Source organism: Sorangium sp. So ce448, assembly GCF_051520915.1.
Classification (GTDB): Bacteria; Myxococcota_A; Polyangia; order Polyangiales; family Polyangiaceae; genus Sorangium; species Sorangium cellulosum_B.
Map to the genome: position 1 here is coordinate 1 of NZ_CP150343.1, position 57,255 is coordinate 57,255.

Here is a 57,255-nt window from a genome sequence, read left to right on the forward strand (position 1 = left end):
ATGACGATTCCGAAACACGAGCCGCGCGAGGTCTTCGATCGGGCGATCGAGCATACGCGGACGCTTTCCCCGGCCACTTTCGATCAGTGGTTCGGGGGAGTTCAGTTCGATGATCTGACCGACGGCGTCCTGACGCTGCGTGTCCAGAACGAGTTCGTCCTCGAGTGGGTCAGGGACAATTTCCTGCCAGCGCTCACGGACAAGATCCGAGAGCTCACCGGCTGGTCGGTCCAGGTCGCGTGGACGGTGGATCAGAACCTCGACGCGCCCATTGCGCAGCGCGTGGAGCTCACCCCGGTGCGTCCGCGGGCGCTCGTCGTGCGTCCGTCGAGCGCGGCGCCGGCGCCGGCGCCCCGCCCCGAGCCGGCGCTCCGGCGCGTCCCGTCGATGCCGGACGACCTCAACCCGAAGCACACCTTCGCGAGCTTCGTCGTGGGCCCCTCGAACCAGCTGGCGCACGCGGCCGCGATCGCGGCCGCGGGCGGCGGGGGACGCCGCTACAACCCGCTCTTCATCTGCGGCGGCACGGGGCTCGGCAAGACCCACCTGATGCACGCGATCGCGCACCGCGTCTTCGAGGGCAGGCCGGACGCGCGGATCATCTACGTCTCGGCCGAGAAGTTCACGAACGACTTCATCACGGCCATCCAGCACCACCGGATGGACGAATTCCGTACGCGGTACAGGTCGAGCTGCGACGTGCTGCTCGTCGACGACATCCAGTTCCTGGCCGGGCGTGAGCAGACGCAGGAGGAGTTCTTCCACACCTTCAACGCGCTCCACACGCTCGACCGGCAGATCGTGGTGACGAGCGACAAGTACCCCCAGAACCTCGAGCGCATGGAAGAGCGGCTCGTCTCGCGGTTCTCCTGGGGGCTGGTCGCCGACATCCAGGTGCCGGAGCTCGAGACGCGCGTCGCGATCGTGCGGAACAAGGCGGCGCTCGAGGGCATCGCGCTCACGGACGACGTGGCCCTCTACCTCGCGCAGATGGTCCGCTCCAACGTCCGCGAGCTCGAGGGGACGCTGATCCGGCTGGCGGCCAAGAGCTCGCTCACGGGCCGCCCCGTCGACCTCCCGTTCGCGCGCGCCGAGATCACGGCCACGTCGCCGCCGCGCGCGCAGATGATGAGCGTCGAGGACATCCAGCGCGCGGTGTGCCACCACTTCCACCTGCGCTCGATCGACCTCACCTCGAAGGACCGCCACAAGAGCGTGGCCTTCGCGCGCCACGTCGCGATGTACCTCTGCAAGCAGCGGCTGAAGTGCAGCTTCCCGGAGATCGGGCGGGCCTTCGGCAACCGCGATCACACGACGGTGATGAGCGCCGTCCGCAAGATCGAGGCGCAGCGCGACTCGGATCCGCAGGTCCGCGCCCACCTCGAGGCGCTCGAGAAGAAGCTCGCCGACGAGTGAATCGCGCGCGCGTGACGCGGAAGGCGCGCGCGACGCGCGCGTGACGCGGAAGGCGCGCGCGGCACGAGAGCGACCTGCCGGCTACCGGGCCCTCGGTGCGCTAGCGTCGCGCGTCGCGTGGATCGCCGCGCGACGCGCGACGAGCGCGCGAGGTCAGAGCTCGGACAGCGCGGAGCGCGCGTCGTCCGCGACGAGCTTGTTGCCGTACGCGGACGCGAGATCGAGCACCTCGGCGAGCTCGCGCCGCGCCTCCTTGACCAGGCCCCGCTGCTTCAGGAGCGCGCCGAGCAGGTACCGGCTCTCGAGGGCGTCGGTGCGGTAGGAGCGCGCGTCGGCGTAGCGCGCGAGCTCGCGCAGGAGCTCGCCGGCGCCGGCCGCGCCGCTCAGCCCGTCCAGGTAGGCGAGGTGCGCGCGGTTGATGGAGGCGAGGCGCTCGTGGCCGCTCTCCTCGGCGAGCTCCTTCGACTCGGTGAGCGACGCGTAGGCGCGCGGCAGATCGCCGAGCCGCCGGCTCGCGTCGCCGAGGTTGTGCAGCGCCGCGGCCGTCTCGAAGCGCAGGCCCGCGGACCGGGCGAGGTCGACGGCGCGGGCGGAGCTCTTCACCGCCGCGTCGAAGTCGCGCAGGAACACGTGCACGAGGACGCGCTGCTTCTCGCGCTCGCTCGCCGCCGCGAGGTCGCCCGGATCGCCGAGCGCCTCCGCCCGATCGAGGGCGCGGAGCGCCGCCGCGATGTCGCCCGTGGCCGCGCGCGTCTGGGAGATCGCGAGCAAGAGCCTCGGATCGTCGATCGCGCCCGTCGCCTCGAGCTGCTCGACGGCGCGCTCCGCGCGCGCGAAGTCGCCGGACCGGACGCCGATCTCCGTCTCGCACGCGAGCGCCTTGCGGCGGAGGTCCTCCCGATCGCCGGCGAGGGCGTAGGCCTCCTCGAGCCTCGCGTACGCGTCGGCGAAGAGATCCACCGCGCCGAGGGCGCGCGCCAGGTCGACGCGGGCCGAGAGCTTCTGCTCCGGCGCGCCGGCCTCGTCGATGCGCCTCAGCGTGCGGGCGGCGACGTCGGCGAGATCGGGCGCGGAGCGCACGCGCACGACGACGTCGGCGAGCGCGCCGAGCCACGCGGAGAGCTCCGCCGGCGAGCGGTGGGCGTGGTCGCCGAGGTCGAGCGCCTGGAAGATGAGCCGGAGCGCCGGATCGAGCTGGCTCGCGCGGATCTTGTGGAGCGCCGCGCGCGCGTAGAATGTGGCGGCGCGGTCGCGATCGCCGGCCTGGTAGAAGTGCTGCCCGATGCGCTCGGCGTGCTCGGCGCCGTCCTCGCCGACGACGGCGACGTACGCCGCCGCGGCCGCGGCGTGCAGCTCCCGGCGGAGCTCCGGCGGGATCGCGTCGAGGACGATCTCCCCGTGCATGGGCGACGCGAAGCTCGCCTGCGCGGGGCCCTTGAGCCGCAAGAGGTCGCGGGTCGCGAGCCCGGAGATCGCGCGGTTCACGGCCGGGAGCTTCTGCTGGAGGAGCGCCGCGAGGACCTCGGTCGGCACCGGATCGCCGAGGATGGCCGCCGCCTGGAGCACGGCGCGGTCGCTCGGGTCGAGCCGCCGCACCCGGGTCGCGATGAGCGTGCGCAGCGAGCGCGGCACCGCCGACGCGCCGTCGAGCCGCGCCTTCACGACGCCGCTGACGACGCTCAGCGCGCCGGAGTCGAGGAGCTCCTTGATGAGCTCCTCGAGGAAGAGCGGGTGGCCGCCGGCGCGCTCGCGGCAGAAGGCGACGACGTCGGGCGGCAGGAAGTTCGCGCCGATGCGCGCCGACATGAGGCGCGCGCTGTCGCTGTCCGAGAGCTCCCCGACCTTGAGCCGGTAGAAGTGGGGGTGCGCCTCGAGCAGCGGCGGCGGGTCGCTGCGCGTCGCCAGCATCAGCACGGCGCGGATCCCGCCGGCGCGGCCCGCGGTGGCGAGCAGCGTCTCGGCGGTGAGCTGGTCCATCGCCTGCGCGTCGTCCCACGCGAAGCAGTGGAGGCGATCCTCGCAGAGGCTCTGCACCATGCGCGGGAACGCCGTGCGCAGGATCGCGGTCGTCCCCTGCGGCGCCCGCGTCTCGGCGAGCGCCGCGCCGAGCTGACCGAGCACGGCAGCGGACTCGTCGTCGCGCAGGCCGAGCGCCCGCAGCCGCGGCAGCACCGCGCGGATGCGCTCCTCGTCGTCGCCCTCCTGGATGCCGCAGAGCACCTGGAGCATCGCGGTGAGGCCGCTCCACGGGACGTCCGCGCCGTTGTGCGGGCACGAGGCGACGTAGACACCGACGTTGTAGTCGCCCTTCGAGAGCCGCCGCTCCATCTCGGCGAGCAGCCGCGTCTTGCCGATGCCGCGCTCGCCCTGGATGACGGCGATCTGCGCGCGCTTCCTCGTGGCGGCGGCCAGGATGTCGCCGAGCTGCTTGAGCTCGTCGCGGCGGCCGACGAAGCGGCCGTACGCGCCGTCCGGGGGCTGCGCGGACGTGACGACGCGCCCCCCCTCGGGCGCTGTCCGGCCCGCGCCGGGCAGCTCCTCGGTCGCGAACGCGTTGCGGAGGACGCGCCCGGTGAGGTTCGACACGGCGACCTGGGACTCGGTCGCGCGGGCGAGCGCCTGGGCGGAGGCGATGAGCGAGGTGAGCCGCTCGTCGCGGATCGGGACGCCGGCGCTGTCGACGAGGATGCGGGCGAGGTGGATGCCGGCGGAGACCGCGGCGCCCCCGCCGCGCGAGCGCAGGATCACGAGGGCGGCGCGCGCCGCGGCCTCCGTGTCGCGGCCGTCGGCGTCGCCGAGCCCGAAGACGGCGACGAGCTGCGACGCCTCCTGCTCGAGCAGCAGCGCGCCGTAGCGCGCCAGCACGTCGCGGGCCCGCGCCATGCGCCTCGCCGCGTCGTCCTCGGATCCCGTGAAGATGAGCACGAGCGCCGTGACCTCGCGCCGCTCGCCGAGCCCGCGCGCGGCCGGGCCGCTGTCGGCCTTCTCGAGCAGCTGGAGGAGCCCCGACGCCGAGCGGCTGCGCGTGCTCGTCGTGTGCGGCACCTCGACCGGCGTGCGCTCGTTGGCCCCGTTCGGCTCCTCTTCGAGCACGGCGCTCGCCTGGATCTCGGCGCTCTTCTCCTCGTGGAACGGCTCCAGGAAATCCGCGAGGTCGTTCGCCCCGAACCGCTCGGCCGTCGCGTAGAAGAAGCCGAGGAGCGCCTCGTGCAGCCGCCCGGCGTCGGGGAACCGATCCTCGGGGTTCTTCGCGAGCATCGTGCTCACGACGTCGACGAGCGACCGGGGCACGTCGGGGCGCGCGAGCGCGAGCGGCGGATACTCGCTCGCCTGCAGCCGCCGCATGATCTCGAACGCCGTCGGCGCTGCGAACGGGTTCGACCCGGCGAGCATCTCGTAGAGCACCGTGCCGAGCGAGAAGAGATCGCTCCTGCCGTCGATCGCGCCGGCGCGCGACTGCTCCGGGCTCATGTAGGCGAGCTTCCCGCGGATCCTCCCTGCGCGGTTCTCGCCGACCTCCTCGTCGGTCATCGATTGCGTCGCCTTCGCGATGCCGAAGTCGGTGACCTTCACCTCGCCTTCCCAGGAGAGCAGGATGTTCTGCGGAGAGATGTCGCGGTGGACGATGCCGAGGGGGCGCGACTGCTCGTCGCGCCGCCGGTGCGCGTGATCGAGCGCCTTCGCGATCTCGGCCGTCATGAAGACGGCCATGGCGAGGGGGATCGGCTTCTTCGCCCTCCGGCAGCGGGCGAGGAGCGTCGCCAGGTCGAGCCCGGGGACGTACTCCATCGCGATGAAGTAGCTGGTCGGATCGCCGTTCGGATGGTCGACGCGGCCGAGGTCGAACACCTGCACGATGTTCGCGTGCGAGAGGCGCACGGCGAGCTTCGCCTCGTGTACGAACATGTCCACGAAGCGCCCCTGCTCGGCCAGCTTGGGGAGGATGCGCTTGATGACGAGGACCTTCTCGAACCCCTCGACGCCGAAGCTCTTCGCCTTGAAGACCTCGGCCATGCCGCCTTCGCCCAGGCGCTCGAGCAAGCGATACCGCCCGAAGGTCTCGCTCAGCATCGCCCCGCCTGCGCCCCTCGCAGCCTCGCGCCTTTGGCGCGCGCGGCGCTCCGGAGGGGACGGCCCGCGATCGGCGCGCGAGCCGGCGCCGCCGCGCCTAGCCGCGCGTCATGTCTCGACGGCCTTGTTCGCGCCGGCGTCATCGTCCCCTCCATACATCGACTCCGCGATCCGGAACGCCGCCCCCTCGAGACGCGCGTACGCGTCCCGGAGCGCGTCGAGGTCGCCGCCGGCTTCGAGCAGCTTCCGCAGCGCCGCGCACTCGGCGTGGACCTCGCCGAGGAGCTCGGCGTCGAGCAGATCGCCGTAGCCTTCGAGGGCCTGCTCGGTCGTGTAGACGAGGGTCTCGGCCTGGTTGCGGAGCTCGGCGAGATCGCGCCGGAGCGCGTCGGTCTCCTTGAACCGCTCGCCCTCCGAGACGAGCCGCTCGACCTCGTCCGGGGTGAGGCCGCTCGTGGGGGTCACCCGGATCTCCTGCACACGCCCCGTCCCGAGATCCCGCGCCTCGACGCGGACGATCCCGTTCTCGTCGATGCGGAAGGTGACCTGGATCTTGGGCAGCCCGCGCGGCGCGGGAGGGATGCCGGTGAGCTCGAAGCGGGCGAGGCTCCGGCAGTCCGCGGCCATCTCGCGCTCGCCCTGGAGCACGTGCACGGGGACGAAGCTCTGGTTGTCGACGCTCGTCGTGAAGATCTCGCTCCGCTCGGTGGGGATGGTCGTGTTCCGCGGGATGAGCTTGAAGCTCACGCCGCCGCCGGTCTCGACGCCCAGCGACAGCGGCGTCACGTCGAGGAGCAGCACCTCGTCCACCTGTCCGGAGAGCGCGGCGCCCTGCAGCGCGGCCCCGACCGCGACGACCTCGTCGGGGTTCACGCCCTTGTTCGGCTCCCGGCCGAAGAACTCGCGCACCGCCGCCTGCACGGCGGGCATCCGGGTCATGCCGCCGACGAGGACCACCGTGTTGACGGCGGAGACGGGGAGCTTGGCGTCCCCGAGCGTCGCGCGACAGACGTCGATGGTCCGCCGGATGAGGCCCTCGCAGAGCATCTCGAGCTCGTTGCGCCGCATCGTCCGCTCGAGGTGGAGCGGCCCGCCGCCCGGGCCGACGGCGATGAAGGGGATGTTGATCTCGGTCTCGAGCGACGACGAGAGCTCGTGCTTCGCCTTCTCGGCCGCCTCCTTGAGCCGCTGCAGCGCCATGCGGTCCCGGCGCAGATCGATGCGGCTCTTCCCCTCGAACTCGTCGGCGAGCAGGTCGATGATCCGCTGATCGAAGTCCTCGCCGCCGAGGTGCGTGTCGCCGCCGGTCGCCTTGACGCTGAAGACCCCGCTCGCGATCTCGAGGATCGAGATATCGAACGTGCCGCCGCCGAGATCGTAGACCGCGATCGTCTCGGCCTTCACCTTGTCGAGGCCGTAGGCGAGCGCCGCGGCGGTCGGCTCGTTGATGATCCGGCGCACGTCCAGCCCGGCGATCCGCCCTGCGTCCTTCGTCGCCTGCCGCTGCGCGTCGTCGAAGTAGGCGGGTACGGTGACCACCGCCTCCGTCACGGGCTCGCCGAGGAACCGCTCGGCGACCTGCTTCATCTGGCCCAGGATCACCGCGGAGATCTCGGGCGGTGAGTAGTTGCGCCCCTTGACCTCGACCCACGCGTCGCTGTTCGGCGCCTCGACGATCTTGTAGGGGGCGAGGCTGATCTGCTTGCTGACCTCGGGCGCGGTGAACTTCCGGCCCATCAGCCGCTTCACCGCATAGATGGTGTTCTGCGGGTTCGTGACCGCCTGGCGGCGCGCGACCTGTCCGACCAGGCGCTCACCGCTCGCGGGGAAGCCGACCACGGACGGCGTGGTGCGCGCGCCCTCGGCGTTCGGGATCACCCGAACATCGTTGGCCGAGGCGACGCCTGCCCCTTCGACGACAGCCACGCACGAGTTCGTCGTCCCGAGATCGATGCCGATCACCTTCCCCATATGCGGCGAAAGATACTACAGGCCTGGATGCTCGCCGGGTGGGGAGACGACCTGGGCGCCCGCGATATTTGGGGAGATCGTGCGGCGAGGTAGCGGGGCACGGCAGATCCCGGACAGGATCACCGCCAGGATGCGCACCGTGCCGGGGGTGTGCGCCGAGGGAGCCTGCGCGACGCCGCGCGGAGGCTCAGTTCGCCGCGGGCGCCGGCTCGACGGGCGAGCCCTTCGAGACGACGACCATGGCCGCGCGGATCAGGTAATCGCCCAGCATGTATCCCGGCTGGACCTCCGCGATCACGACGCCGGCAGGGTGCTCGGTCGAGTCGAGCTGCTGGATCGCCTCGTGCACGCTGGGATCGAAGGGCTTGCCGACCGCGGCGATGCGCTTGATGCCCATGCGCTCCAGCGTGTCGACGAACTGCTTCGTCACGATCCGGACGCCCTCGGCGACCGACTTCACGTCCGGCGCGCCCTCGGCGTGGCTGGCGGCGCGCTCGAGGTTGTCGAAGACCGGGAGCAGATCCTTCAGGATCGACTCGCGGCCGCGGCGCTGCGCCTCTTCGACCTCGCGCCGGGAGCGCTTACGGAAGTTGTCGAAGTCCGCGGCGGTGCGCAGCAGCTGCTCGCGCATCCGCGCGGCCTCGGCCTGCGCCTCGCCTAGCTTGTCTTCGGGGGTGGAGGCCCGCTGCTCCGCGGCCTCTGCGCGCTCCGCGTGCGCCTCTGCCGTCTCCCCCGTGTTCTGGTTCGACCCATTTTGTTCCGAATCGCTCATAGGACGGCGGCACTATAACCAGCCGCGATCCGCTGGCAATCGCCAGGCCCATGGTCGGTCCCGAGGCGAGCGCCGCCGGCCGAGCGCGCCGGCGCTCGCTGCCGCGCCGGCCCAGGACGCCCGCAGGGGGGCCGGCGCGCGGGCGCTCCGGCCGCGCTCCGGCCGCGCTCCGGCCGCTCAGATTGCCCGGGTCTCCACGATCCGCTGCGGGCGCTGCATCGAGCGTTTGCTCCGACCCCCCGCCCGGCGTTAGATCGCCCCCCATGAGCATCGCCACAAGCCCCGCCGCCGAACCTCCTCCGGCGAACGCCTCGACGCCGGCCAGCGCGCCGCTCCTCGCGGCGCAGAAGCACCTCCTCGGCAACTACCGCCAGCCGCCGTTCGTCCTCGACCGCGGCAGGGGTTGCGAGCTCTTCGACACGGAGGGGCGCCGGTACCTTGACATGTGCGCCGGGGTGGCCGTGGCTTCGCTCGGGCATGCTCACCCGCGGCTCGTGGCGACCATCTCCGAGCAGGCGGGCCGCCTGATGCACGTCTCCAACTATTTCTTCAACGCGGAGAACCTCCGCCTCGCCGAGGAGCTCTGCGCGAAGACCGGCTTCGACCGCGCCTTCTTCTGCAACTCGGGCGCGGAGGCGAACGAGGCGATGCTCAAGCTCGCGCGCCGCCATTTCTTCAACCGGGGCGAGGAGGGGCGCTACCGGATCATCGCGTTCGACAACGCGTTTCACGGCCGCACCCTCGGCGCGGTCGCCCTGACCGGGACGCCGAAGTACCGCGAGGGCTTCGGCCCTTCGCTCGACGGCGTCACGCACGTGCCGTACGGAGACGCGGCGGCGGTGCGCGCGGCCATGGGCCCGGACGTCGCGGGGATCCTCGTGGAGCCGGTGCAAGGGGAGGGCGGCGTGCTGCCGGCGCCGGCCGGGTTCCTCGCCGAGCTGCGGCGCATCGCCGACGAGCACGGCGCGCTGCTGCTCATCGACGAGGTGCAGACCGGCATCGCGCGCACGGGGCACTGGCTCGGCGCGATGTACGACGGCGTCCAGGGCGACGCCGCGGCGCTCGCGAAGGGGCTCGGCGGTGGGTTCCCGGTCGGCGCGCTGGTGCTGCGGGAGCGGCTCAACGGCGCGCTGCCCCCCGGCTCGCACGGCTCGACCTACGGCGGCAACGCGCTCGCCTCCGCCACGGCGCGCACGGTGCTCGCGGTCATCGAGGAAGAGAAGCTGTGCGAGGCCGCCGTGAAGCGCGGCGAGCAGCTCGGCCGCGGCCTCGCAGCCATCGCCGCGCGGCTGCCGGGCGTGTGCCTCGGCGAGCGCGGGCGCGGGTTGCTCCGCGGGCTCATCCTCGCGCCGACCGTCGACGCGCGCGCCGCCCTCGGCCGCGCGCGCGATCGGGGCGTGCTGCTCACGATCGCAGGCAACAGCGTGCTCCGGTTCACGCCGCCCCTCATCGTGAGCGAGGCGCAGATCGACGAGGCGCTGGCCGAGGTCGAGGCCGCGCTCGCCGAGACGCCGGCTGCAGGTTGAGGTGGTCGCCTCGCGCGCCGCGGGTCCCGCCGTCGCACCCGTCCCGTGCTCGGGCTGCAGCAAGCTGATCGATCCGCTGCGCGCGGGGCAGGTGGCGATCTTCGATCAGCGCTTCCATTACTTCTGCAACGCGCGGTGCCGCCACGCCTTCCTCGGTGAAGCGCCGCCTGCGCCGGGGGACGGCCGGCCTGCGGGCCTCGCGGCGTCGGGCGCGCCCTTCGCCGGCGCTCCTCCCCGGGGGCTCCCGTCGGGCGCGCCGCCCGGCGCCGGAGGACACCACGCCTCCACCCCGCGCACCCCGCGCGCGGAGCCCGCGCGGGCGAGCGCCGACGAGGGCGCGGCGCGCGTCGCAGATCTCGACGCGCCGATCGTGAACGCGTTCCCCCCCGTGTCGCTCGACGAGAAGCTCCCCGATCTGCCCGTCCTCGACGACGATCGCGCGCTGCTCGAGCCCATCGGGAACACCATCCTGAGCGAGGAGCCGCAGCGCTACGACGCGGTCGAGGCGCGGGACATCGGCGCGCTCCTGCTCGTGCTCGCGATCATCGCGGGGACGCTGGCCGTCGCGCTCACCCTCGCCGGGGACGCGAAGCTCGTCATCGGCGCGCGGATCGTGCTCGCCACGGTGAGCGCCGGGATGCTCCTTGGCCGCGCCGCCACGACCGCGCGCGACGCCACCGATCCGCACCCTGCGCCGATGCTCGCCCCCGTCCTTGGCGGGCTCGTCGCCGCCGTCTGGGCCCTCTTCGGTCAGGACCGCGCCCTCGCGGCCGAGGCAGCGTCGCTCGCCGGCGTGATCGCCACCGCCAGCGCGATCAGCGCGTGGCTCATCGAGAGCGCCCGACATCGCGTATTCGGGGAGCGGGCGTGGATCGGATCCGTGCTCTCGACCCCGGCGCGCCGGCCGCCTGGCGCGTGGGCGCAGGGCTCGGCGCCCGCCGACCGCGCCCCTCAGCGCGGCGGCGACGGCGGTCCTGTCGAGGGCGCCGGGGATGAGCTCTACGAGCTGCGACCGGGCGAGAGCGTCCAGGTCGACGCGGGGGAGATCGTCCCCGTCGACCTCGTCGTCACGGGCGGCGACGTCGAGGTGCTCCCCTGGATCGGCGCGACCACGCCGACCCGCCGCCGCGACGGCGACCCGGTCGTCGCCGGGGCCACCGTGGTCCGGGGTCGCCTCGTCGGCGCGTGCACCTTCTCCGGCGGCGATCGCGCGGTCGCGCGCGTCCTGCTCGACGCCCGCCGGCGCGCGGACGCCCTCGCGCCCATCGCGCAGGCCTCCCGCGCCCTGACCGAGCGCTGGGCGATCGGCGCCGCGGCGATCGGCGCGCTCTCCGCCTTCGTCGCCGGGCGCGCTCCGGTCGAGATCGCGATGACCGCGGCCGCCGTGCTCGCCGCGCTGTCCACGGCGATCACGGCGTCCATCGCCTCGGTGCACGTCGCGCGGGGCATCTTGCTCGGGCTCCGCCGGGGCATCGTCTACAAGAGCGCCGACGCCTGGGATCGCGCAGGGAAGACCTCGGTCGCCGTGTTCTGCGCCCGCGGCACGCTGCTGCTCGGCGAGCCCGAGCTCGCGGAGCTGGAGGCGACCGGCCAGAAGCTCAAGCCGAGCGACGTGCTCGCGCTCGCGGCCGGGGCGGAGCGCACCGAGGAGCACCCCGTCGCGACGGCGATCGTCCGCGCCGCGCGCGCCCGCGGCTTGCGGCCCGACGGCGTGCGCAACCCCAACTTCCACCCCGGCCTCGGCGTGACGGCCGTCACCTCGTCCGGCGAGGAGCTCTGCGTCGGCAACCGCGCGCTCATGCTCGAGCAGCGGATCTCGATCGCCGCGGCCGAGAGCCGCGTCGCCGAGCTCGAGGCGCTGGGGCGCACGGTGGTCCTCGTCGCGGTCGGCGCTCGCCTCGTCGGCATCATCGGCCTGCAGGACGGGCTGCGCCCCGGGGCGCGGGCCGCCATCCAGCACCTGCTCGACGCGCAGATCGAGCCCGTGCTGATGTCGGGCGACGCGCGCGAGACGTGCGAGGCGATCGGCCGCTCGCTCGACATCGATCACATCCGCCCCGAGATCCTCCCCGCGGATCGCGGCACGGAGGTGCGTCGCCTGATCGACGCGGGCACGAGCGTCGCCGTCCTCGGCCACGCGGGCGTCGACGACGCCGCGCTCGGCGCCGCGGACGTCTCCGTGGCGCTCGGCGCCGCCGGCTCGGCGCCCGCCGACTTCTCCACGGTCCTCGCGTCGGACGACGTCCGCGACGCCGCGCTCTCCCTCGCGCTCGCGCACCGCACGCGCCTCGAGGCGCGCGTCGGGCTCGCGCTCAGCGTCGCCCCGGCGCTCGTCGGCGCCGCGGTCATCGCCGCGTTCGTGCTCCCGCCGGCCTACGCGCCCATCGCCTCGCTGCTCGGCGGCGTCATGGCCGTCGTCCACGCCCGCGCGCTCGACGCGAAGAGCTGAGCGCCGGGCGCGGTCGCCGGCGCGGGGCTCCTCGCCGCGCCGGGGCGGGCTACGAGACGTCGGGCGTGGTGTCCTTGGCGTCGCGGCAGTCCGCGCAGACGCCGTACATCTCGTGCTTGTGCCAGGTCACGTCGAAGCCGTACTTCGCGGCGATCTCTTCCTGGAGCGCCTCGATCCGCGGCTCCTCGAACTCGATGATCTTCCCGCAGTTGACGCAGATCAGGTGGTCGTGGTGCGCGCTGGCGTCGTCCGCCAGCTCGTAGCGGCTAAGGCCGTCCCCGAACCGTCGCTCGGAGGCCACGCCGCACTCCGCGAGCAGCTTGAGCGTGCGGTACACCGTCGCGTACCCGATGCCTCGGTCGTGCGCGCGCACCTCCGCGAGCAGGTCCTCGATGGTCATGTGCGGGGCGCCGGAGAAGAACGTGTCGACGATCAGCCGGCGCTGCGCCGTCGATCTCAGCCCCTTCTTCGCCATGTACGCCTGGAGGCGAGCGCGGAGCCGGTCGAGGGCAATTTCGTCCACGTGGCTGGCGCTGCTCCCCTCTCTCTCCATGACGGCCATGGCAAGTTTATCCCGTTCGCGGCGAACCGCGTCAAGGCCGGTGACCGAGCCTACGTGGCGCGGCCTCGCCGATGCTGCCTGTGCCCCGCTCGTCGGCGCTACTCGCCGACCTGCGCCATGTAGCTGATCTGAGCCGCCGAACCCCCGAGGGGGCTGAGCAGCGTGATGGGAGGCGCGACCAGGCCGGCCGCCGCCGTGTTGTCGATGACGACGTAGTAGAGGCCCGGGCGCAGCGCGTAGCGGCGGGTCTCGATGATCCCGGGCTGGAGAGGGCCGCCTGCCTGCACCGGGCCTGGCGGGGGGCCGAGCGGCTTGCCGGTCTGGTAGGCCTCGCGCCACGCGTCGCCGGTGGGCTTGTCGACGATCATGAGGTCCACGGGCGCGCCCTGCGCGCTGACCTTGAGGTAGAGCGCCTGGTCCGAGTCGGCGACCTCGAACGGCCCCAGGTAGTCGCGCTGGTTCGCGTACACCTCGACGGTCTCGTTCGCGAACGTGTACCGCTCCTCGTCCTCCGCCTCGAACGGGTGGTGCGGTCGCTGGGGCGGCATGAGGATCCCCAGCGTGAAGTCCTTCCCGGTCTCCTCGTTGTAGAGGACGGTGAACCCGCGTGTCAGCTCGCCAGCGACGATCTGGTTGCCGAGCAGGTTGGCGAGCCCGCCGAACGGCGGGACGTTGGCCATCACGTCGATGACCGGGTTCTCGACGTAGCCGAGCTGGAAGCTCGGGCCTTGCACGATCCGGTTCAGCCGTCCCCACACGTAGACGTTATCGTCCGCGAGCTGGAAGTCGGGTCGGTACTCGACGGACGTCGTGAGCGAGAAGCCCACCCGCTTGGCCGGCTGCATGTAGCCGTAGCCGGTGCCGGCGATGTGGACGGTGATCGTCTGGGCCGCGTCGTTGACGTCGTACGAGCACTGCATCGGGAAGAACCGCCCCATGGACGCCGATCTGTCCTGCAGGCGCAGCGAGACCCCGCTCTTCAGCATCTCGGGGCAGATCTTGCTGGCGCCGAAGTTCGAGAACAGGAACCAGCGGAGGGCGGGGCTCGCGTTCACGGGACCGCTGACGCAGGGGCAGCCGACGAACGTGAACGACAGCGCGACGGCGGCGAGCGCCAGCGCGGCGGACGCGCGGGAGAGCGGGGGTCTTCGTGCGGGCACGCGGGCTAACATAGCGGGTCGACCTCGGAGGGAGAGCGGGTTTGCGCGCCGGGGGACGGAGGACGGCCCCTCCCGGATCAGCGCACGAGATGCCATTGGACGCCGGGGGTCACCTCGAGATGCAGGTGATTTTTGTGCGCCCGGTCGTAGTTGGGCGTGAGGATCGACGTGAAGATGTGCTGGTCGACGGCCTCGCACACGATGGAGCGCAGCTCGCGTGCTGCCGCGTCCGCTGGAGGGCCGGTGCCCGCCCCCTTGCCGGCCCCGCGGGGCCGCCCGGTCGGGACGGCGCTCTCGCCGCAGACCGGCGCGCCGCGCCTGCCGACGAAGTCGCGCTCCACCTCGATCCAGTCCTCCGCGAACCCGCCGCCGACGCGCTTCTTGATGAACCTGTAGGGGTCGATCGCGAGCCCGCCGGGGTGCCTCGTGGCGAGCCTGCCCTCGGGCCACATCCTGGCCGGAGGTCGCCAGGCCGAGAACATCAGCACCTCGTCGATGTCGTGCGCGCGGAGGATCCGGCTGAAGTCCGAGAGCGCCAGCGCGAGGCGGCAGTCGAAGACGTCGTGCGGGTTTCCCGCGCGTTGGTGGGCCGGCAGCGCCGTCCGGTAGAGGACCCCGCCGACCCCCTGCATCAGCCGCACCGGAGCGAGCACGCCCGGCGCGCGCTGCACCGGCTGGAACGCGATCTTCCGCTGCGTGAGCGCCGCACGGCATTGATCCGCGCTCATCGCCGCGTAGCGCGCCGACGGGTGCTTCGCCCAGTCCTGGTGGTACCTGACCTTCGGCTTGCCCTGCGCGCTCGGCGCGGCGGCGAGGGGGCCGAGCGCGAGGGCGAGCGCGCAGGCAGCGGCGGCATGGCGTGCGGGCGGCATCGTTGCGGTACATCCCTCGTGCGAAGCAAGGCAGGCCGACCCTCTCGGGGGGGGCAAGTGACCACGACCACGGCCACCTGGCCGAGTGGCCGGCCGCGCCGCCCTCCGGTGGAGCGGCGCCCCCGTGCGCGGGGTGGCTGGCCAGTGGCTGCTGCCCGATCCTACCGCGACATTTGACCGGGCCGCGCGATCCCCTCAAAATGGGTCGCATGCGTGTCCGTGGGTCAAGCGCCCGCACGCGCAGCTTGACGTACGGGAGCGAAGGTCCGGCCCGCGTGGCTTCCCGGTCCGGGCTGTCCCTGGTCCAGGTAGCCACCGCGGCGCGCTTGTGCGCTGCATGCAACTGACATGGGTGATCTTTCCAACCGAGCTCGAAAGATCCTTTTCGCCGCGGTCACCGAGTTCATTGCAACGGGCGACCCAGTTGGCAGCAGGACGCTCGCCCGGAAGTACGGGCTGGATCTGTCGGCTGCCTCGATCCGCAACGTGCTCGCCGACCTCGAGGAGGCCGGGTACCTCCACCAGCCGCACACCTCTGCCGGGCGGATCCCGACCGATCGCGCGCTCCGGCTGTTCATCGACGCGCTCGTCGAGCTCCGGTCGCTGTCCCCCGAGCAGCAGGCCGAGCTGAGCGCGAGGTTTACCGAGATCTACGCGGGGGCGAACGATCCGCTCCGCGAGACCGGGCGCTACCTCTCGGAGCTGTCCGGCGCCGCGGCGGTCGTCGCGGCGCCGCGGGCGGAGCTCCGCGCCCTCGCCCAGCTGCGCTTCATCCCGACCAAGCCCGGGCAGCTGCTCGCGGTGCTCGTCTTCGCCGACGGCTCGGTCGCGAACCGCTTCATCTCGGCCGACGAGGCGATCAACGAGGGCGAGCTCACCCGGATCCACAACCTGCTCACCGACGTCATCGAGGGGCGCACCCTGGGCGAGATCCGGGACCTGTTCGCCCGCCGCCTCGCGGACGAGCGCCTCCAGATCGACGCGCTGAGGCGCCGCGCCTTCGAGCTCGGCAGCAAGGCGACGGCCGACGTGACCCGGCGGAGCGAGGTCGTCATCGAGGGGCAGAACCGCCTCATCGATCTGCCTGAGTACGCCGACGTCGACCGGCTCAAGAAGCTGATGAAGGCGCTCGAGGAGCGCGAGGAGCTCGTCGATCTGCTCGACCGGACGCTCGCCGCCGGCGCGGGTGAGGTCACCGTGTTCGTCGGCAGCGAGGCGGGCGACCTTGGCGGAGGCCAGCTCAGCCTCGTCGCCGCGCCGTACATGGAGAACGGCCGCGTCGCCGGGACCGTGGGCGTGCTCGGCCCGACGCGGATGGACTACGCGAAGGTCATGCCGCTGGTCGACGCCACGGCCGCGGCGATGACCGAGGTCCGCGGCAAGGTCAAGTAGCGCCCTTCCGCTGCGGCGCGCGGAGCCGATCGAGCACGTCGTCGAAGTCCGGGGGCGGCGGCGCCTGGAAGCGCATCGGCCGGTCGTCGGCCGGGTGGTTGAAGCCGAGCTCGGCCGCGTGGAGCATCAGCCGCGCGGCCGGGATCCTCGTCCCGCGGTAGTCCCGCACGTAGACGGTCTCGCCGACGAGCGGGTGCCCGGCCTCCGCGAGGTGGATGCGGATCTGGTGCGTGCGTCCCGTCTCGAGCCGGCACGCGACGAGCGTCACGCCCCCGGCGCCGGCCCCCTCCTGCGGCCCTCGGAGCACCTCGATCGGCTCCACGTGCGTCACCGCGAGCTGCCCCTCGCGCCGCCTGTCTCGCGCCGAGCCGCGCAGCCCGTCGCCCCGATCCTCGACGAGGTAGCTGCGGTAGGTGCCGCGCGGGACGGCGCCGTGCGCGAGCGCCAGGTACTGCCGGTGCATCGCGCGGACGCGGAGCTGCTGCGCGAGGTGCTTCTTCGCGGCGAGCGTCCGCGCGAAGACCAGCAACCCGCTCGTCCCCTTGTCGAGGCGCTGCACCACGCCGAGCGGCGCGCGCCCGCGCAGGCGGTCGCGCCTGGCCAGCACCTCGCGCACCAGCGCGTCGAGGGTCGCGGCCTGCTCCGCGGGATCCTCGTCGCCGAACGGGATGGTGCTCACCCCGGCGGGCTTGTTCACCACGACGACGCTCGCGTCCGCGTAGACCACGAGCTCGCCCTCGAGCTTGCGCCGCCGCACCGTCTCGGGCCTCGGCGCGTGCAGGCGGATCTCGAGCAGCTCCCCGCCGAGCACCCGCCGACGGGCGCTCGTCGCCACCGCGCTCCCGACCAGCACCTTGCCGGTCTCGATCAACCGGCGCGCGTCGGACCACGAGACCTCGGCCAGCGCACGGACGGCCCCGTCCAGCGGGCGCCGATCCAGCTCGGCGGGCACCGTCCAGCGGCCATCCTGCGGAGGTCGTACCGGCGCGGCCGGGTGGACGCCGGTCGTTTCGGCGGTTTTGTCTTCGTGGCTCGGCGGAGTGGCGGGTCGGAGCGGACGCATGTAGAGGTCACCGGGGCGCCTCGGCTCCGCCCATCAGCGTGGGACCGGGCTCTACCGGCGCGAAAAAACGCACATCCGCGGGGCCCGCGGGGGCGAAATACACCGCGAATGTTGACACATCGCGCGACGGGAGCCGAAGATATCCAGAGCCGTCGCCGCTTTCTCGCCATCTGAGAGGAGACCCGTTCGTGGCCAGCACCCTTCTCGCCGTAGACGACAGCGTGACCATGCGCAAAGTGCTCGAAATCACCTTTGCGGGTCAGGATTTCCGCGTCGTGACGGCGAGCAGCGCCGACGCTGCGCTGCAGAAGCTCAAGAGCGATAAACCCGACCTGGTGATCGCCGACGTCACGCTCGAGCCGAAGAACGGCTACGAGCTGTGCAAGGCGATCAAGCAGGCCTCACCGGCGACGCCCGTCCTGATCCTGTCGTCCAAGCAGAACCCGTTCGACCCCGCGAAGGGATCGGGCGCGCAAGCGGACGATCACATGGACAAGCCGTTCGACACCCAGCAGATGATCGACAAGGTCAAGAAGCTGCTGGCGTCGCGCGGCGAAGCGAAGCCCGCCGCCGCAGCGGCCCCTGCTGCCGCAGCGACTGCGCCCGCGCGCTCTCCTGCGGCGCAGCCCGCCGCGCAGCCCGCAGCCGCCGCGCAGCCCGCGGCCGCCGCGCAGCAGGCAGCAGCGAGCCCGCTCCAGCGCGCGAAGACCCTCATCTACACGCCCAACGCGCCGGCCACGAGCGCTGCGCCGGCCCAGGCCTCGGTCAAGACGGCGCCGGGCGGCTCGGCAAACGTGCCGGTCACGACGACGATGGCCTTCTCGCCGACGCCGGTGTCCGGCGTGCCGAAGACCGCGACGGGGCCTGCCGCCGTCGCCGCGACCGCCTCCGCGCAGGTCAACGGCCAGATGGCGAGCAAGCTCGAGGGCCTCGGGCTCAGCTCCGAGCAGGTGGAGGCCGTGATGGCGCTGTCCCGCGACGTCGTGGAGCGCGTCGTGTGGGAGGTCGTGCCGGTGCTCGCCGAGACGATCATCAAGGAAGAGATCGCGCGCCTGACGAAGTAGCCGCCCACCGCGGCCGCTGCCTGGCCGTGGGTGTCGACCCGCCCCTGCTCCTGTCGTGCCGGCCAGGCACGCGAACGGGGCGGGGGGCCTTCCTGGGCGCGTGAGGCCCACCGACCCATCCACACGGTACAGCGCGCGTGGCTCGCGGGGTGCGCGCGGTCGGGATCGCAGCGCGGGTGCATGCGACCGCTGCTTTGCCCGGCGACCTGGAGTTGCTACGCCAGGGCCGCGCCTCGTTCCGCGGTTGGCGCAGCCATGAACGACACACACGACAAACGCAGCGGTGCGCCCGCGGACGCCCGCGACGGGACGGTCGCGGGCGATCTGGAGAGCCCGAGCGCTCCTGAGCCACGCGCGCCTTCCCCTGGCGACGGATCGGCAGAGAGCGACGGCATGGTCGGGATGGTCGGGGCCGCGGCCGACGCCGAGGAGGCTCGGCTCGTGCCGCAGGGCAACCCGCTCCGGTGGCGTGGCGCTGCCGTGTCCGCCGCGGGCGCCCTCCTCACGTTCGTCGTGATGGCGCTCGCGCCTCAGCTGCGCTGGGGTGTCCCGATCGGCGCGCTCGGCGTCGCCATCGCGGCGATCGGCCTGCTCGATCTGCTCGGCACGTTCGACGATCCCCCCGAGCGCGTCGCCACGCGCGTCGGGATCCGCGACCTCCTCGGCCCGCTCGCGCTGCTCGGGGGGGGGCTCGTCGCGCTCTTCGTCCTGATCACGCTGAGCGTCGCGGGCTTCTTCTCGCCGAGCCCCCTCTCGTCGGACGGCGCGCCGACGCTGCTCTCGCTGGCGGTGCCCGCCATCGCCGTCCCTGCCGCGTTTCTCACGGCGGTCATCGGCGCGTTCCGGTTCGGCGAGCGCCTCGGCCCCTGCCGCGTCGACGAGGCGGGAGCTCCGCGCCCCCTCGGCCGGCGGCACGGCTTCTGGCTCGTCGCCGTCGTCACGCTGCTCTACCTCCCCATGCTCGGGAGCCACTCGCTCACCGATCCCTGGGAGACGCACTACGGCGAGGTCGCGCGCGAGATCCTGGCCAGGAACGACTGGATCTCGCTCTGGTGGGCGCAGGACGGCTGGTTCTGGTCGAAGCCGGTGCTCGACTTCTGGATGCAGGCGCTCGCGATGGCCGCGTTCGGCGTCCGCTACCGCGCGGGCGAGATGCTCTCGGCGGCCGCCGAGGGGCGCACCCCGTGGCCCGAGTGGGCCGTCAGGCTCCCCGTCTTCGCGCTGACGCTCATCGCCGTCTATCTCCTCTACAAGGCCGTCTCGCGGATCTTCAGCCGCCGCGCGGGGCTGCTCGCGGGGCTCGTCCTCGCCACGATGCCGCAGTGGTTCCTGGTCTCCCACCAGACCATGACCGACATGCCGTTCGTCGCGACGATGGCCGCGGCGATGGCGCTCCTCCTGCTCGGCATCCACACCGACGACGCGGAGGAGGCGCGCGTCTACGAGGTGGATCTCGGCCCGTTCAAGGTGGGCCTCTCGGCCTATCACCTCGTGCTGGGGGCGATCCTCGCCTGCGCGCTGCCGCAGATCCTCTACCTGCTCTCGCGTCACGTCGAGATCGGCCTTTCGCCCTTCGGCCTCCACTTCCGCGGCGACGTCTTCAGCTCGGGCTCACCGGGCAACTGCGGTCTCCCTGGCAACGAGGCCTGCCGGGCGGTGCTGCCCGTGCTCCCCGGCCTTCAGCCTGCGCTCCAGGCGCTCGTCTGGGTGCAGACGCTCGCGATCATCCTGTACGCCAGCTGGGGCGAGCGGCGCGTCCAGCGGCTCCTCTTCCTCGCGGCGTGGTTCTTCGCTGCCCTGTCCACGATGGCCAAGGGGCCGGCCGGCTTCGGGCTCCCGGTGCTCTGCGCGCTCGGCTACGTCGTCGTCTCTCGCCGGTACCGCGACGTGCTCAAGATGGAGATCCCCGTCGGGCTGCTCGTGCTCGCGTGCGTCGCGTTGCCCTGGTTCGTCGCGATGTACGCGCGGCACGGCCAGCCGTTCACCGACAGGCTCCTGTTCCACGACATGTTCAAGCGCGCCTTCACCCATGTCCACGACACGAACGAGGGCGACGACGTGAGCTTCCGCTATTACGTGTGGCAGCTCGGCTACGCGATGTTCCCGTGGACCGGGCTCGTGCCCGCGTCGCTCGTGTGGTGGCTCAGGCGGCGCGAGGGGGCGGCGCCGGGGGAGCGTGGCTCGGCCGACGTCCGCCAGGGCGACGCCTCGGTGTTCCTGGCGATGTGGTTCCTCTTCGGCTTCGCGCTGTTCTCGTTGATGCTGACGAAGTTCCATCACTACATCCTGCCGGCCGTCCCGCCGGCGGCGATGCTCACGGGGATCCTGCTCGACGACATGCTGCGCCTCGATGGCCGCGCCGGAGGGCTCGCGCTCCGCTCGAACGGCGCCTCCTCACCGGTGCAGTCGGCGCGCTCCGCCGCGGTGGTCAGCTACGAGCGCGCGATGCTCGGCGCCGTCGCGCTCGGCGCTGCGCTCCTCGTGTTCCTCGTCGGGCGCGATCTCGCGATGGTGCGCGAGGGACAGCCGAGCCAGGCCAGGCTGCTGCACCTGTTCACGTACAATTACAAGCGCCCCTGGCCGCAGTCGCTCGACTTCTCCGCGACCCTGTGGGCCTTCACCGCCGCCGCGGCTGCCCTGTGCTTGCTGCTGATGGTCGCGCGCTGGCGCCGCCAGGTCGTCTACGCCCTCCTCTCGCTCGCCGTCGTGTTCACGGCGTGGGGCATCGACGTGTACTTCGTGCGGACGTCGCCTCACTGGGGGCAACGCGAGACGTTGCTCGCCTACGTGCGCGCGAATCAGCAGATCCCGGGGCCGCTCGTCGCTTACCAGCTGAACTGGAAGGGCGAGAACTTCTATGCCGGCAACCGGATGGCGGCCTTCGTATCGAGCGGAAAGAAGTTCCAGGATTACATCAATGAGCAGAAGAAGAAGGGCGTGAAGACCTTCTACTTCGTCACCGAGCACGGACGCACGGGTTCCTTGTCGAACGAGCTCGGCAGCCCTCGCATCTTCGAGAAGCTCACTTCCATCGAGCTCAACAACAAGTTCCTCGTGGTGCGAGCGACGTTCGAGTGAGTCGAACGGCGCCTGAGGGCGCTCATCTTACCACCAGCGCTGTCCGGCTGTGACGCTGTACGCCTGCTCCGGCCCGGGGAATGCCGCTGTCGATGGTCGACGGTCATGCTGAATCAGGAGTGTCCTTGCATCTCTGTCGCCGTGGCGGCGCAGCAGCGCAAGGAGACTCCTGCCAGGACGTCCTAAGTACCTGAATCGACTTGAAGAAGCCGCAGGCACGCGCCCTGCTCTCCCCTGGGATCGAGCGTCGCGGCGGAGACCTTTCCCCCCCAGGTCCGCTGCGACGCTCTCTTTATTTCCGGAGCTGCGCCGGCCGCACATCGTGCGACCAGCTCATTCGCTCTTGGCGTCCCCAGGGGCCGCTTGCAATGCAGTGAAATGTCGATCCAGCGCGTCCAGGAGACCTGCTGTGGTGCTCACCTCGGCGGTCACGCCGATCCGGAGCCCCCGCTTCTCGGCCGTCGCGGTCGTGATCGGCCCGATGCTCGCGAGGAGCACGCGCTCGAGGCGCGCCGCGGCGCCCTCGCCGAGGAGATCGCAGAGGCTGTCGACGGTGCTGCTCGAGGTGAGCAGCACGACGTCGATCGCGCCCGCCGAGAGCGCCCCGAGCAGCTCTTCGCGGCGGCCGGCCGACGCAGGGCGGGTCTCGTAGACAGGCACGACATCGACCTCGCAACCGGCGGCGCGGAGGCGCTCGGGGAGCACCTCGCGGGCGACCAGCGCGCGCGCGAGGAGCACGCGGATTCGAGGGGACGCCGCCCGGCGTCCGGCCAGCGCTGGGTCGGCCAGGATGGCCTCCGCGAGCTCCTCGCCGCGGAATTCCCGCGGGACGATGTCGGCGCGGACGCCGCGCGCGGCGAGCGCGGCGGCGGTCCCGACGCCGATCGCGGCGAGGCGCGCGGGGCCGAAGGCGCGCGCGTCCAGGCCGAGCCGCTCCATCTCCTTGAAGAAGCAGGCCACCCCGTTCTCGCTCGTGAAGACGACGGCGTGGTAACCGGAGAGGCCGCGGACAGCCTCGGTGACGCGCGCGGGGTCGGGGGGCGGGTGGATCTCGATGGTCGGCAGCTCCACCGCCTCGCCGCCGCGGAGGCGCACCAGCCTCGACGTCGAGCGCGCCTGGTGGCGCGGCCGGGTCACGAGCACACGCTTGCCGAAGAGCGGCTTCCGATCGAACCAGCGGAGCGTGTCGCGTAGGCCGGTGACGGCGCCGACGACGATGACCGCTGGGCTCTCGATCCCTGCCTCGTTCACGCGGCGAGGCAGGTCGTCGAGGCGGCTGGAGACGACGCGCTGATCGGCCCGCGTCCCCCACTGGATCGCCGCCGCCGGCGTCGCGGGATCGCGCCGCCCCGGCCCCATCAGCCCCGCGACCACCGCGTCGAGGGCCTGCATGCCCATCAGGACGCAGATGGTCCCGCGGACGGAGGCGAGCTCGCTCCAGTCGAAGGATCTGCCAGCCCGGGTGACGCCGCTGACGATCATCACGCTGGAGGCGATGTGCCGGTGCGTCAGCGAGATGCCGGCGTAGGCCGTCGCGCCGAGTGGAGAGCAGACGCCCGGCACCACCTCGAACGGCACCCCGGCCCGCGCGAGCGCCTCCGCCTCCTCCGAGCCACGCCCGAACAGGAACGGATCGCCGCCCTTCAGGCGAACGACGCTGCGGCCCGCGAGGCCGAGCGCGACGAGCTCCGCGTCGATCTCCGCCTGCTTCGCGTCCTTCACCACCCGATCGCCGCCGCGCTTGCCGACCGAGCGCACGTCGGCGCCCTCCCGCACGCGGTCGAGCAGCGCGGGGTGGACGAGCTCGTCGTGTAGAACGACGTCTGCCGTGGTGAGGAGCTCTGCGCCTCGCAGCGTGAGGAGCCCCGGATCCCCGGGGCCGGCGCCGACCAGGTACACGACGCCTGGCCTGGCCGCGCCCGGCGCTCCGTCGTTCATTGCCCCCGCAGCCGCCGCGCCGGGGCCCTCCTCGGAAGGATCGTTACGCCTCGGAAACACAGTCAAACTCCCGTCATTCTCTCGTTCATGCATGACAGACGTTGATTGTCATAGCGATTCTGCAGTGATGTTGACCCGGTGCGTTATGCGATTAGAATCGCATCCGGTCGATTCAACGTCCGGCGGTTTCTGGAGTCCATTCGATGAGATCTGTGAAACTGGTCGAGGAGCTGCTGAGCTCGGAGCGCGGCTTTCCGGACCGATGGTACGTCACCAACGGGGAGCGCTCGGTCGGGCCGGTCAAGCTCGACCAGCTCGCGCGCGGCATCGAGAGCGGAGTGGTCCCCCTCGATAGCTTCGTCCGCAATGAGGCATGGACCGTGTGGTGCCCGCTGTCCGACATTGCAACGGTCACGGTCGCCGCCACGGCGACGCCTGCGGAGGGCTCGGCAGCGGATGACGACGACGACACGCTTCCGCTGTCGTCCCAGCAGACGCCCCAGCCGATGACGCCGCGCCCCGGCCCGGCGGCGCGCTCGGCCGCGCGCTCTGGAGCGGCCCACCGCTGAGCGATGGCTGCGCGCGCGGGCCGCGCCCGGCGCGGGCTCCGCGCGCGGCGGGGCGAGCGCGGCCGCAAAACGGGAGGTGAAGAGCCGTTCTCATGCTGGCGGTTTCGGGCGAACACTAGCCGATTCGCAGCGCCCAGGCGATCCACGGATCGCGCGCTCCTCTGGACCGGAGCGGCTCACGCGGGCGCAGGGCTGCTATGCTCCGCCGCCGTGTTCCCCACGAAGAGACCGCGCCGGCTCCGTCGCTCGCCCGCCCTCCGCGCCCTGGTGCGCGAGACGACCCTCCATCCGGGAGATTTCATCCTCCCCCTCTTCTTCAACGAGGCGCTCGACGCGCCTCGGCCGGTCGGGACGATGCCGGGGGTCTCGCAGCTGCCCGTGAGCGCCGCGGCAGCGCAGGCGCGGCTCTGCAAGGAGCTCGGCATCGGCGGGACGATCCTGTTCGGGCTCCCGCGCACCAAGGATGCGTCGGGCACGAGCGCTTACGACCCGGACGGGCCCGTGCCGCGCGCCGTGAAGGCGATGAAGGAGGCCGTGCCGGAGCTGCTCGTGATCACCGACGTGTGCGTTGACGAGTACACCGATCACGGCCACTGCGGCCTGCTCCGGCAGGACGCGTCCGGGGCGGTGGACGTCGACAACGACGCGACGCTGGAGGTGCTCGCGCGGGCGGCCGTGGTCCACGCCAAGGCGGGGGCCGACGTGGTCGCGCCGAGCGACATGATGGACGGCCGGGTCGCCGCGATCCGGCGCGCCCTCGACGCCGAGTCGCTCGCGGGGACGGCGATCCTCTCCTACGCCGTGAAGTATGCGTCCGGCTTTTACGGGCCGTTCCGCGAGGCGGCCGACTGCGCGCCCAAGTTCGGCGACCGGGCGGGTTACCAGATGGACCCCGGGAACGCCCGCGAAGGCCTGCGCGAGGCGGCGCTCGACGAGGAAGAGGGGGCCGACATGCTCATGGTCAAGCCCGCGCTCGCGTACCTCGACGTCATCGCGCGCGTGCGCGAGGTGACGACGCTCCCGCTCGGCGCGTACAACGTCAGCGGCGAGTACGCGATGATCAAGGCGGCCGCGGAGCGCGGAATGATCGACGAGAAGCGCGCCGTGATCGAGCTGCTGACGTCGATCCGGCGCGCCGGGGCGGACTTCATCCTCACCTACCACGCGCTCGACGCCGCGCGCTGGCTCGGCTGAGCGATGCGGAGCCAGGGCGCAGGCGGGAACGCCGCGCAGCGCTTGAGATGGGCCGCCGCCTGGGCGGCGGGCGCGCTGGCGGCGTTCGCGGCGGGGTGCTCGCCGAACAGGTGCGACCGGTCCGAGGAAGCGAACCCGCCGATCGAGTTCGTCGAGGCCACACCGGAGGGGGGCATCTACGAGACCTCGGCGCCGGACGGCGAGCTCCTCTACTTCCCGGGCGGCATGCGGTACGCGCTCAAGCATCACCTCGGCGCGCGCCCGCGGTGGTGGCAGGTGTACCTGTCGTTCGAGCGCGACGGCACGAAGAGCGGCGGGACGCTGGCGCAGGCGGCTGGCAACCAGGCCGAGGTGCCCTGCGTGGACGACCAGCACCTGATCGTCGTCAACGGGAGCTGCTCCGAGTACTGGCTGCGGGTGGTCGCCGGAGGCGCGATCGGCGCCGATGACGGCGCGACCGGCGCCGCAGGAGGCGCGGCCGGTGCCGACGGTGATGGGACGGGAGCCGACGGGGACACCGTCGTCGGCAGGTGCTACGGCGCCGACGCCGATCCCGGCGGGGGGAGCGCGGCGCCCTAGGGCCCGCGCTTCTAGGCGTTCGCCGCTGCCTGCCGGGCGAACTGCAGCCGGTACAGCTTGCTGTAGACGCCGCCCGCGGCGAGCAGGTCCTCGTGCGTGCCCTGCTCGACGACGCAGCCCTTGTGGAAGACGACGACGCGATCGACGGCGCGGATCGTCGAGAGGCGGTGCGCGATGATCAACGCGGTGCGCCCCTCCATGGCTCCCTCGAGGGCACGCTGGAGGCGCGCCTCGGTGTCGCTGTCGACGTTGGCCGTGGCCTCGTCCAGGATGAGGAGCGGCGGGTCGCGGTAGAGGGCCCGGGCGAAGGCGATCAGCTGGCGCTCGCCGGCGCTGAAGTTGCTGCCGCGCTCGAGCACGGGGGCGTCGAGCCCGCCTTCGCGCCGCTCGAAGAGGTCGAGGGCGTCGATGCGGTTCAGCGCGTTCACCACCTTGGTCCGATCGGGGATCGCGTCGCCTGCCGCGATGTTGGTGAGCACCGTGCCCGGGAACAGGAACACGTCTTGAGGGACGACGGCGAACTGGCGGCGCAGCTCGTCGCGAGGGTACGCGCTGACGTCGCGGCCGAAGACCCGCACGACGCCCTCATCCACGTCGTAGAGGCGGAGCAGCAGCGACGCCACGGTGCTCTTGCCGGCGCCGGTCGCGCCGACCAGCGCGACCTTCTCGCCGCGCCTCGCCGCGATCGACACGTGCCGCAGCACGGGCGCGCCCGGCTTGTAGCCGAAGCCGACGTTGTCGAGCTCGAACGCGACGCCCTCGTCCGCTGCCCTCGACGTGTCGCCGCCGCTCGTCGCCGCCGCCGTCGCGTCCTCGTCCTTGTTGTCGAGCAGCTCGAAGACGCGCTCCGCGCCGGCCATCGCGGACTGCAGCAGCGTGTACCGAGCCGAGAGATCGCGGATCGGGACGAAGAACATGTCGATGTAGGCGACGAAGGCGAACAAGGTCCCGAACGAGATCTCGTCCTTCAGGCTGTTCACGCCGGCGTACCAGAGCACCGCGGCGATGCAGACGCTCGAGACCATCTCGATGGCGGCGTCGAGCGTCGCGTCGAGCACGATCGAGCGGTTGTTCGCGTTGCGGTACGCCGCGTTGATCTCGTCGAACTCCTCGGCCGAGCGCTCCTCCCTGGCGTAGGCCTGCACGACGGCCATCCCGGACACCTGCTCGTTGAGGTACGCGTTCATCCTGGCCGTCTTCGCCCGCACCTCGCGGAACGCGTCGCGCATCCGCCGCCGCGTCCAGTTGACGCCGAGGGCGACAGGGGGGACCGCCGCGAAGGCGAGCAACGACATGCGCCAGTCGAGCGACACCATCACCGCGACGATGACGGCGAGGCGGAGGAGATCGCCGAACGCGTTGAGCGCGCCGGACGCGAACATCTCGCCGATCGCGTCCACGTCGTTCGTCACGCGCGTGACGAGCCGGCCGACGGGCGTGCGATCGAAGAACCCGAGGCGGCGGGTGTGCAAGAAGCCGAAGACGCGCACGCGCAGGTCGGCCATCGCGCGCGCGCCGGCGAGCTGCATCAGGTAGAGCTGCGGGAAGGCGAGCGACTGCTCCAGGACCATGACGCCCGTGAGCAACAAGCCGCTGCGCGTGAGGTGATCGAGCCCGCCGGGCGTGTCGAAGGCGTCGAGCGCGTCGCGCATGATGAGCGGGCGCAGCAGCGCCAGCAGCGCCGTGACGACGAGCAGCGCGAGCGACAGCGCGAGGTGCGTGCCCTGCGGGCGCACGAACGGCCACAGCCTCAGCAGCATGCGCGCGTCGTACGCCTCGCCGAGCCGTGACTCCTCGTGGAACCGGCTCAGCACGTCCTCCGTGCGGCTCGCCTTCGTCGCCCCGCGGCCCTTGGCCGCCGCCTGCGCCGGCCGCAGCGGGCCCGCGTCCGCCTCGCCCGCGGCCGAGGCGCCGCCCGATTTCGACCGCATCGTCGCGCTGTCTCCGTGAGCCGGCTGTGTCACGAGAGCCCCACCGGTTGCGAGGACGGCGACGCCTCGAAGGTCGCGAGATCCTCTTCGAGCTGCTGCTCCTCCGCGAACGACGCGTAGATCCCGCCCGCGCGGACGAGCTCGTCGTGCGTGCCGCGCTCGGCGACCCGACCCTGCTCCAGCACGACGATCGCGTCGCACCTCCGCGCGGCCGCGACCCTGTGCGTGATCAGGATGACGGTCCGTCGCGCGGCTTGCCGCTCGATCGCCGCGAGGATGGCCTGCTCGGTCTTCGCGTCGACGGCGGAGAGCGGATCGTCGAGGACGAGGACGTTCGGCTCGCGCACGAGCGCGCGCGCGAGCGCGACGCGCTGGCGCTGTCCGCCGGACAGCTGCACGCCACGCTCCCCGACCACGGTATCGAAGCCGTCAGGGAGCGAGAGCACCTCGTTCAGCACCTCGGCCTCGGCGGCGGCCGCGCGGATCGTCTCGAACGCGGCCGGCGAGTCCGGATCGTCGAGGGAGTAGCCGATGTTGCGGGCCACGGTCGTCGAGAAGAGGAACGCATCCTGCTGCGCGTAGCCGATGCTCGCGCGCACGGTGTCGAGCGGCAGGTCGCAGATGTCGACGCCGTCCAGGAGCACAGAGCCGCGGGGCGTGGGCATGAGCCTGGCGAGCAGCGTCGCGATGGTGCTCTTGCCCGAGCCGGTGCGCCCGACGATGGCGAGCGAGCTGCCCGCTTCGACCTCGAAGCTCACGCCGTCGACCACCTTCCTCGCGCCGTGGGAGAACGTCAGGTCCTTGACGGAGATGGCGCCGCGGACGACCTCGGGGGAGGGCATCGGGCCGCTCACGACCTCGGGGATGGCCTCGAAGATCGCCTTGAGCCGGTCGTAGCCGGCGCGACCGCGCTGGACGATGGCGGCGACGAAGCCGAGCGCGAGCATCGGCCAGGTGAGCCGCAAGAGCGCCAGCCAGAAGGAGACGAAGTCTCCCCGGGTCATCTGCTGCTCCAGCACGAGCCGCCCGCCGTACCAGAAGACGATGAGCACGCCGACGGAGCTGATGGCGCCCATGAGCGGCGCCATGGATCCGCGCAGCTTGGCGAGCGCGAGGCTCTTCTCGAGGTAGCCCTGGTTCGTGCTCGTGAACGCGGCCATCTCGGACGCCTCGAGCGCGAACGAGCGGACGACCCTGACCCCGGCGAGGCTCGCGAGGACGCGGTCGCTCATGGCGCCGATCGCCTCCTGGTTGTCGCGGGTGCGGACGAAGAGCTTGGTCGAGAACGACCGGGTGACGAGCATCAGCGCGGGCATCGTCAGCAGCGCCGCGAGCGTGAGCCTCTTCGAGATGTGGAGCATCACGTACAGGGCGCTCGTGAACGCGAAGATCGAGCCCACGACGTTCAGCAGGCCGAAGCCGAGGAGGAGGCGGACCTGCGTCAGATCGTTCGTCGCCCGGCTCATGATGTCGCCGGTCGGCATCTTGCGGAAGAACGCCGGCCCGAGCTTGTGCAGGCGCGCGAGCAGGATCGCCCGGAGCTCGTACTCGACGTTGCGGCCCGCCGTGAAGATGGTGACCCGCGAGAACACGCGCATGATCGCGGCGCCCACGCTGACCGCGAGCATGAGGAGCGCCGCATGCGCGGCCTCGCTCGACTGCGCCTTCACGGCGGCGTCGACGGCGTCCTTGACCAGGAAGTCTCGCCTGGCCATGAGGAACTGCTGCGCGGCGAGCAGCGCCGCGCCCGTCAGGTAGAGCGGAAGCTTGTGGCGGAACTGCCCGCCGAGACTGACGGGGTAGGTTGAGGGATCGCGCTTGACCATTGCGTGGGGGGGGGCCGCGCGGCGACGCTCAGCGCGCCTTGCGCGGCGTCGGCGCGAGCGGCTTGCGGTGCGACGTCGAGAGCGCGGGCCGATCTTTCCCATCGACCACGAGCTCGAGATCGTCGAGCTCGAGCCTCGTCGAGAGCAGGCCGAGCAGGACGCGCGCGCCTCCGCGCCCATCGAGCTCGCTCACCACGCCGATCTTGTCGCCGAAGGGGCCTCGTCGCACGCGGACGCGGCTGCCCTTCTCCAGCACGCCGCCCTTGGCGGGATCCGGCGCGACCTTCGCGGCAGCTTCTGGCTCGCCGGACGGACCACGCTGCGCTCGCGGCGCGTGATCGGCCGAGGGCTTCTGCGGAGCCTCGGCCTTCGCTTGCTGCTCCGCTTCGCCGTGCGGCGCTCGCCGGGCCGGGGCGCTGCCCTCTCCGACCCGCTTCAGCGAGGGCCGCGGCTCTCCGCCGCGGCCAGCGCCGGCGCCGGCGTTGCTCGGCGACTTGAACAGCGTCGCCAGGGTCGGTCGGCGGGCGGGCAGGGCGGCCTCGACCCGCTCATCGCCGCGCGCTCGAGCCTGCTCCATCGAGCGCTCTCGCGCTCGGGCCTGCTCGGAGCGCCATCGCTCGTTCTCGGCCTCGATCTCGGCGTGGGCGCGCGCCCGCTCCTGCTCGATGCCCTCGAGCTTGCGGTCGAGCGCGATGCGGTCGTTCTCGCGCGACCACGCGACGAGCCGGTAGATCGGGGCCAGCGCGACGAGCGCGTCCTCGAGCTGCTCATCCAGGATGTCGGCGTGCTCGACCGCCGTCTCGCGCGGGACCGCCCAGCCGATCCAGAGCGGCACCTGACCGTCGGCGGCGCGGCGGAGCATCTCGGCGATCGCGTCCGAGGTGGCCGCGCTGCAGGCCACGCGATCGCCGCCGGCGGCGCCGAACGAGAACTGCTCCGGGAGCGCGTGGAGCGCGCTCGTGAGCTCGGCGGAGAGCGGCGAGGCCGGCGCGGCCGTCGCCTCCTCCGTCGCAGAGAGGCGAGCCCGGAGGTTGTCGACGTCCACCTTCGCGTCCGGGTGGACCGCGAAGCACACCTGCACCTCGCTCTCCGAGAGGCGCAGCGCGAGGAAGGCGTGCCGCGTGAAGGGGCTCGGATCGTCGATCGCGTCGGAGATCGAGCGGCCGCGGTCGAGGAGGCGATCGAGCTCGTCGCGCGCCGCCTGATCGCGCCAGAAGAAGACCCACTGGCAGTCGGCCCGGTGCTTGTTGCGGATCGACGGGTGCTCGTCCGAGCCATGGACATCGACCGAGATGCCGAGCTCGGCCAGCCGGGAGACGACGCCGCGCGCCCAGGCGAGCGCGCGCTGCTTCACCTCGAGGCGGGGGCGTGAGTAGGCCTTCGAGGTCGCTTTTTCGGCGGCGTACGCGTCGAAGTCACGAGCGGTGAGGTGCAGGGAGGGATGGCTCATTGCTTCGACTGGTTGCGATGCGCGGCGTGGGCGGATGCTGCTCGTGGTCCGTCACGGAAGGAGCTGTGCTCCTCGTGAAAGTCGCGCGGATGGTATCGTGAGGAGCTTCGAAATCAAAGCTCCGCGCCGCGCGATCGATCCTGGCGTTGCGTGGAGGCGGCACGCTTGACCGCCCTGACAAGCATGTCACCGTAGGCACTCCCGTGCCCCATCAAGAGGGCGATCCCACCGATATCACGTAGAACCCCGCGTAAATCGCGCTTCTCCAGCGCAGCGGGGCAGCTCCCGGGCGCTCCAGTCACCCGAGTCATCCGAGTCACCCGAGCCCGTGAGCCTGCGAGGCCCGTCGGCCTGACGAAAGAGGAATCATGGAACAGCATCGAGACGAGCACATTGTCTGCGCGAGCTGCGGCACGTCGTTCCTATTCTCGGCTGCGGAAGCTGCCGTCTACGCCGAACGGAAGCTCGCGGCGCCGCCCAAGCGGTGCCGGACCTGCCGCCGTGCGCGCAAGGACAATCGAGGGGAGAGCGAGAGCGGATCGCCGGCTCGCGCTGCGGAGCGCCAGCGCCCTGGCCCGCCTCGGGGCGCCGGGGGGCATCGCGGCCTGGCGCGCGGCGACGGCCAGCCTCGGAAGCCCCGCTACACGGGTGACGTGAACGAGTACCGCAGCCCGATGCAGGACGCGTACTCGGGGCTGACGCCCGCGTGGGCGGTGCAGAGCCACTACCCGAACCGCCCGCGCGGCGGCGCGCCCTTCCGAGATGACGGCAACTACCGCGCCCCCTCGTTCGCCGGTGACCGCCGCGCTGCCGCGCCGAGCCGCGCTCCGGCGCAGCAGCCTCGCGCGCCGCGCACTCGTCCGACGTTCTCGATCACCTGCAAGTCCTGCGGCTCCGAGGGCGAGGTCCCGTTCAAGCCGGTCGAGGGCCGCGACGTGTTCTGTCAGGCGTGCTACCGCGCGCGCAAGCCTTCCTGAGAGACGCCTCCAGCGACGCGCAGCCATCGCGCTGCGGCACACCCCCGAGCCCCGGTCGCTCCTCGTGCGGCCGGCGCGGCGCGGCCGCGAAGCGCACGCCGGGGTGCGGAGCGAGGCGGAGCCCCGAGGAAACAAGGCCAGTGCCGCCGGCGTGAAGCCGCCGCGAAGCGGCGCCGAAGTCCGGCGATCTCTGGCCGGACTTCGGACGGGCGGAACTAGAGGCTGATCTCGCAGGCGAGCTCGGACGTGAACCCGAGCTCGCCGAGCGTGATCGTGACCTTCACGCCGCCGCCGGACGCGCGGCGCGCTGTCTCCTCGACCATCCCCACGACCCACAGCCGGAGCGGCAGCGAAGCCGGGTCGAAGTCGCCGATGTGGAGCGTGACCCGCCCGGTCGGGCCCGTCGCCACGCGCCACGAGCCGAACGTGAAGAGCCTCGACCAGATCGATGTCCCGCGGCGCATGAGCGACGCGATGTCGGTCAGCGGTCGGGCGAACAGCGTGCGCACGAGGCTGTGCAGCTCGCCGCCCACGCCGAGCCTGCCGATGTCGCGCCAGCGCTCGAGATCGCGCAGGACCAGCGATGTCGCGAGCTCCATGTACGCGTCGAGCGCCTCGAGCTCGTACCCGACGAGCGCGTTGATCGAGTCGTGCTTGAAGTCGTCGGCGTAGCGGAGCGGCATCTGCGAGACGACCTCGTCGCGCGCGCTCCTCCCGTACTCATCCACGATGGTGCGATCGACGCTGCGCAACACGGGGCCGCGCACCTGGTACTGCCCGGCGAAGCGCGCCGGCAGCGGCCGGACCGGGGTGACGTTGGGCCGCCGCGTGTCGCGTGTCCGGTTCATCAGGGAACCGAAGTCCGCGCTGCGGACGGTCGGCTCGGCCCGATGCCCGAGGTCGGCGCTGCGCACCGTGGGCAGCGACTCGCCGCGCTGCGAGAGCATCGTGGGCTCCGAGCCGCGGCTCCGCAGCGCGTTCGAGAGCGTCATGCCGGGCGCGGGCTTCGCTGGCTCCGAGGACGACGGCCGCATCCCGGGGGGCGCCTCGGTGACGCGCCCCGCCGGCACGATCGACGGCGAGATGCGCATCGGCGGCGGGGGGTTCACGTCGAACCCCGGGCGCGATCGATCGCGCGAGGACGAGAGGCGATCGCGCTCGTTCTCCGGAGCGTTCCCCAGGCTCAGCGCCATCCTCCGCTGCACGTTGATCAGCCTGCCGAGCGCCGTCGTCCGCCGGGGCGGATCAGGCGCGACGCGCTCGAGCTCGCGGACGACGTCGCCGGCCGTCTGGAACCGCTTCGCGGGATCCTTTTGCAAGAGCCGCTGCACGATCGCCTCGAGCCGCGGGTCGACGGTCACGCCCGCCGAGGCGAGCGTGGGCACCTCGGCGTGCACGACGCGGAACGCGGTCGCCACGGCGGTCGGCGCGCGGAACGGCCGCGTGCCCGTGAGCACCTCGTAGAGCAGCACGCCCACCGAGAAGAGATCGCTCCGACCGTCGAGCGGCGACTCCCCCGTGGCCTGCTCGGGCGACAGATAGTCGGGCGTCCCGAACACGACGCCCGTGCGCGTCCGCGGCGAGGGGCCATCGGAGTCGAGCACCTTGGCGATGCCGAAGTCGAGCAGGCGGACGACGGCCGAGCCGCGGCTCGGATCGAAGGCGATGAAGATGTTCTCGGGCTTGAGATCGCGGTGGATGATCCCCGCGCGGTGCGCGGCGTCGAGCGCCTCGAGCACCGGGATCGCGACGCCGACGGCGGCCTCCATGTCGAGGCGACCGAAGCGCGCGAGCGCCATGCCGAGCGACTCGCCGTCGAGGTGCTCCATCACGATGTACGGACCGAGCTCGCCGACGCCGGCGTCGATCACGTCGACGATGTTCGGGTGGCGGATCCGGTTGACCGCCTGCGCTTCCTGGAAGAACCGGTGCGAGAGCTCCGAGTTGTCCGCCAGCTCTGGGTGGAGGAATTTGATCGCAACGGCGCGACCTGCGAGCACGTGCTCCGCCCGGAACACGTCGCCCATGCCGCCCCCGCCGATGCGCTCCGCGAGGCGGTACTTGTTGTCGACGAGGAGGCCGGGGGTCGGGGGTCGAAACGCCATCTGCTGCCGCTGGCGGGCGAGGGACCAACGTCATGGTCCCCGAGAACACGCGCCCCTGTAAAGGGTTGGGAGGCACGGCCCTCCCGAAAGACCGATCCTATTCCTTCGGTGCCTGCCGCGGCTAGGTTACCTGCGTCAGGTGTGGGGCGGATCGCAGCGCGAAGTGACTTGCGCGCGGCAAGATCACGGTTCGGGTGCATTCTTCCGCAGTTCGGCGATCTGCTGGGCGATCTCGGCGAACCCGCGGCCCATGGGAAGGGATGCCACGAACTGCGGCGGCACGGACAGCTTGCCGAGGTGGGCGCGGACGTTGGCCACCCCGAAGGTCAGCACAAATGCGGCGAAGGCGACGCCGTCGTTGCCGCTGTCGCCGACGAACGCGTAGCGGTGCCGCGCCCGGGTGGGATCCTCGCCGAACCGAGCGGAGAGCAGGCGCACAATCCCCGTGGCCTTGTCGGACGGGTCGCGCGTGAGGTGGAGGTGGACGCTCGATAGCAGCGTCCTCACCCCCCGCTCGCGCAGCTCGGCGCGCATCTTCTGCACGTCTTCCGGGGGGACATGCCGGTGCTCCCCGATATCGATGGTGACGTCGGTCACCCTCTGGTCGTTGTCGTCCGCGAGCGCCGCCGCCGGAAAACGACGCACCATGTCATTGGCGAGCCCGATGAGCTCGGCCCGGCGGGCTTGACGCGCCTCGCGGTCCAGGTCGTCGAGCGTGACGACGCGGCTCGCGCCGGCGCGCGGGGCGTGCCCTTCTCGATGGCCGGCGACGTCGCTTTCGTGCTCGCGGACCAGCGCGACGGCTCCGTTTTCGACGATCGTCGCGTCGATCGGCCACTGCCGCTGGAGCACCTGGCCCCAGCCGGCGGGCCTGCCGGTGCAGGCGATCAGCGCGAGCCCCGTCTCGCGTAGACGGAAGAGCGCTGCGTACGCCGCCTCGGTGAGGGCGCCGTGATCCAGCACGGTGTCGTCGAGATCGAAGATCACCCCGGCGAGGGCGCGCGCGGCGTGGCGAGGGAGGAGGGAGAGCGGCTTCATCGGGCGATCGTCAGAGCGCGTCGATGCGCGCGATGAGGCTCTTCAGGTAGAGCCCCTCGGGGAAGGCGGCGGGGACGGGGTGATCCCCTCCCTGGAAGTGCCGGTCGAACACCGCAGCCTGCATGCGCGCGTCGCGCGCGCCGAGCGCGAGCACCCGGGTCAGATCGTCGAGGCTCACGGCGCTGGAGCAGGAGCAGAGCACGAGGACGCCGCCCGGGCGCGTGGCCCGGCACGCCCCGGTCGCGAGGCGCCGGTACGCCGTGAGCGCGGTGTCCTTGGTGGCGCGCGTGCCTGCGAGCTTCGGAGGGTCGCAGATGACGAGATCGTAGCCCGCCTGCCTCGACGCGTTCTGCAGCGCCTTGCGGGCGTCGTCGCGCGTGAACTTGATCCGGTCGAGGAGCCCGTTCTCCCGCGCGCACTCCGCCCCGACCTCGATCGCCGTCGCGCTCTCGTCGATCGCGAGGACCTCGCTCGCCCCGCCGCGGGCCGCCGCCATGGCGAACGTGCCGACGAAGCAGAAGGCATCGAGCACGCGCCGGTTGTGGGCGAGCTGCTCGACGCGTGTCCGCAGCGTCCGCTGGTCCAGGTAGAACCCGGTCTTGTGGCCGAGCGCGAGCGGGATCGTGTACCGCAGCCCCCGCTCGACGAACCGGAGCTGATCGAGCGCGGGATCGCCGCGCACCACGCCCGCGTCGACGGTGAACCCCTCGAGCTTCGCGAGGGATTCCGGGGTCCTGTCCACGATCGCGCGGGGCGAGAGCGCCGCCTGGAGGGCGTCGAAGATCACCCCTTCGCGGCGCTTGATCCCGATCGTCCCGAGCTGCACGACCACCACGTCGCCGAACAGATCGACGATGAGCCCGGGCAGGCCGTCCCCCTCCGCGTGGATCAGCCGGAAGGCGTCGGTCTCATGGCCAGGCGCCCGCGCGGGCAGGCCGAGCTCGCGGCGGTGCGCGATGGCGCGCTCGATCCGGTGCCGGAACAGGGCCGCGTCGATCGGCCTGTCCTCGCGCGTGTACATGCGCACCGGGATGGCCGAGCGCGGGGTGTAGAGCCCGCGCCCGAGCACGCTGCCGTAGGGGTCGGTGACGACGACCTCGTCCCCGGCCACCGCGCCGCCCTCGATGCGCGCGATCGCCTGAGCGAACACCCAGGGATGCCCCGACCACACCGGCCGAACATGACCCTGCTTCAACGTAACCGTAGGCATGGTGGAATCCGATTGGTCTCGATGTTGGCAGGGCTCCCGACGGGGGCGACCGCGCCGTGACCTTTGCCGTGGGAGCTAGTACCCTGCGGAACGGCGCGCGTGTGAACCTTCCGCCACAGCGTGCCGTGGCGGCCGATGCACGCCGGCGTGCTGCGTGGCCATGGTGACGACGATCCCGCAAGATGGTCGATGGCATCCCGGTTGCTAACTTCCCTGCACCGAAGAGGAGTCGCCCGATGCGCCGTTGCTTGACCCATGCCCTTGTTGCGGTGGCGATGACCGCGCCGATGAGCGCGTTCGCGCAGGAGGACAGCAACTGTCCTCCCGGCGCGTGGTTCTGCGAGGAAGTGGAGCCGCCTCGCGATCCCGTCGCAGAACCGCCGCCCGCCGCTCCTGCCGAGGCCGCGCCTGACGAGGCGCCGCCGCCCCCGCCGCCGGCCAGGGGGGCCGCCCGCCGGGCCCCGCCGGTCGTCGTCTACGAGACCTCGCCGTCGGGCCCGCCTCCTCAGGTGATCGTCGTGGCGCCTGGGGCGGCCCCTCCGCCGCGCGTGATCGTGCGCCGCGTGGCGCCCCCGGCGCCGCCCCCGCCGGTGAAGCGGCGTTGGCGGCGCCACTGGGGGATCAACCTCCGCATGGAGGGCGTCATGTTGGGGCGCGAGCACGGCGGAGCGGAGGACGCTGGCATGGGAGGCGTCGGGATCAGCCTGCGCTACCGGCCTGTCCCGGCGTTCGCGCTCGATGCAGGCGCCGACTTCCTCGCGGGCACGGACTACAACGGCGACCAGCGGACCGAGGTGCCGCTCTCGCTGACCGGGATGCTGTTCGTCAACCCGCGCAGCCGCACCCAGTTCTACTTCATGGGTGGCCTGAACATCGCGCACGCCGAGGTCGATCGCTCCTCGAGCGAGGCCGCGGCCGGCGGCACCGAGTTCGCTCCGGACACGGAGTACGACTATTTCGGCGCGCACGGCGGCATCGGCCTCGAGTTCCGGCTTTCCCCCCGCATCGCCCTGAACGTCGACGCGCTCGGCTTCGTGCGCAGCCGCACGGACGATGGGCTCGTTCCCGAGTTCACGGATCCCGACACCGGCCGGACGACCAACACGTCGGGCGGGGGGCTCTTCCGCGGCGGGCTCAGTATTTACTGGTGAGCGGCTCGTCATAGCCTCCCGTCCACCCTGACCGCGGTGTTCGCGTCCGTTCTGCTCTCGACCAGGCGGTCGCGGTCCGGACCGTCTCCACGCGGTATAACGCCGCATCGTGCCTCAGGCCTCGATCATGCGCGCGCTCCGTGGCCGCGCCCCGCTGTTGCTCTCCCTCGCTGGCGGCGCGACGTTCGCCCTCACGGCGCCGCCGACGGATCTGATCCCCGCCGTCATCGTTGGCCTCGCTCTGCTGGCGGCCGCCGTCCACGACGCCCCGACGATCTGGCGCGCCTTCGGGCGCGGCGCTCTCTGGGGAACGGCGGCGGGCGTCGTGGGCCTGCGCTTCGTGCCGGAGGTCATCCAGCGGTTCACGCCGCTCGGCTCGGCTGCCTCGTACCTCGCGCTGGTGCTGCTCGCGGCCGCCCAGTCGCTGGTCTGGGCGATCTGCGGCGGCATCACGAGCGCGCTCCTCCGGCGGCTGCGCGCTCCCCTCGAGCTCGCCTTTGCGACCGGCGTGTTCGCCGCCGTGGCCATCCCGACCGTCTTCGGCTGGACTCCTGCGGGTCTCATGAGCCCCTGGCCGGCGCTCGTGCAGCTCGCCGATCTCATCGGCGAGCGGGGCGTCTCCGTGCTGTTCGCCGTCGGCGCGGCCTTGCTCACCCGCGCTGGCCTGGCCGCCTCGGGGAAGGCGCCGGGCGGGCGGCCCCTCGAGCGCGCGCCCGCGCAGGAACCGCGGCCCACCCGCCTTCGGTTGTCCCGCGCGATCCTCTACCCGGCGCTCTCGAGCGTCGCGCTGTTCGGGCTGCTCGCGGTTCATGGCGCGCTGCGGATGGCCGCGGTCGAGCGCGCCAGCGCCGGCCTGCCGACCGCGCGCGTCGCGCTCGTCAACCAGGCGGTCGGGCCTCACGAGCGCTGGCAGGCGAAGAACCACCCGCGGATCCTGCGAACCCTGCACGAGCTCACCCGGGAGGCCGAGGCCGGCGGCGCAGAGCTCACCCTCTGGCCCGAGGCGGCGTACCCTTACCCCCTCTCGCACAGCGCCCGGCAGGCGCCGCGCGGCGGTCGAGCGATCCTGGGGCCCGGCATCCGTGGCCCGATCCTCGCGGGGCTCATCACCCAGGCGCCGCCCGTGAAGGCCGCCGACGGCGTCGAGGAACGGAACAGCTACAACTCCGCGACCCTCGTGCTCCCCGATGGGAGCATGCAGCCGACGCAGGACAAGCTGCAGCTGCTCTGGTTCGGCGAGACGGTCCCGGGCGGCGCTTACCTGCCCTGGCTGCGGCGCATCTTCCAGAAGAGCGGCGGGCTCGTCCCGGGCGCTGAGCCACGCGCCCTCACGTTGCCCCGAGAGCACGGGCCCGCGCTCCGGATCGGGGTGCTCAACTGTTACGAGGACACGCTCACCGGGGTGGGGCGGCGGATCACCGGGGCGCTCGCCCCGAACCTCCTCGTCAACATCACGAACGACGCCTGGTTCACCGGGAGCGCCGAGCCCGAGCTGCACGCGAGGCTCGCGGTCATGCGCGCCATCGAGCTGCGCCGTGATCTCGTGCGGGCGGTGAACCTCGGCGTCGTGTCATGGATCGACGCCCGAGGCGTGGTGCGCAGCCGCGATGAGAGCGCTGCGCCGGGGGTGACCTTCGCGACCCCCTCGGCCAGGGAAACGCCGCTGACGCTCTACACTCGTCTGGGCGACGCCCCGATGGCGTTGCTGCTCGCCTTCGCGAGCGTCGCTTTCGCGCTCCGGGCGCGACGCTCCACAGCGAAGGCCCCGCGGCAAGCCCGGGGCGTCAGCTCGGGGGCACGACCGCCTGCGGGGCCCCCGGAGCTCGCGCCGCCCGATGCGGCGACGCAAGCTGCGGCCACGGACGCGCCGCTCAGCCGTCCTTGAGCGCCTTGACGGGCGCCGCGCGGAGCTTGCGGCTCGCCGGCTTTCCCTTGATGGTCATCGGCTGCTTCGTGAACGGATTGACGCCTTCCCGGTCCTGCGTGGCCGGGATCTCCTTCGCCTTGATCTTCACGAGGCCCGGAACCGTGACCTCGCCCGGCCCCTCCGGACCGAGCTCTTTCTTCACCAGCTCGCCGAGCGCATCGAGCACGCTGGCCACGGACTTCTTGTCGAGGTGGGTGGCCTCGGCAAGACCGACGATCATCTGCGCCTTGGTCAGCTTGTTCGAACCGGGCATGTCTCCTCCAAGTCGAAAGGGGGCGTCCGTTTAACAAGCGAGGTTTCGCATCGCAAGCGATAACTCATCGCGCCCCCGTCTTCTTTTGCCTCGCGGTGCTGCGACGCGGCTTGATTACAGTGTTGCTGTTGCTTCGTGACGCCGCCGCGGCTTCGAGCTCCCGGGTCAGATCCGTCATTTCCCGCTCTTCTGCGTCGGTCTTGTGGTCGTAGCCGAGCAGGTGGAGCAGGCCGTGCCCCAGCAGCATCGTGATCTCGTCGAGCAGCGGGCGATCGCGCTCGGCGGCCTGCCGCGCGGCCGTGTCGATCGAGACGATCACGTCGCCGAGGAGACCGCGCCATACCGACGGATCCACGGGACCTCGCCGGCCGCGCCTCCGCGAGTCGGCCCCGTTCTGGTCCAGCATCGGGAAGGCGAGGACGTCGGTGGGCTTGTCCTTGCGCCGGTAGCTGCGGTTGAGCTCGTGGATGGCCTCATCGTTCACCAGGGCGACGGAGAGCTCCACGCCCTGCAACGCGAGGTGGGAGAGCATCTTGCTCGCCCGCCGGCGCACGACCGCCGTCGACACCCCCTTGAAGGGCCCTCCCTGCGTCGTGACGGACACGACCGCGGGGGCCGCCGGGCGGCTCCCGCGGCGGTTCGTCCCCGAGCTCTCCTTGCGCTTCTCGGCCACGGGATCGCTATACCAGCTCGGGGATCTTCTTCGCATCTGCCAAGAACTGCGCGAGCCCGACGTCGGTGAGCGGGTGCCTGGTCAGCTGCTTGATGACCTTGAGCGGCATCGTCGCGGCGTGCGAGCCGATCATGGCGGCCTGCACGAAGTGGACGGGGTGCCGTATGCTCGCGGTGAGCACCTGCGTCGAGAACCCGTAGTTCCTGAAGATGGTCACGACCTGCAGGACGAGATCCATCCCGTCTCCCGCGGCGTCGTCGACGCGCCCGACGAACGGCGACACGTACGTGGCCCCAGCCTTGGCCGCGAGCAGCGCCTGGGCGGCCGAGAAGCAGAGCGTCACGTTCGTCTTGATGCCCTCGGAAGCGAAGATCCGGGCGGCCTTGAGCCCCTCGTCGATGAGCGGCACCTTGACCACCACGTTCCGGTGAATCTTCGCGAGCTCGCGACCCTCGCGGAGGATCGCGTCCTTCTCGACCGCCACCACCTCGGCCGAGACGGGACCGTCGACCACCTCGCAGATCTCGGCGATCGCCCGCTTCGTCGGCCTGCCGGCCTTGGCGAGGAGCGACGGGTTGGTCGTGACGCCGTCGATGACCCCCATCGACTGCGCTTCCTTGATTTCCGCGATATCCCCTGAATCGATGAACACCTTCATGATGCTGCCTCCGGGAACCGATGGATCGGCCCTCAGGCGGTGTTCATGCTGGGGTCAGATAGCGAGGAGCAAGGGCCTGACAGGGGCCCTCGCTGCCTCGTTCTGGCTGTCAGGCGGAGCGGGCAGGGGGCGCCGGCTCAGGCCGTCGCCTCGTCCTCACCGCCATGGCACTTGTTGAACGGCTTGCCGCTGCCGCAGGGGCACTCCTGCTCCTGCATGACGGCAGGCTGCGGGAGCGCCGGGGCGGGGTTCGCGCCGATCGGGAGGGACTCGTCGTGCTGCGCGACCGCGTCGAGCAGCGCCGCGGCGTGCCGCTCGCGATCCGCAGCCTCGATCTGCGCCTCTTCCTGCTCGGCGCGCCTGACGTTCACGCTGAAGAGCTTCGTGACCACGTTCGAGGAGACGCGGGCCACCATGTTGACGAACATGTTGTAGCCCTCCTTCTTGTACTCCTGCTTCGGGTCCTTCTGCCCGTAGCCGCGCAGGCCGATGCCGTCGCGGAGGTGGTCCATGTCGGTCAGGTGGTCGACCCAGGCCTTGTCGAGCTCCTCCAGGTAGAGGTGGCGGAAGATGCGCAGCGACAGCTCGACGCCGATCTCCTCCTCGCGCTTCTCGTACGCCTTCTCGGCGCGCTCGTAGAGCTCCCGCGCCAGCGTCTCCTGGTCGCCGATGTGCGCGATGTCGTCCGGCAGCTCGACGCCGAAGTGCTCGCGGAAGCCCTGGAAGATGCCGCCCCAGTCCCAGTCCTCCGGCGGCTTGCGGGCCGGGCACGACTCCTCGACCATCGCGCCGATGATCCGGTCCATCAGATCGAGCAGCCGCTCGCGCTGCTCGGTGAGCGCCAGGGGCATGAGCTCGGAGCACTCGTCGTAGATCTCGAGGGCCTTGTCGGCGCGCGTCTCGAGCTCGATCTTCACGCCCCAGCGCGTGTAGATCTCGCGCTGCATGTTCTCGAGCTCGACGAACCGCTCCGTCTTCTCGAAGTCCTTTCGCACGATCTCGCGCCGGTTGCCGTCCGCGTCGAGCGGCATCACCGGGTCGTTCGCGAACATGCCGAGCAGGTAGCCGACGTCCGGACGGACCAGCTCCACGATGGACGCGAGCGGCTTGATCGCCCGCTTCTCGCCCGTCGGCTTCCCCTCCTCATCAAGGACCTCGGGATAGTAACGGCCGACGAGCAGCGACTGGCGCATGTCGTAGATCGTCTTGCGCTGCGCGCTCATCACGTCGTCGTACTCGAGCAGGTTCTTGCGGATGTCGAAGTTGCGCTCCTCCACCTTCTTCTGCGCGTTCTCGACGCTCTTCGTCACCCACGGGTGCTCGATGGGCTCGTCGTCGGGCATGCCCATCCGCTCCATCAGGTTCTTCACCCGATCCCCGGCGAAGATGCGCATGAGGTCGTCCTCGAGGGACAGGTAGAACTTCGACGTCCCGGGGTCGCCCTGGCGGCCGGCGCGGCCGCGCAGCTGGTTGTCGATGCGGCGCGACTCGTGCCGCTCGGTGCCCAGGATGTACAGCCCGCCGAGCTCGCGAATCTCGTCGCCCTCGGCGGAACACTCCTTCTTGAGCTCGTCGACCAGGGCCTCGAACGCGTCGGGCTCCGCCTCGGGCTGGCGGTTCTGCTCCTTGAACTTGAGCTTGGCGAGCATCTCCGCGTTGCCGCCCAGGATGATGTCCGTCCCGCGACCCGCCATGTTCGTCGAGACCGTGATGGCCCCTTTGCGGCCCGCCTGCGCGACCACGTAGGCCTCGTTCTCGTGGTGCTTCGCGTTCAGCACGTTGTGCTTCACGCCGCGCTTCGCCAGGATCCGGCTGATCGCGGTGCTCTTCTCGACGCTCGTCGTGCCCACCAGGATCGGCTGGCCGAGCTCGTGCTTCTCGAGGATCTCGTTGATGACCGCGGTGAACTTCTCCTTCTCGGTCTTGTAGACGAGATCCTCGTAGTCGACGCGGACCACCGGCTTGTTCGTGGGGATGATGACGCAGTCGAGCTTGTACGTGCTGTGGAACTCCGCCGCTTCCGTGTCCGCGGTGCCGGTCATCCCGGAGAGCTTCTTGTACAGCCGGAAGAGGTTCTGGAAGGTGATCGTCGCCATCGTCCGGCTCTCCTCCTGGATCCGGACGTTCTCCTTCGCCTCGACGGCCTGGTGCAGGCCGTCCGACCACCGGCGCCCCGCGAGGACGCGGCCGGTGAACTCATCGATGATGAGCACCTTGCCGTCGCGTACCATGTAGTTGACATCGCGCTTGTACAGCGTGTGAGAGCGCAGGCACTGGTTCAGGATGTGCAGCGTCTCGAGGTTCACCGGATCATAGAGGTTCGTGCCCTTGAGCACCTGGAGCGAGGCGAGCAGCCGCTCCGCCGTCTCCACCCCCTCGTCGGTCAGCGTCACCGAGTGCCCCTTCTCGTCGACGGCGTAGTGCTCCTCGTTCCGGAGCTGGGGGATCACCTCGTTGATCGTGCGGTACTTGTCGCTCGAGCGCTCCCCCTGCCCGCTGATGATGAGCGGAGTCCGCGCCTCGTCGATGAGGATGGAGTCGACCTCGTCGACGATCGCGTAGTGCAGCGGGCGCTGCGCGTACTCGAGCGCCGAGAACTTCATGTTGTCGCGCAGGTAGTCGAAGCCGAACTCGTTGTTCTGGCCGTACGTGATGTCGCAGCGGTATGCGTGGCGCTTCTCGGCGTCGCCCTGCTGGTTGACCACCACGCCCGTCGACAGGCCGAGGAAGCCGTACAGCTTGCCCATCCACTCGGCGTCGCGCCGCGCCAGGTAATCGTTCACCGTGACGACGTGGACGCCCTTGCCCTCGAGGGCGTTCAGATAGCAGGGGAGCGTCGCGACCAGGGTCTTGCCCTCGCCGGTGCGCATCTCGGCGATGCAGCCGTTGTGGAGCACCATGCCGCCGATGAGCTGCACGTCGTAATGGCGCATCTTGAGCGCGCGCTTCGACGCCTCGCGGCAGACCGCGAACGCCGGGACCAGGATGTCGTCCAGCGTCGCCCCGTTGGAGAGCTTCTCCTTGAACTCCGCCGTCTTCGCTCGGAGCTGGGCGTCCGAGAGCTTCTGCAGCTCCGGCTCCATCCTGTTGATCACCTCGACCCGGGGTCGCATGCGGCGGATGGCACGCTCGTGCGAGGTGCCGAAAATCTTCTTCATCGCCCAAGTGAACATCTTTACGTGCCTTGGCTCCGCGGCGGTCAGGTGGGAGGAGAGGGGCCGGCCGAGGAACGCGAACGTAGTCGCGCCGCGGGCGTCGCGCAATTCCAGGACCGCGCGCGGTCGACGACGTCGCACGCCGCCGGCGCGATCCGCCCGAGGCTCCGCAGCCCGGGCCCCTGTCGCGCGTTCGTCGTCGGTCGGATCCGCGCGCGGGCGAACGCTCGCCCCCGCGCCGCGCGCCCAGCGGACCACGACCGTCCCGGGCCACCAGCGGAGGCGCGCCCCGGGGCGGCGCGTCACGCCGCGAGGTGCTCGAGTCCTCCAGGCGTCAAGCCGTGGTGCACGAGGGGGGACTCGAACCCCCAAGCCTCCCGGCGCCGGAACCTAAAACCGACCGGACAGACGCGAAGGGGCCCGATGCCCCGGTTTCGGCCGTGGATCTCGCGGGGCTGACCGTCCGAGCAGCCCCCGCGGCGCATCCTTCCGCCTCTTCGGGGCTGCCGTCCGCCCTTTCGCCAGAACCCGGAGAGGTGGCCGAGGTCACCGCGCCGCCCTCGCCGCCCACCCGGCCCTCGCCGCGCATGACGGACGACCACAGCCGGAACGAGCGCGAGGCGGTGCCCGTCGCGGTCGTCCCGCCGCCCAGGCTCGAGCCGACCGCACCCGAGCGGACAGCCGCCCCGGTCGGGTCTCAGGCCTGCCTGCTGGAGCAGATCACCGGCGCGATCCGAACGGCGGCCGCGCAGGGAGACCTTGACACGGCCCGCTCGCTCCATGCAGCGCTGGCCCGCGCGCTTGGGGTGGCGCCGCCGCCGGCGGACGAGGAGAGCGGCGCGCGGCTCGTCGCGCTGCGTGGGCGGGGGAAGCGGCGAGCACAGTGAGCGATGAAGGTCAACAGAAAAGAGCTTCGTGGTCGCTCGTGGTCTCTGGCGGTCAGCGAGGAGGGCGACCTGCCGGCCGCATGCTCCGCGCGCGGTGAACGCGCGGTGAAGACGGGCCTTGCGCGTCGAGCATCGATAGGGCCTTCGGCCACATTGGCCGACGTTCTATGTGTGTGATGGCTTGTTTGCTCGCGTTAGCTTGCGAGTCGCTGCGCCTGACTGTGGCCAATCGAGGCCAATGCGACATCGCGCGTCGATGCCTCTGGTGTTCTCTCGTGGCCAAGCGGACCAGGGTGCTTATCCCGGGTCCGCACCCGCGATTCGTGCGGGTCCGTCAAGCATCACGAGCGCATCGCGATAACAAAGCGTTCACAAGTTGCTTGTTAATATTTTCTGGGGTGAAGGCCCATTGTTTTGGGTGACAGCGCGAGGCGCGACGCCACAATAGATTCGTCAAGGAGGCAGCATGTCTACGAAGGGTGCAGTTGCAGGGGACGCGCGGAGCTCTCGGAAGTCGCATAAGAGAGAGCCGGTGCAGGTGGACACCGCGACGCTCCGCCAGCTTGCCGTGAAGGCCGAGGCGGACCCGCGCACGGTCGCCAAGATGCTCCGGAACGAGATCGTGCGGGGGGTGGCTGGTCAGCGGGTGCGCAGAACCCTCATCGAGGCCGGGTTGATCAAGGAGTAACCAGCGGCGCCGCCGGACAGGTCTCGGCGGAGCCGCTCAACGTGGGAGTGGGCGCGTGCCGTGTGTGAGCCGGCGCAGCGTTGTGAGGTGACGTGTATGCAGCGGAGGAATGCGACGGCCGCGCCGGGCATGGCCGGCGACATGAAGGCGAAGGCGCCGCCCGGGGGGAAGGGCGGCAATGACATCACGGCGCGCGTGCTGGCCACGCTCGCGAGCCCCGACGGACCGGGGGCGGTTCTGCTCCCGATGCTGGTGCAGGTCGTTCAGGTTGTCGTCCAGGAGGTGCAGCAGGCCGGGCAAGCCGAGGACGACCCCGTGCTCGACGCCGCGGGCGCCGCCGAGCTCCTCGGCATCTCCGAGGAGACCGCGAACCGGAAGGCCAGGACCGGCGAGATCGCAGCCTCGAAGATCGGGCGGCGTCTCGGCTGGCGCTTCCGGCGATCGGACGTGCTCGCCTACCTCGAGGCGAAGCGCCTCCAGCCGCTGCCGGTCCCCGCGAACGACGCGGAGGGCCCCCCGACGGACGCTGCGGGCGTCTTGGCGGAGATGAACCTGCCCGCCCTGCGGGGGCGACGATGAGCCGCGCACGGGCCGCCAGACGGGCGGCGGAGCGCGCTGCGCGGAAGGCCGGCAAGCCGCGGGGCAAGGTGCGCACGGTCGACACGGCGGAGCTCGCCCCGGAGTTGCAACAGGGCTTCCGGGCGATCCAGGCGTACGTGGAGCGCTCGCCTTCGCTGCCCGAGGACCTCGGCGCCTACGTGGCGATGTCGTTCGAGGTGACGAACATGCCCGGCGCGACCCGCGTCATGCTCTACCCGCGCGAGGTCGCGATCGTGTGCGCCCTCTTCGAGGGCAAGGCGGAGCTCGCCATCGAGCTGGCCGAGCGGCCCACGACGGGCGAGCTGACGATCGTCGCGACCAGCGCGAGCGGCCGCTACGCGATCGGGTCGGGCCAGATCTTCACGGCGGCGGCTGGCCTGCACATCTCGGCGCCGGGCGGTGTCGCATGAGCGTCCCGCCCGTCGATGACGGCGGCACGGCGCGCGGCGCGGATGACGACGTCGAGCGCACAGCGATCCAGGCCGAGGGCGGCCAGCGGCGCCGCAAGGGCCGAGCGGTGCTGCGCGTGGCGCGCGCTGACGATGCGGACGGCGGGCCTGCGATCCAGATCGTGCCGGGGAAGATCCACATCGCCGTGCGCCAGGGCATCGAGGCGCTGCGCGCAGACCCGGATCTCTACCAGCGGGAGAAGGATCTCGTGCACCTGACGAACGTCACGGCGGACGAGGAGAAGGCATCCGACAAGGAGTTTCGCGAAGGGACTCCGCAGATCCACGTGATGAGCCCGCACACGCTCCGCGAGCGGCTCTCGGAGCACGCGCGTTGGCTGAGGCAGAACTCGCGCACGGGGAACTGGCATCCCGTCGACCCGCCCGACAGCGTCGTGCGCGCCATCGTAGATCGGAAGCGCTGGCCAGGCTTGCGGCGTCTCACGGGCATCATTGAGACGCCATCGCTTCGACCGGACGGCACGGTGATCGACCGGCCCGGCTGGGACGCCGCGACGGGCTTCCTCTACGCGCCGAGCTGCGCCTATCCCGCGATCCCGGAGCGCCCCACGCTCGAGGACGCGCAGCGCGCGCTCGCGCTCCTCGAGGACGTCTTCATCGACTTCCCCTACGCGTCGGACGCCTGCCGCTCGATGGCGGTGGCCGCCGCGCTCACGCTCATCGCTCGCCCGGCGATCCGCGGGGCAACTCCGGCGTTCGTCTACGACGCGAACACGCCAGCGAGCGGCAAGAGCCTCCAGGCCGATTCGACATCGATGCTCGCCTACGGCCGCGTGGCTGGGCGCAAGGACTTCCCGACCGACAAGCGCGGCGCGAACGATGAGGTCAGCAAGATCCTGTGCGCGTATGCGATCCTCGGCACCCGGTTGATCAACTTCGACAACCTGGGGCCCGACTTCGCCTTCGGCGGCCCCGCCCTCGAGATGGTCCTCACCGCCGAGCACAACGCCGAGTTCCGGATCCTCGGCACCAACACGGTCACCATGCTCCCGTGGCGCACCGTCATCTTCGGCACGGGCAACAACGTCACGCTGACTCGCGACATGCTGCGCCGCTGCATGCTCAGCCGCATCGAGAGCCCCTGGGAGCGGCCGGAGCTCCGCCCGCTGTCGGACTTCCGCCACCCCGAGCGGGCCTTCTGCCTCAAGGCATGGATCCTCGCGAACCGCGTGGAGCTCGTCGTCGCCGCGCTCACCCTGCTGCGCGCGCACGCCGTTGCAGGCCGCCCGTCCCCGGGGCGCATCTGGGCAAGCTACGAGTCATGGACCAGCGTGATCGCGGACGCGATCGTCTGGGCCGGCGGCGCGGACCCGCTCGAGTGCCGCCCGTCAGAGGACGCGGAAGAGAGCCCGGAGAAGCGCGCGATCCGCGTTCTCCTGCGCGAGTGGAGCAAGCTGGATCCAACGGGCCGAGGGCTCACCCTCAAGTACGTGATCGGCACGCTCTACCCGATCGAGCGACTGCGCGGCGAGCACCTGCCGCCCGACGGCTTCGACGATCTGCGCGAGGCGATCGAGCACCTGGCGCCGCCGAAGCCGCGGCAGGCGCCCGACGCGCACGTGCTCGGCAACGCCATCCGGAGGTACAAGCGCAGCGTGGTCGGCGGACGGCGCTTCGATAGCGTGCCTGGGGCTGCGGGAGTCCAGCGCTGGATGGTGACAACGCGGAAGGCGCCGGTCGTCGTCGATGCTGTCGGTACCGCCGAAGACGTCTAGCGCGCCGCATGCGCGACTACACGTGGTCGGACCGCGCCGCGCTCGAGCGCTGCCTCGACTTCTTCGTCCGAGCCGCCACCCTCCCGACGGCAAGGGGCCACCTTCGCTCAGCTGACACGCTGCCGAGCACGACGGGCACCACCAGATCGCGCCCTCGCTGCCATTCGGCGCGCAGCGGCCGCCACCCGGAGCGTCGCCGCCTTGGCCGTCGAGTGCGCCATCGATGCGTGCCTACGTCACGGCGCCCCGCTGGGCTCTGCTGCTGGCCTTCGCCGCCCACCCGAGAGCCCCCGATCCGCCCCCCGTGCCCGTGGGGTTCGGCGGTCCGGCAGTGGGACTCCACCGGGGGGTCCTCGCGTCGGAGGCTCCTCGAAGCACCCTCCGGGAGGGCATCGAAGGGGGTGCAGGGAGGCGTCCAGAAACGCGTCCCAGGGCCAGCGCCCCACTGCCCCACCGCTCGTAAGTGCCCGAAACCATTAGAGCATGCTATGGGGCCAGTGGGGCTAGTGGGGCTCCTGCACTCGATGGCGGCGGACGATGACATCAGGCGTATTGTGAGGAGCCATACGCGCTTGGTGACATGTACATTGCTCAACCCGTACTGGCTGCAACTGCCCCACTAGCCCAACTACCCCCCGATAGCCCCACGGTGCGGGGCATCCGATGACCACGCGTGGCCATACGTCGCACATGTAGGCTGGCGTATTACAGTATATGGGGGATTCCGGGCCCAGGGGTCCCGACTTTTCCGCGCAAGGTTTGCGCGATTGCAATCTAGGTGAACGACCAGCGCCCCCGAGCAGGCCGAGGTTCGCCCTCGCCGCCGCGGTTAACAGCCGGTTCACAGGTTCACCAGCGGCCTTCACCAGCGCTCGATGCCTGGTTGATGGTCAACCCTGACGGTGCTCGCGCCGTGCCCCGTCGTCGCTCCCAGGGCCGGACGTCGCCGCCGAGGTGAACGCCGCTCCATCGCCCCGCCGTGGGCGCCGGCCGGGCAGGAAGGTGCCTCCGTCGCGACGCGCCTGGTGCTCGCGGGGGTGACGTCGCTCGCCGGCGCCGCGGGCCCGCCTAGCGCCCGGGCAGGCCAGCAGGCGACACGCGACGTGGTCGCCCCCGATCGCGCTCGCCCTCGCCGCCCTCCCGGGCCGCCGTCGAGCCGCGCCTCGTGATGCTTCACGTGTGAATGGTTCGTGTGCGAAGCATCGCCCGCCCCTCGCCGCGCCGGGCCCGGGCGCCGCGCTGCTATGGGCTGTGATGAGTCGTGATAGCCGACCTTGTGAACGTCTTTTCGCATCATATCAGTCACATCGCTTGATTGCAGACTGCGCGCCTTACAGACTCCGCATCTATGAGCAGCAAGCGTCCTGTTTCGGTCTTCATGGGTGACGCGCTCGAGCGGCGTGTGAACCGTCATCGGATCGGCGGAGACAAGATCCGCTCGTTCTCCGATGTCGCCCGCGAGGCGATCGAGAAAGGCCTCGACGTCATGGAGCGCGAGCAGCAGAGCGCGTGTCCAGGGACGGCCTCGGGCGCGCACGCTGCGGCGTGAGAGGAGGAGTCGACACCATGTCCGGAAAGCGGAAGTCGAAGGCCGTCAAGGCGGCCGTGGGCAAGCAGCGCAAGCGCGACGTCGCGCGCGCGACGGGGCGAACGAGCGCCACCGCCGAGGGGGAGAAGATGCACAGCGCGGGCGCCACGAAGCGGGCGCCGGCGAAGCGGGCGCGCGCGGCGCGTTCCGCAGAAGGGAAGGGCTGAGATGGATCCGACGTTTGCCGCATTCCTCCGCGCGATCCTGGCGACCAAGGACGTCAACGTGATGCGGACCCTGCTGACCGAGCTGCTCGCGGTCTACAGCGAAGGGGCCCCGGTCAGCTCGGGCGTAGGCGCGATGAAGCCCTACGAGCAAGCTGACTCGCGCACGCCGTCCGGACCGGCCCCGTGGCCCAGGATCGACACCAGCCCCGTCGCCCGCGCCGCCGCGCTTGCCAGGTGCAGCCCGGATCAGCGGGAAGCGCTCGCTCGTGTCTTCGCGCCGCGTGGCGCTGCCCCGAAGGTCGGGCGGACCGCCGCGGGCGAGCTCGTGATGAGCCACATCGGGATCCTTCCGCAGGGGTCGAAGGTCCTGCCGAGGTCAGACGTCCCGAGGGGCCGGCCGTGGGCGGCTTGATCGCGATCACGGATCCGGAGCAGCTCCGCCCGGACCGGGCCAGCGCCACCCGCGCGGCACGCGCCGCCATCGCTGGGAGAGCGACGACCCGGAGCCTGAACGCTGCCAGCGGGGTTGGGACCGAACGCCCGGACCTCGCCGCTCTCGGTGCCAAGTGGCAAGAGCAGCTCCGGCTCCAGGACTGGCGGATCCAGTGGGAGTACGCGCGGGAGCTGTACAACAGCAGCGCGCAGCCGGTGAACTGGCTCTGTTCGTACCTGCCCGACAACAAGACTGCCCGGATCCAGATCCGCGACCCTGAGAACCCGATCCCGGGGGCGCCAGAACCCACGGAGCGCAGCGTCGTCGGCGCGCTGGCGCGTCTGCACTTCGCCCCGTTCGGGAACCCCGAGGCCGAGGAGCCGGCCGCCGAGGCGATGGCGGAGGCGCTGTTCGCGCCGAACGGGCGCGAGATGTCACAGCGCGCTTTCACGGCCCGGCAGCGCGCCGCCGCGGCGTCCACGTCGCGCGCACCGACCCACGTGGCGCTTGCCGCAGTCGACCGCGCCATGGGCGTGCAGCGGGGCCAGCAGAGCGCCCTGCGGACCGAGCCGCGGACGGCGGTGCTCCAGATCAGCAACATCTCTCCCGCGACGGCCGCCGACGTGGCGCGGGCGCGGCGATGAACAGCGAGACGGGGCGCGCGCGCCTCGAGGAAGACAGGGGACGATGAGCATGTTTCGACAGGTGCTGGGGGCGATCCTGAACGTGGGCGAGGAGCGGCCGAGCCGCTCCGCCTCGGGAACGGTAGACGATGCGGCCGCGCAGGTGGACCGAGCGCGCGCAGGGCTGGCCGCTGCCGAGAGGGACACCGCGGAGACGGGCGCGCGCGCGGCCGAGCGGGAAGCGCAGCTCTCGACGGCCGAAGCGGCGTTCGACGCGGAGCCGACGGACGAGCACGGGCAGGCGGTGATCACAGCGCGGAACGCTCGCGACCTGGCGAAGCTCCAGGCCGATCGGGCAGCGCGGCGCGAGCAGCAGGCCCGCGAAGCCCTCGCCTTGGCCGAGCGCGCGGCCGAGCGCGTCCGGATCGAGGCTCAGCTCGAAGAGGCCGAGCGGCGCCACCAGGACGCCGTCCAGGCCGAGCGGCGCCACCGGGCCGAGCGCAGCGCCGCGCACCCCGCCCGGGTGGTTCTCGAGGCGATCCGGCTGGCAGAGCAGCGCGAACGCCAGGCGACCGCCGACCACGAGAAGGCCCACGCCGCCCTCGCCGCCAGCACCGCCGAGCTGGCTGCGCTCGAGGAGCAGGTGCAGGCCGTCGCGCCGGACCGCGCCGAGGAGCTCCGCGCCCGCGCCGATCGGCGCACCGCCGCCGCCCTCGCCGAGCTGGCCGAGCGCGCCGCCCTCGCCGCCGCCCGCGAGCGGATCGACCCGAGCGCGGATCTGGTGATCGCCGGGGAAGCGCTCATCCGGAAGGGCCTCGCCGACATCGACGCCACGGTGGAGAACGCCAGGGACAGCGCGAAGCGCGCGCGGGAGCTCGGGGCCGACGTCAAGGCTATCGGCACCTTTCACAAGCTCGCCCACGTCCAGCATGCCCAGTTCCTGGCGCTGCCCGAGAAGGCGCGGCACTGGTACAACCACAGCCGCTTCATGGGCTACACCTGCGGTGCCGAAACGCAGGTCGGGATGGGTGGCAACCCTGTGAAGCCATCCTACCGATTCGAGCTCAATGTGCCGAGCAGCTGCGGTGGGGACGCGACGGATACCCGTGATGCATCGGAGAAGGTCAATCGCTGGCTGAACTGCGACACGACCGATGACGTTCGCGAGGCATCTCGGGAGATCGCAGAGAGGCGCGAGGCGGAAAGGCGCGCTCACTTCAAAGCGACGTACGTCCCGCCCCCGCCCGGTGGATTGGTGATTCGAGCTGATGGGACCGTGGAACCGCGCAGGCTTGCGCCCGACCTCACGCCGACGAGGTACGGCGCTGGCGCCGTTCCTCCGGAGGCCGGCACCCGGATCCACTCGACACGAAACTAAAAGCGGTAAGCACAGGAGCACCATGCCCAACCCGATCGAACAGGCAGACCTCTATGACGTGATCGTCTTGGCGGGCCAGCGCTCGCCGGGACAGGCGCTCGTGACGGGCGCCGGATCGCCGAGGAACTGGGACGAGCGGAAGGGCTATGGCCTCTCCGGCGCCTTCCTCGTGTTCACGGGCGACGGGCTCGCGTCGTTCCAAGTGCGGCTGCTCTTCTGGGAGCCGCAGCACTTCGCGCAGTGGGACACGTTCTCGCGGCTGCTCGCGCGCCCGCAGCTCGGCGCGCGCCCCAAGGCGCTCGACTACTACCACCCGTATCACGAGCCGCTCGGCATCAAGTCCGTGGTCGTCGAGGACGTCCTGCAGCTCGACCAGATCGAGCCTGGCCTTTGGGCGCAGGGCATCAAGTTCAAGCAGTACCGCGCGCCGAAGCCCATCCTTTCGAAGCCCGAGGGCAGTACGGCGCAGCTGAACGAACCCAAGGCCGAGGACGAGGCCGACCAAAGCATCGTGTATCTCGGTGAGCAGATGAAGAATCCGACTGATAGCTTCGGGACGATAATTGGAAGGGTGTTCGGCGGATGAGTGCCCTTGAAGCACACGAAGCGAAGGTGTTGCGCGCTCGGCTCACGCTGGAGACCGCGGAGCGCGCGCTGCTCGAGGCCTGCACGAGGCTGGCCGCCGCGGAAGCGGCGCTCGGCGCTGCGCGTGGAGCCGACGGACCCGCCGCCCGAGATGCTCGAGACCTCGCCGCAGCGAAGGCAGCAGCGGCCAAGCGCTGGGAGCACGAGGCTCGCGCCGCCCTCGCCGCTGCGGAGGTGGAGCGAGTGCGCGGTGGGCTCGAGGCGCAGCTCGTCGAGATCGGGCGCCTCGAGACATCGGCTCGCCGCCGCGTGGACGGTGGCCAGGAGGAGCAGGACGCCGCCCGCATCGTCCTGCAGAGCGCGGTCCGAATCCGCGAGACCCTCGAGGCACAGCTCGCCGCGCTCGCCATTCCCCCTGCCGTTCGTCTCACCGACCTGAACTGAACTCCGGGCGAGCCCGCAGCGCTCATCGACGCAGGGCCACGACGGCGACCGCCAGCGCGAGCCCGAGCGCATGCACGTGCGGATGCGGCGGCTCGATGATGGCGATGCCGGGGTACGGCGGATCGACGATGCAGGCGACGCCGGGATCCGGCGGTTCGATGCTCGCGGTGACGTTGGGGTTCGGCGGGTCGATGACGTCCGCGTCTTGGGGCGGAAGGATCATGCGGCGAGGCTACCACGACGCAGCGCCGCTTCTCACCCTCGCCGCGGGCGGAGCGCCCGGGTCAGCGCGGCGATCCCGCGCGCGCGCCACCGGTACGCTGTGCTCACAGGCGCGTCCTGCTGCTCGGCCGCCTCCTCCATCGACATCTCGAAGACGTCGTGCGCCACGATCACCGCGTTCTCGTGCTCGGGCAGCTGGTGCAGGGCTTCGAGGAAGGCCCGGCGCATCTCCTCGCGCTCGATGGCTTGGTCAGGGGTCGACGCCTCGTGCTCGGCGAGCGGCGGCTCGGCACGGAGCTCCTCGCGTCGCACGCGGGCCGACGCCCGGTGATGGCGCACCGTGTGATAGGCCAGCGTCCGCATCCAGACAGCCAGCGCCCGCGCGGGCTCCATGTCTGGGTCGGGGCGGTAGCGCCCCTCTTCGCTGGCCTCCCACGCCGCGAGCAACACGTCTTGCGAGAGGTCTTTGACGTCCTCGCGTGTCGCCTGGGTACCGCGAAGACCGCTCGCGATGGCGGCGCGCACGAGTCGCACCTGCCCGAGGAGCTCCTTCGCGGTGAGCCGCTTCGCTGCGAGCTCGCGGTGCTTGCGGTAGACGACCGCGATCGCGAAGAAGACGAAGTGCCAGAGCGTGAGCGCTACGAAGTCCGGCGCCATGCGAGGACTCCCTGTGTTGGAGTGAGGGCGAGGTAAAGCGCGAAGAGGATCGAGCGCGCGAGATCCCACGCTCCGAAGATGCCCACCCGAAACGGGCCGGCGAGCATCGTCAGCTCAGCAACGACGATAAGGCCGCTGATGAAGTGGTGCGACTGCGCGGGCTCGCGTCCGAAGTACCATCTAAGGAGGCACCCGACCGACACGCAGAGCGCGGCGAGCTCGCACGCGGTGTAGGCCTTCGCGAGCAGGGCCCCGCGGAAGGTGGGGTATCCGGCGGCGAGGACCGCGACCGCGACGACGTAGACCGCGAGCACACCCCACGGGCGCCGCCGGCCGAAGATGAACACCGCGAGCGCCGCGACGCCAGCCATCCAGCCGAGGAAGAGGGCTGACTCGAGGTGGAACGCGGCGCGGACCCACCCCGTGAACGGTGCGCCGGCGAGCTCGGCGCGAGCGGGGCGGAGCACCTGCGCGCCGATGAGCTCCCGCACGGCGTCCGTCACGAGGCCGTAGGCCAGCAGCCACGCGATCGGCCGGTGCTCGGGGCGATGCCGCGCGACGATCCAGGCGAGCACCGTCACGAGGACGGAGAGGCTCCACAGCGCCGGGATCACGGCGCAGCCTGGGCTCGAGGGTGAGGGCGGGCTCGTTCGCGGTCAGGCGCGCGCGAGGGCTCCGCGCGCCGCGCTGTCAGGGCTCCGGCGGGCGAGGCGGCAGGCACGGCGCCGACGGTACGCGGCGTCTCCAAGAGGGCCAAGAAAGGGCGGCCCCCAGGCCGAAGAGGGCGAAGAGCTGGAGCAGCCTGCCTACGAATCCGGGGTCGGGAGGGGTGATCGGCATGGCCGGGAGGCTACCAGCGCCCCGCCGCTGACGTCGTCCGCTTTCTTGGCCCGGCGGGTCGACCTGTGGCACGCGCGCACGCGCGCGAGGTGGCGGCGCGGTGTCAAGCGGGAGATCGGGCTCGAGCGACGACCTTCGCCGCCCGAGCGCCCCGATGGCGCCGCGGCCGCCGGCCGGCCGAGCAGCGCGCGGAAGGCTACCAGGGCTTCCGGCCGGTGGGTGTCGATTTCGTGAGAAAGGCGCGGGGGCATCCGTAAGAGGTGCCGGTGCGGGTCGAGTGCCGCGCCTCGAGCGCCACGCTGGCCGAGCGCGCGGTGCAGCGCCGCCGAGCTCTGATCACACGCCGCCCTTGGGCTCGGCGCCTTAGGGCTGCGTGCCGTCGCCCCTGGCGCTACGGGTCGGCAGCCACGCGTCCAGCAACGAACGCCGCCGGATCGATCTCGCCGGTCACCTCGTAGTAGGCCAGGGACGGGTTAGGTGTGGACTCTCGGCATGCGTCAGCGGTTTCGATGTAGATGACCGCAGGTGATATCCGCTGCCCCAGAGCAAAAACTCGCATTCTGACGTCGTTGTCGCAAGTGGCATCGAAGGAGATGCCGTATCTAGCCTCGCACTGATAGGCCGAAACCACGAGCGGACGCGTGCATGCTTCATCTGAATAGTAGGATCCAGCGGACGCCCGGTGCTCGGTCGGCAAGCACCGCAGTTGACCGTCTGCCGCCTTGATAAACTGGCAGTTTTCCCCACGCTCAGAGTCGAACCACACATCTGGCGTGTACGCCTTCGACCCGTCGTCAGCCGTGATGAATCGCGCTTTGAGCCGAGAGCCGCTCACCGGGTCAGCTGCTGCGCTCGGGACGGGATCGGTCATGCCGTCGAGCGGCCCATCGTCGCCCGAGCTCGAACCGACATCACCCGAGCTCGAACCCACGTCGCCCCCGGCACGCCCCGCGGTGCCGCCCTGCGCACGATCGCCGCGTCCAGCGGAGCAAGCCGCCATCGCCACGTAGATCACCCCGCCGCCCACCAGCGCCGCTACGACATCACGCATTCTCATAGTTTGCGAGGGTATGTGGAGGGCGGCGTGCTGGCCAAAAGCCCGAGCGACGCCCCTCGCCGCCGCGCGAACGCACGCCAAGGCGCTCGAGCTCTGGGACCGTCGCGCGCTGACACGTCGCTCCGGACACACCGCGGTAGACGCACAGCGGCGCACACAGCGTGGTCCGTCGGCTCCAGAATCGACCCGCCCTGGCCGAACGCGGGTTGACGTGTTGCGCGACGTTGCGCAAGGTTGCGAAGTGATGATGAACGTCCCGATGAGCGATGAGCTCAGAGAGGTCGTGCGGAAGCTGCGCCCGAAGCTCGGCGCGCGCTCGGATGCCGCCGCGGTGCGCATCGCAGTAGCGAAGCTCGCCCGCGAGCACGGCCTCGCCGTGCGCGGAACCGCTGAGCGCCCCGACCCAGATGATCAACCCGACGCACCCGGACCGATCGCGGCGTCGAAGGAGAAGCGAGGCGCGGCGCGCAAGCCGCGGAAGTAGGCCCCTGAAGTAGAGCGGTCCGCCCGGGAGCTTGGACCCTCCCGAACGGACCTGATCGCCACCCCGTTAGAGCGGAGAGACGACTATGGCTTCCGTACATCGCGCCGCGCGCGGCGCCAAGAAAGCAGCGCACCAGACCCCGACCCGCCGGCAGGCCACGAAGAGCCGAACCGGCAAGCCCCGCCCGGCCTCGCCAGGCAAGGCGAAGCGCCCGACGCGCGCTACCTCCGCCGATCGGCCGAGCGTGCGGAGCACGATCAACAAGGTGCTGCGCGGCGCCCTCGAGCTCGCGGAGCGGTTCAGCGCTCGCGAGGACGTGAACGGGCCGGCGACGCTGGCGCAGCTCGTCCTCCGGACCCTGATCTTCATGATGGAGCGCGCGGACGA

At 71.4% G+C, this 57,255-nt stretch carries 48 protein-coding genes and 1 pseudogene (1 of these 49 only partly in view); 27 read left to right on the forward strand and 22 right to left on the reverse strand.

Annotated elements, in window-relative coordinates:
* Complete coding sequence (dnaA, locus tag WMF45_RS00005) at positions 1-1,416, forward strand: chromosomal replication initiator protein DnaA (RefSeq protein ID WP_437714921.1); 1,416 nt, start codon at positions 1-3, stop codon at positions 1,414-1,416.
* A 153-nt stretch (positions 1,417-1,569) separates the two neighbouring features.
* On the opposite strand, the gene WMF45_RS00010 is transcribed toward dnaA, so the two are convergent.
* From WMF45_RS00010 to grpE, 3 genes are all read right to left on the reverse strand, one after another.
* The gene (locus tag WMF45_RS00010) at positions 1,570-5,487 is read right to left on the reverse strand and encodes a serine/threonine-protein kinase (RefSeq protein WP_437714922.1); all 3,918 of its coding nucleotides are present in this window, start codon (positions 5,485-5,487) and stop codon (positions 1,570-1,572) included.
* Positions 5,488-5,595: 108 nt separating this feature from the next.
* Positions 5,596-7,458 (reverse strand): molecular chaperone DnaK, encoded by a 1,863-nt coding sequence (dnaK, locus tag WMF45_RS00015; RefSeq protein ID WP_012232637.1) that lies wholly within the window; start codon positions 7,456-7,458, stop codon positions 5,596-5,598.
* Between the two features lie 187 nt (positions 7,459-7,645).
* Entirely contained in the window at positions 7,646-8,230 is a 585-nt protein-coding gene (gene grpE / locus WMF45_RS00020) for a nucleotide exchange factor GrpE (RefSeq protein WP_437714923.1), read from the reverse strand.
* A gap of 263 nt (positions 8,231-8,493) precedes the next feature.
* Here grpE and WMF45_RS00025 point away from each other — a divergent pair, with 263 nt between their 5' ends.
* Positions 8,494-9,756: an aspartate aminotransferase family protein gene (locus WMF45_RS00025; protein ID WP_437714924.1), complete on the forward strand. Its 1,263-nt coding sequence runs from the start codon at positions 8,494-8,496 to the stop codon at positions 9,754-9,756.
* A gap of 1 nt (position 9,757) precedes the next feature.
* Complete coding sequence (locus WMF45_RS00030) at positions 9,758-12,205, forward strand: HAD family hydrolase (protein ID WP_437714925.1); 2,448 nt, start codon at positions 9,758-9,760, stop codon at positions 12,203-12,205.
* Positions 12,206-12,254: 49 nt separating this feature from the next.
* On the opposite strand, the gene WMF45_RS00035 is transcribed toward WMF45_RS00030, so the two are convergent.
* The 3 genes from WMF45_RS00035 to WMF45_RS00045 form a co-directional block, all read right to left on the reverse strand.
* Entirely contained in the window at positions 12,255-12,767 is a 513-nt protein-coding gene (locus WMF45_RS00035; protein ID WP_437714926.1) for a Fur family transcriptional regulator, read from the reverse strand.
* A 98-nt stretch (positions 12,768-12,865) separates the two neighbouring features.
* Positions 12,866-13,927 (reverse strand): hypothetical protein, encoded by a 1,062-nt coding sequence (locus WMF45_RS00040; protein ID WP_437714927.1) that lies wholly within the window; start codon positions 13,925-13,927, stop codon positions 12,866-12,868.
* Between the two features lie 77 nt (positions 13,928-14,004).
* Entirely contained in the window at positions 14,005-14,799 is a 795-nt protein-coding gene (locus WMF45_RS00045) for a hypothetical protein (protein ID WP_437714928.1), read from the reverse strand.
* A 348-nt stretch (positions 14,800-15,147) separates the two neighbouring features.
* On the opposite strand from WMF45_RS00045, the gene hrcA reads away from it, so the two are divergent.
* Positions 15,148-16,191, forward strand: coding sequence for a heat-inducible transcriptional repressor HrcA (gene hrcA, locus WMF45_RS00050; protein ID WP_437548409.1), 1,044 nt, complete (start codon positions 15,148-15,150; stop codon positions 16,189-16,191).
* Here the strand turns inward: hrcA and WMF45_RS00055 are convergent.
* On the reverse strand, positions 16,184-17,143 hold the full coding sequence (locus WMF45_RS00055; protein WP_437714929.1) for an RluA family pseudouridine synthase: 960 nt from the start codon (positions 17,141-17,143) through the stop codon (positions 16,184-16,186). The two genes, hrcA and WMF45_RS00055, sit on opposite strands and share 8 nt — an antisense overlap.
* A gap of 149 nt (positions 17,144-17,292) precedes the next feature.
* Here WMF45_RS00055 and WMF45_RS00060 point away from each other — a divergent pair, with 149 nt between their 5' ends.
* Together WMF45_RS00060 and WMF45_RS00065 are read left to right on the forward strand one after the other, a co-directional pair.
* A complete protein-coding gene (locus WMF45_RS00060; protein ID WP_437714930.1) occupies positions 17,293-18,318 on the forward strand; it encodes a response regulator transcription factor in 1,026 nt (341 codons plus the stop codon).
* A 255-nt stretch (positions 18,319-18,573) separates the two neighbouring features.
* Positions 18,574-21,396 (forward strand): ArnT family glycosyltransferase, encoded by a 2,823-nt coding sequence (locus tag WMF45_RS00065; protein WP_437714931.1) that lies wholly within the window; start codon positions 18,574-18,576, stop codon positions 21,394-21,396.
* Between the two features lie 333 nt (positions 21,397-21,729).
* Here the strand turns inward: WMF45_RS00065 and cobA are convergent, their stop codons facing one another.
* Positions 21,730-23,334 carry a uroporphyrinogen-III C-methyltransferase gene (gene cobA, locus WMF45_RS00070; RefSeq protein WP_437714932.1) on the reverse strand — a complete coding sequence of 535 codons (1,605 nt, stop codon included), beginning with the start codon at positions 23,332-23,334 and terminating at the stop codon, positions 21,730-21,732.
* A gap of 203 nt (positions 23,335-23,537) precedes the next feature.
* Here cobA and WMF45_RS00075 point away from each other — a divergent pair, with 203 nt between their 5' ends.
* The 3 genes from WMF45_RS00075 (at position 23,538) to WMF45_RS00085 (ending at position 25,676) form a co-directional block, all read left to right on the forward strand.
* Complete coding sequence (locus tag WMF45_RS00075) at positions 23,538-23,903, forward strand: DUF4339 domain-containing protein (protein WP_437714933.1); 366 nt, start codon at positions 23,538-23,540, stop codon at positions 23,901-23,903.
* A gap of 210 nt (positions 23,904-24,113) precedes the next feature.
* Positions 24,114-25,097, forward strand: a complete 984-nt coding sequence (gene hemB, locus WMF45_RS00080; RefSeq protein WP_437714934.1) for a porphobilinogen synthase — start codon at positions 24,114-24,116, stop codon at positions 25,095-25,097.
* A 3-nt stretch (positions 25,098-25,100) separates the two neighbouring features.
* A complete protein-coding gene (locus tag WMF45_RS00085) occupies positions 25,101-25,676 on the forward strand; it encodes a hypothetical protein (RefSeq protein WP_437714935.1) in 576 nt (191 codons plus the stop codon).
* 11 nt (positions 25,677-25,687) lie between these two features.
* Here the strand turns inward: WMF45_RS00085 and WMF45_RS00090 are convergent, their stop codons facing one another.
* Genes WMF45_RS00090 through WMF45_RS00100 form a run of 3 tightly spaced genes read right to left on the reverse strand, consistent with a single transcriptional unit; the run spans position 25,688 to position 30,883 of the window.
* Positions 25,688-27,607 (reverse strand): ABC transporter ATP-binding protein, encoded by a 1,920-nt coding sequence (locus WMF45_RS00090; protein ID WP_437714936.1) that lies wholly within the window; start codon positions 27,605-27,607, stop codon positions 25,688-25,690.
* 29 nt (positions 27,608-27,636) lie between these two features.
* Complete coding sequence (locus WMF45_RS00095; RefSeq protein ID WP_437714937.1) at positions 27,637-29,433, reverse strand: ABC transporter ATP-binding protein; 1,797 nt, start codon at positions 29,431-29,433, stop codon at positions 27,637-27,639.
* 28 nt (positions 29,434-29,461) lie between these two features.
* Positions 29,462-30,883 carry a hypothetical protein gene (locus WMF45_RS00100; RefSeq protein WP_437714938.1) on the reverse strand — a complete coding sequence of 474 codons (1,422 nt, stop codon included), beginning with the start codon at positions 30,881-30,883 and terminating at the stop codon, positions 29,462-29,464.
* A 368-nt stretch (positions 30,884-31,251) separates the two neighbouring features.
* Between WMF45_RS00100 and WMF45_RS00105 the strand changes: the two are divergent.
* Positions 31,252-31,392 (forward strand): annotated as a pseudogene (locus WMF45_RS00105) (zinc-ribbon domain containing protein); the annotation flags it as partial.
* A gap of 144 nt (positions 31,393-31,536) precedes the next feature.
* On the forward strand, positions 31,537-31,860 hold the full coding sequence (locus WMF45_RS00110; RefSeq protein ID WP_437719677.1) for a CxxC-x17-CxxC domain-containing protein: 324 nt from the start codon (positions 31,537-31,539) through the stop codon (positions 31,858-31,860).
* A gap of 215 nt (positions 31,861-32,075) precedes the next feature.
* On the opposite strand, the gene WMF45_RS00115 is transcribed toward WMF45_RS00110, so the two are convergent.
* The 3 genes from WMF45_RS00115 to WMF45_RS00125 form a co-directional block, all read right to left on the reverse strand.
* Positions 32,076-33,965: a serine/threonine-protein kinase gene (locus WMF45_RS00115; RefSeq protein WP_437714939.1), complete on the reverse strand. Its 1,890-nt coding sequence runs from the start codon at positions 33,963-33,965 to the stop codon at positions 32,076-32,078.
* A gap of 183 nt (positions 33,966-34,148) precedes the next feature.
* Positions 34,149-35,003 (reverse strand): HAD hydrolase family protein, encoded by an 855-nt coding sequence (locus WMF45_RS00120; protein ID WP_437714940.1) that lies wholly within the window; start codon positions 35,001-35,003, stop codon positions 34,149-34,151.
* A 10-nt stretch (positions 35,004-35,013) separates the two neighbouring features.
* Positions 35,014-36,213 carry a class I SAM-dependent rRNA methyltransferase gene (locus WMF45_RS00125; RefSeq protein ID WP_437714941.1) on the reverse strand — a complete coding sequence of 400 codons (1,200 nt, stop codon included), beginning with the start codon at positions 36,211-36,213 and terminating at the stop codon, positions 35,014-35,016.
* 236 nt (positions 36,214-36,449) lie between these two features.
* Between WMF45_RS00125 and WMF45_RS00130 the strand changes: the two genes are divergently transcribed.
* Positions 36,450-37,364 carry an outer membrane beta-barrel protein gene (locus tag WMF45_RS00130; protein ID WP_437714942.1) on the forward strand — a complete coding sequence of 305 codons (915 nt, stop codon included), beginning with the start codon at positions 36,450-36,452 and terminating at the stop codon, positions 37,362-37,364.
* A gap of 127 nt (positions 37,365-37,491) precedes the next feature.
* Entirely contained in the window at positions 37,492-39,249 is a 1,758-nt protein-coding gene (gene lnt / locus WMF45_RS00135; RefSeq protein WP_437714943.1) for an apolipoprotein N-acyltransferase, read from the forward strand.
* On the opposite strand, the gene WMF45_RS00140 is transcribed toward lnt, so the two are convergent.
* From WMF45_RS00140 to secA, 4 genes are all read right to left on the reverse strand, one after another.
* Complete coding sequence (locus WMF45_RS00140; RefSeq protein ID WP_272097071.1) at positions 39,236-39,544, reverse strand: HU family DNA-binding protein; 309 nt, start codon at positions 39,542-39,544, stop codon at positions 39,236-39,238. The genes lnt and WMF45_RS00140 overlap by 14 nt on opposite strands.
* A gap of 64 nt (positions 39,545-39,608) precedes the next feature.
* Positions 39,609-40,217 (reverse strand): rRNA maturation RNase YbeY, encoded by a 609-nt coding sequence (gene ybeY / locus WMF45_RS00145; RefSeq protein ID WP_437714944.1) that lies wholly within the window; start codon positions 40,215-40,217, stop codon positions 39,609-39,611.
* 7 nt (positions 40,218-40,224) lie between these two features.
* Positions 40,225-40,875, reverse strand: a complete 651-nt coding sequence (gene fsa / locus WMF45_RS00150) for a fructose-6-phosphate aldolase (protein WP_437714945.1) — start codon at positions 40,873-40,875, stop codon at positions 40,225-40,227.
* A gap of 137 nt (positions 40,876-41,012) precedes the next feature.
* Positions 41,013-44,048, reverse strand: coding sequence for a preprotein translocase subunit SecA (gene secA / locus WMF45_RS00155; RefSeq protein WP_437714946.1), 3,036 nt, complete (start codon positions 44,046-44,048; stop codon positions 41,013-41,015).
* Positions 44,049-44,617: 569 nt separating this feature from the next.
* On the opposite strand from secA, the gene WMF45_RS00160 reads away from it, so the two are divergent.
* From WMF45_RS00160 to WMF45_RS00215, 12 genes are all read left to right on the forward strand, one after another.
* On the forward strand, positions 44,618-44,917 hold the full coding sequence (locus WMF45_RS00160) for a hypothetical protein (protein WP_437714947.1): 300 nt from the start codon (positions 44,618-44,620) through the stop codon (positions 44,915-44,917).
* Positions 44,918-45,449: 532 nt separating this feature from the next.
* Entirely contained in the window at positions 45,450-45,605 is a 156-nt protein-coding gene (locus tag WMF45_RS00165) for a hypothetical protein (protein ID WP_437714948.1), read from the forward strand.
* A 96-nt stretch (positions 45,606-45,701) separates the two neighbouring features.
* Positions 45,702-46,184 (forward strand): helix-turn-helix domain-containing protein, encoded by a 483-nt coding sequence (locus tag WMF45_RS00170; RefSeq protein WP_437714949.1) that lies wholly within the window; start codon positions 45,702-45,704, stop codon positions 46,182-46,184.
* Positions 46,181-46,615, forward strand: coding sequence for a hypothetical protein (locus WMF45_RS00175; RefSeq protein WP_437714950.1), 435 nt, complete (start codon positions 46,181-46,183; stop codon positions 46,613-46,615). Before WMF45_RS00170 ends, WMF45_RS00175 begins: the two co-directional genes overlap by 4 nt.
* On the forward strand, positions 46,612-48,390 hold the full coding sequence (locus tag WMF45_RS00180; protein ID WP_437714951.1) for a hypothetical protein: 1,779 nt from the start codon (positions 46,612-46,614) through the stop codon (positions 48,388-48,390). The genes WMF45_RS00175 and WMF45_RS00180 overlap by 4 nt, the downstream gene beginning before the upstream one ends.
* 1,348 nt (positions 48,391-49,738) lie before the next feature.
* Entirely contained in the window at positions 49,739-49,939 is a 201-nt protein-coding gene (locus WMF45_RS00185) for a hypothetical protein (RefSeq protein WP_437714952.1), read from the forward strand.
* Positions 49,940-49,956: 17 nt separating this feature from the next.
* On the forward strand, positions 49,957-50,145 hold the full coding sequence (locus tag WMF45_RS00190; RefSeq protein ID WP_437714953.1) for a hypothetical protein: 189 nt from the start codon (positions 49,957-49,959) through the stop codon (positions 50,143-50,145).
* Position 50,146: 1 nt separating this feature from the next.
* On the forward strand, positions 50,147-50,557 hold the full coding sequence (locus WMF45_RS00195; protein ID WP_437714954.1) for a hypothetical protein: 411 nt from the start codon (positions 50,147-50,149) through the stop codon (positions 50,555-50,557).
* Entirely contained in the window at positions 50,545-51,222 is a 678-nt protein-coding gene (locus WMF45_RS00200; protein ID WP_437714955.1) for a hypothetical protein, read from the forward strand. Before WMF45_RS00195 ends, WMF45_RS00200 begins: the two co-directional genes overlap by 13 nt.
* 43 nt (positions 51,223-51,265) lie before the next feature.
* Positions 51,266-52,579: a hypothetical protein gene (locus WMF45_RS00205; RefSeq protein WP_437714956.1), complete on the forward strand. Its 1,314-nt coding sequence runs from the start codon at positions 51,266-51,268 to the stop codon at positions 52,577-52,579.
* Between the two features lie 22 nt (positions 52,580-52,601).
* Positions 52,602-53,165 carry a hypothetical protein gene (locus WMF45_RS00210; RefSeq protein ID WP_437714957.1) on the forward strand — a complete coding sequence of 188 codons (564 nt, stop codon included), beginning with the start codon at positions 52,602-52,604 and terminating at the stop codon, positions 53,163-53,165.
* Between the two features lie 26 nt (positions 53,166-53,191).
* The gene (locus WMF45_RS00215; RefSeq protein WP_437714958.1) at positions 53,192-53,608 is read left to right on the forward strand and encodes a hypothetical protein; all 417 of its coding nucleotides are present in this window, start codon (positions 53,192-53,194) and stop codon (positions 53,606-53,608) included.
* Between the two features lie 22 nt (positions 53,609-53,630).
* Here WMF45_RS00215 and WMF45_RS00220 read toward each other — a convergent pair whose 3' ends face one another.
* The 4 genes from WMF45_RS00220 to WMF45_RS00235 all read right to left on the reverse strand — a co-directional run bounded on the left by WMF45_RS00220 (position 53,631) and on the right by WMF45_RS00235 (position 56,378).
* Entirely contained in the window at positions 53,631-53,831 is a 201-nt protein-coding gene (locus tag WMF45_RS00220) for a hypothetical protein (protein WP_437714959.1), read from the reverse strand.
* A gap of 32 nt (positions 53,832-53,863) precedes the next feature.
* Positions 53,864-54,487: an RNA polymerase sigma factor gene (locus WMF45_RS00225; RefSeq protein WP_437714960.1), complete on the reverse strand. Its 624-nt coding sequence runs from the start codon at positions 54,485-54,487 to the stop codon at positions 53,864-53,866.
* Complete coding sequence (locus WMF45_RS00230) at positions 54,469-55,101, reverse strand: hypothetical protein (protein ID WP_437714961.1); 633 nt, start codon at positions 55,099-55,101, stop codon at positions 54,469-54,471. Before WMF45_RS00230 ends, WMF45_RS00225 begins: the two co-directional genes overlap by 19 nt.
* Positions 55,102-55,718: 617 nt before the next feature.
* A complete protein-coding gene (locus tag WMF45_RS00235; RefSeq protein WP_437714962.1) occupies positions 55,719-56,378 on the reverse strand; it encodes a DUF7481 family protein in 660 nt (219 codons plus the stop codon).
* Between the two features lie 220 nt (positions 56,379-56,598).
* Between WMF45_RS00235 and WMF45_RS00240 the strand changes: the two genes are divergently transcribed.
* Both WMF45_RS00240 and WMF45_RS00245 read left to right on the forward strand, forming a co-directional pair.
* Positions 56,599-56,868: a hypothetical protein gene (locus WMF45_RS00240; RefSeq protein WP_437714963.1), complete on the forward strand. Its 270-nt coding sequence runs from the start codon at positions 56,599-56,601 to the stop codon at positions 56,866-56,868.
* Positions 56,869-56,953: 85 nt separating this feature from the next.
* Positions 56,954-57,255, forward strand: the 5' portion of a protein-coding gene (locus tag WMF45_RS00245; RefSeq protein WP_437714964.1) for a hypothetical protein. The gene runs 499 nt beyond the window's last position; the window shows 302 of its 801 coding nt (coding positions 1-302); the start codon lies at positions 56,954-56,956; its stop codon lies beyond the right edge, outside the window.

Bases quoted from the DNA above. Each gene is read 5' to 3' on its own strand.
- WMF45_RS00045 (WP_437714928.1), bottom strand. From the start codon at position 14,799: ATGCCGCCCGCACGCCATGCCGCCGCTGCCTGCGCGCTCGCCCTCGCG.
- WMF45_RS00190 (WP_437714953.1), top strand. From the start codon at position 49,957: ATGTCCGGAAAGCGGAAGTCGAAGGCCGTCAAGGCGGCCGTGGGCAAG.
- WMF45_RS00090 (WP_437714936.1), bottom strand. From the start codon at position 27,607: ATGCGGTCGAAATCGGGCGGCGCCTCGGCCGCGGGCGAGGCGGACGCG.
- dnaK (WP_012232637.1), bottom strand. From the start codon at position 7,458: ATGGGGAAGGTGATCGGCATCGATCTCGGGACGACGAACTCGTGCGTG.
- WMF45_RS00115 (WP_437714939.1), bottom strand. From the start codon at position 33,965: ATGGCGTTTCGACCCCCGACCCCCGGCCTCCTCGTCGACAACAAGTAC.
- WMF45_RS00220 (WP_437714959.1), bottom strand. From the start codon at position 53,831: ATGATCCTTCCGCCCCAAGACGCGGACGTCATCGACCCGCCGAACCCC.
- WMF45_RS00120 (WP_437714940.1), bottom strand. From the start codon at position 35,003: ATGAAGCCGCTCTCCCTCCTCCCTCGCCACGCCGCGCGCGCCCTCGCC.
- grpE (WP_437714923.1), bottom strand. From the start codon at position 8,230: ATGAGCGATTCGGAACAAAATGGGTCGAACCAGAACACGGGGGAGACG.
- WMF45_RS00125 (WP_437714941.1), bottom strand. From the start codon at position 36,213: ATGCCTACGGTTACGTTGAAGCAGGGTCATGTTCGGCCGGTGTGGTCG.
- WMF45_RS00010 (WP_437714922.1), bottom strand. From the start codon at position 5,487: ATGCTGAGCGAGACCTTCGGGCGGTATCGCTTGCTCGAGCGCCTGGGC.
- secA (WP_437714946.1), bottom strand. From the start codon at position 44,048: ATGTTCACTTGGGCGATGAAGAAGATTTTCGGCACCTCGCACGAGCGT.
- WMF45_RS00235 (WP_437714962.1), bottom strand. From the start codon at position 56,378: ATGCGTGATGTCGTAGCGGCGCTGGTGGGCGGCGGGGTGATCTACGTG.
- WMF45_RS00225 (WP_437714960.1), bottom strand. From the start codon at position 54,487: ATGGCGCCGGACTTCGTAGCGCTCACGCTCTGGCACTTCGTCTTCTTC.
- WMF45_RS00065 (WP_437714931.1), top strand. From the start codon at position 18,574: ATGAACGACACACACGACAAACGCAGCGGTGCGCCCGCGGACGCCCGC.
- WMF45_RS00035 (WP_437714926.1), bottom strand. From the start codon at position 12,767: ATGGCCGTCATGGAGAGAGAGGGGAGCAGCGCCAGCCACGTGGACGAA.
- WMF45_RS00185 (WP_437714952.1), top strand. From the start codon at position 49,739: ATGAGCAGCAAGCGTCCTGTTTCGGTCTTCATGGGTGACGCGCTCGAG.
- WMF45_RS00025 (WP_437714924.1), top strand. From the start codon at position 8,494: ATGAGCATCGCCACAAGCCCCGCCGCCGAACCTCCTCCGGCGAACGCC.
- lnt (WP_437714943.1), top strand. From the start codon at position 37,492: ATGCGCGCGCTCCGTGGCCGCGCCCCGCTGTTGCTCTCCCTCGCTGGC.
- WMF45_RS00205 (WP_437714956.1), top strand. From the start codon at position 51,266: ATGAGCATGTTTCGACAGGTGCTGGGGGCGATCCTGAACGTGGGCGAG.
- WMF45_RS00140 (WP_272097071.1), bottom strand. From the start codon at position 39,544: ATGCCCGGTTCGAACAAGCTGACCAAGGCGCAGATGATCGTCGGTCTT.
- WMF45_RS00210 (WP_437714957.1), top strand. From the start codon at position 52,602: ATGCCCAACCCGATCGAACAGGCAGACCTCTATGACGTGATCGTCTTG.
- hrcA (WP_437548409.1), top strand. From the start codon at position 15,148: ATGGGTGATCTTTCCAACCGAGCTCGAAAGATCCTTTTCGCCGCGGTC.
- WMF45_RS00175 (WP_437714950.1), top strand. From the start codon at position 46,181: ATGAGCCGCGCACGGGCCGCCAGACGGGCGGCGGAGCGCGCTGCGCGG.
- WMF45_RS00100 (WP_437714938.1), bottom strand. From the start codon at position 30,883: ATGAGCCATCCCTCCCTGCACCTCACCGCTCGTGACTTCGACGCGTAC.
- WMF45_RS00130 (WP_437714942.1), top strand. From the start codon at position 36,450: ATGCGCCGTTGCTTGACCCATGCCCTTGTTGCGGTGGCGATGACCGCG.
- WMF45_RS00170 (WP_437714949.1), top strand. From the start codon at position 45,702: ATGCAGCGGAGGAATGCGACGGCCGCGCCGGGCATGGCCGGCGACATG.
- WMF45_RS00085 (WP_437714935.1), top strand. From the start codon at position 25,101: ATGCGGAGCCAGGGCGCAGGCGGGAACGCCGCGCAGCGCTTGAGATGG.
- WMF45_RS00160 (WP_437714947.1), top strand. From the start codon at position 44,618: ATGACGGACGACCACAGCCGGAACGAGCGCGAGGCGGTGCCCGTCGCG.
- dnaA (WP_437714921.1), top strand. From the start codon at position 1: ATGACGATTCCGAAACACGAGCCGCGCGAGGTCTTCGATCGGGCGATC.
- WMF45_RS00180 (WP_437714951.1), top strand. From the start codon at position 46,612: ATGAGCGTCCCGCCCGTCGATGACGGCGGCACGGCGCGCGGCGCGGAT.
- cobA (WP_437714932.1), bottom strand. From the start codon at position 23,334: ATGAACGACGGAGCGCCGGGCGCGGCCAGGCCAGGCGTCGTGTACCTG.
- WMF45_RS00095 (WP_437714937.1), bottom strand. From the start codon at position 29,433: ATGGTCAAGCGCGATCCCTCAACCTACCCCGTCAGTCTCGGCGGGCAG.
- WMF45_RS00075 (WP_437714933.1), top strand. From the start codon at position 23,538: ATGAGATCTGTGAAACTGGTCGAGGAGCTGCTGAGCTCGGAGCGCGGC.
- fsa (WP_437714945.1), bottom strand. From the start codon at position 40,875: ATGAAGGTGTTCATCGATTCAGGGGATATCGCGGAAATCAAGGAAGCG.
- WMF45_RS00195 (WP_437714954.1), top strand. From the start codon at position 50,147: ATGGATCCGACGTTTGCCGCATTCCTCCGCGCGATCCTGGCGACCAAG.